The sequence below is a fragment of the Allobosea sp. BH3 genome, assembly GCF_025499465.1.
Classification (GTDB): Bacteria; Pseudomonadota; Alphaproteobacteria; order Rhizobiales; family Beijerinckiaceae; genus Allobosea.
The window spans coordinates 169489-226696 of the sequence record NZ_JAIMCA010000006.1; the positions used below are offsets into that span (position 1 = coordinate 169489).

General features: G+C 66.4%; 47 protein-coding genes, 1 tRNA gene and 1 riboswitch (2 of these 49 running past the window's edge). Of the genes, 25 read left to right on the forward strand and 23 right to left on the reverse strand.

What is annotated here, in order from left to right:
• On the reverse strand, positions 1-3484 hold the 5' portion of the coding sequence (locus BoBH3_RS20530) for a translocation/assembly module TamB domain-containing protein (protein ID WP_262332720.1). Its footprint begins 836 nt before the window's first position; 3484 of the gene's 4320 nt are visible here — the first part of the coding sequence; its start codon is at positions 3482-3484; its stop codon lies off the left edge, out of view.
• Positions 3484-5496 (reverse strand): autotransporter assembly complex protein TamA, encoded by a 2013-nt coding sequence (locus BoBH3_RS20535; protein WP_262332721.1) that lies wholly within the window; start codon positions 5494-5496, stop codon positions 3484-3486. Before BoBH3_RS20535 ends, BoBH3_RS20530 begins: the two co-directional genes overlap by 1 nt.
• 168 nt (positions 5497-5664) lie before the next feature.
• Between BoBH3_RS20535 and BoBH3_RS20540 the strand changes: the two genes are divergently transcribed.
• On the forward strand, positions 5665-6933 hold the full coding sequence (locus BoBH3_RS20540; protein ID WP_262332722.1) for a GGDEF domain-containing protein: 1269 nt from the start codon (positions 5665-5667) through the stop codon (positions 6931-6933).
• Positions 6934-6949: 16 nt separating this feature from the next.
• On the opposite strand, the gene BoBH3_RS20545 is transcribed toward BoBH3_RS20540, so the two are convergent.
• Entirely contained in the window at positions 6950-7705 is a 756-nt protein-coding gene (locus BoBH3_RS20545; protein WP_262332723.1) for a hypothetical protein, read from the reverse strand.
• 203 nt (positions 7706-7908) lie between these two features.
• On the opposite strand from BoBH3_RS20545, the gene BoBH3_RS20550 reads away from it, so the two are divergent.
• Positions 7909-8361, forward strand: a complete 453-nt coding sequence (locus BoBH3_RS20550; RefSeq protein ID WP_262332724.1) for a DUF4142 domain-containing protein — start codon at positions 7909-7911, stop codon at positions 8359-8361.
• A gap of 85 nt (positions 8362-8446) precedes the next feature.
• Here the strand turns inward: BoBH3_RS20550 and BoBH3_RS20555 are convergent, their stop codons facing one another.
• Positions 8447-9880 carry an aldehyde dehydrogenase family protein gene (locus BoBH3_RS20555; protein ID WP_262332725.1) on the reverse strand — a complete coding sequence of 478 codons (1434 nt, stop codon included), beginning with the start codon at positions 9878-9880 and terminating at the stop codon, positions 8447-8449.
• A 428-nt stretch (positions 9881-10308) separates the two neighbouring features.
• On the opposite strand from BoBH3_RS20555, the gene BoBH3_RS20560 reads away from it, so the two are divergent.
• From BoBH3_RS20560 to BoBH3_RS20580, 5 genes are all read left to right on the forward strand, one after another.
• Complete coding sequence (locus BoBH3_RS20560; RefSeq protein WP_262332726.1) at positions 10309-12321, forward strand: bifunctional 2',3'-cyclic-nucleotide 2'-phosphodiesterase/3'-nucleotidase; 2013 nt, start codon at positions 10309-10311, stop codon at positions 12319-12321.
• A gap of 127 nt (positions 12322-12448) precedes the next feature.
• On the forward strand, positions 12449-14392 hold the full coding sequence (locus BoBH3_RS20565; RefSeq protein ID WP_262332727.1) for a putative bifunctional diguanylate cyclase/phosphodiesterase: 1944 nt from the start codon (positions 12449-12451) through the stop codon (positions 14390-14392).
• 37 nt (positions 14393-14429) lie between these two features.
• Positions 14430-15461 carry an aspartate carbamoyltransferase gene (locus BoBH3_RS20570; RefSeq protein ID WP_262332728.1) on the forward strand — a complete coding sequence of 344 codons (1032 nt, stop codon included), beginning with the start codon at positions 14430-14432 and terminating at the stop codon, positions 15459-15461.
• Between the two features lie 5 nt (positions 15462-15466).
• Positions 15467-16363 (forward strand): hypothetical protein, encoded by an 897-nt coding sequence (locus BoBH3_RS20575; RefSeq protein WP_262332729.1) that lies wholly within the window; start codon positions 15467-15469, stop codon positions 16361-16363.
• 86 nt (positions 16364-16449) lie between these two features.
• Entirely contained in the window at positions 16450-16995 is a 546-nt protein-coding gene (locus tag BoBH3_RS20580; protein WP_262332730.1) for a cytochrome b, read from the forward strand.
• 11 nt (positions 16996-17006) lie between these two features.
• Here the strand turns inward: BoBH3_RS20580 and BoBH3_RS20585 are convergent, their stop codons facing one another.
• The 4 genes from BoBH3_RS20585 to ccrA all read right to left on the reverse strand — a co-directional run bounded on the left by BoBH3_RS20585 (position 17007) and on the right by ccrA (position 21850).
• Entirely contained in the window at positions 17007-18683 is a 1677-nt protein-coding gene (locus tag BoBH3_RS20585; RefSeq protein ID WP_262332731.1) for an acyl-CoA dehydrogenase family protein, read from the reverse strand.
• 172 nt (positions 18684-18855) lie between these two features.
• Positions 18856-19740 (reverse strand): DMT family transporter, encoded by an 885-nt coding sequence (locus BoBH3_RS20590; RefSeq protein WP_262332732.1) that lies wholly within the window; start codon positions 19738-19740, stop codon positions 18856-18858.
• Between the two features lie 103 nt (positions 19741-19843).
• Positions 19844-20503, reverse strand: a complete 660-nt coding sequence (locus BoBH3_RS20595; RefSeq protein ID WP_262332733.1) for a glutathione S-transferase family protein — start codon at positions 20501-20503, stop codon at positions 19844-19846.
• A 75-nt stretch (positions 20504-20578) separates the two neighbouring features.
• Positions 20579-21850, reverse strand: a complete 1272-nt coding sequence (ccrA, locus tag BoBH3_RS20600; protein WP_262332734.1) for a crotonyl-CoA carboxylase/reductase — start codon at positions 21848-21850, stop codon at positions 20579-20581.
• 207 nt (positions 21851-22057) lie between these two features.
• Between ccrA and BoBH3_RS20605 the strand changes: the two genes are divergently transcribed.
• Positions 22058-22360, forward strand: a complete 303-nt coding sequence (locus BoBH3_RS20605) for a hypothetical protein (protein ID WP_262332735.1) — start codon at positions 22058-22060, stop codon at positions 22358-22360.
• A gap of 3 nt (positions 22361-22363) precedes the next feature.
• Here the strand turns inward: BoBH3_RS20605 and BoBH3_RS20610 are convergent, their stop codons facing one another.
• Positions 22364-23305 carry a PLP-dependent cysteine synthase family protein gene (locus tag BoBH3_RS20610; protein WP_262332736.1) on the reverse strand — a complete coding sequence of 314 codons (942 nt, stop codon included), beginning with the start codon at positions 23303-23305 and terminating at the stop codon, positions 22364-22366.
• 64 nt (positions 23306-23369) lie between these two features.
• On the opposite strand from BoBH3_RS20610, the gene BoBH3_RS20615 reads away from it, so the two are divergent.
• The gene (locus tag BoBH3_RS20615; RefSeq protein WP_262332737.1) at positions 23370-23831 is read left to right on the forward strand and encodes a MarR family winged helix-turn-helix transcriptional regulator; all 462 of its coding nucleotides are present in this window, start codon (positions 23370-23372) and stop codon (positions 23829-23831) included.
• 10 nt (positions 23832-23841) lie between these two features.
• Here BoBH3_RS20615 and ubiG read toward each other — a convergent pair whose 3' ends face one another.
• On the reverse strand, positions 23842-24597 hold the full coding sequence (gene ubiG / locus BoBH3_RS20620) for a bifunctional 2-polyprenyl-6-hydroxyphenol methylase/3-demethylubiquinol 3-O-methyltransferase UbiG (RefSeq protein WP_262332738.1): 756 nt from the start codon (positions 24595-24597) through the stop codon (positions 23842-23844).
• A 118-nt stretch (positions 24598-24715) separates the two neighbouring features.
• On the opposite strand from ubiG, the gene BoBH3_RS20625 reads away from it, so the two are divergent.
• Both BoBH3_RS20625 and BoBH3_RS20630 read left to right on the forward strand, forming a co-directional pair.
• A complete protein-coding gene (locus BoBH3_RS20625) occupies positions 24716-25954 on the forward strand; it encodes an aspartate kinase (RefSeq protein WP_262332739.1) in 1239 nt (412 codons plus the stop codon).
• Positions 25955-26092: 138 nt separating this feature from the next.
• Entirely contained in the window at positions 26093-27469 is a 1377-nt protein-coding gene (locus tag BoBH3_RS20630; protein WP_262332740.1) for a methyl-accepting chemotaxis protein, read from the forward strand.
• Positions 27470-27503: 34 nt separating this feature from the next.
• On the opposite strand, the gene BoBH3_RS20635 is transcribed toward BoBH3_RS20630, so the two are convergent.
• Genes BoBH3_RS20635 through BoBH3_RS20645 form a run of 3 tightly spaced genes read right to left on the reverse strand, consistent with a single transcriptional unit; the run spans position 27504 to position 32295 of the window.
• Positions 27504-30578: an efflux RND transporter permease subunit gene (locus BoBH3_RS20635; protein ID WP_410050636.1), complete on the reverse strand. Its 3075-nt coding sequence runs from the start codon at positions 30576-30578 to the stop codon at positions 27504-27506.
• Between the two features lie 44 nt (positions 30579-30622).
• Positions 30623-31804 (reverse strand): efflux RND transporter periplasmic adaptor subunit, encoded by a 1182-nt coding sequence (locus BoBH3_RS20640; protein ID WP_262332742.1) that lies wholly within the window; start codon positions 31802-31804, stop codon positions 30623-30625.
• Between the two features lie 14 nt (positions 31805-31818).
• Positions 31819-32295, reverse strand: coding sequence for a MarR family winged helix-turn-helix transcriptional regulator (locus BoBH3_RS20645; protein WP_262332743.1), 477 nt, complete (start codon positions 32293-32295; stop codon positions 31819-31821).
• A 201-nt stretch (positions 32296-32496) separates the two neighbouring features.
• Between BoBH3_RS20645 and BoBH3_RS20650 the strand changes: the two genes are divergently transcribed.
• The 3 genes from BoBH3_RS20650 (at position 32497) to BoBH3_RS20660 (ending at position 35627) form a co-directional block, all read left to right on the forward strand.
• Positions 32497-33588, forward strand: coding sequence for an NADH:flavin oxidoreductase/NADH oxidase (locus BoBH3_RS20650; protein WP_262332744.1), 1092 nt, complete (start codon positions 32497-32499; stop codon positions 33586-33588).
• A 98-nt stretch (positions 33589-33686) separates the two neighbouring features.
• A complete protein-coding gene (locus BoBH3_RS20655; protein WP_262332745.1) occupies positions 33687-35180 on the forward strand; it encodes a carboxypeptidase M32 in 1494 nt (497 codons plus the stop codon).
• A gap of 132 nt (positions 35181-35312) precedes the next feature.
• A complete protein-coding gene (locus BoBH3_RS20660; RefSeq protein WP_262332746.1) occupies positions 35313-35627 on the forward strand; it encodes an Rdx family protein in 315 nt (104 codons plus the stop codon).
• Between the two features lie 97 nt (positions 35628-35724).
• Here the strand turns inward: BoBH3_RS20660 and BoBH3_RS20665 are convergent, their stop codons facing one another.
• From BoBH3_RS20665 to thiO, 4 genes are read right to left on the reverse strand one after another with little or no spacing between them, the layout of a single operon-like run.
• Positions 35725-36333 carry a thiamine phosphate synthase gene (locus BoBH3_RS20665; protein WP_262333063.1) on the reverse strand — a complete coding sequence of 203 codons (609 nt, stop codon included), beginning with the start codon at positions 36331-36333 and terminating at the stop codon, positions 35725-35727.
• Positions 36334-36347: 14 nt separating this feature from the next.
• A complete protein-coding gene (locus BoBH3_RS20670; RefSeq protein ID WP_262332747.1) occupies positions 36348-37121 on the reverse strand; it encodes a thiazole synthase in 774 nt (257 codons plus the stop codon).
• Position 37122: 1 nt separating this feature from the next.
• The gene (thiS, locus tag BoBH3_RS20675; RefSeq protein WP_262332748.1) at positions 37123-37320 is read right to left on the reverse strand and encodes a sulfur carrier protein ThiS; all 198 of its coding nucleotides are present in this window, start codon (positions 37318-37320) and stop codon (positions 37123-37125) included.
• Entirely contained in the window at positions 37304-38329 is a 1026-nt protein-coding gene (gene thiO / locus BoBH3_RS20680; protein WP_262332749.1) for a glycine oxidase ThiO, read from the reverse strand. Before thiO ends, thiS begins: the two co-directional genes overlap by 17 nt.
• Positions 38330-38382: 53 nt before the next feature.
• Positions 38383-38484, reverse strand: a riboswitch (TPP riboswitch).
• A 216-nt stretch (positions 38485-38700) separates the two neighbouring features.
• On the opposite strand from thiO, the gene BoBH3_RS20685 reads away from it, so the two are divergent.
• Together BoBH3_RS20685 and BoBH3_RS20690 are read left to right on the forward strand one after the other, a co-directional pair.
• Positions 38701-38791 (forward strand) — tRNA-Ser (locus BoBH3_RS20685).
• Between the two features lie 401 nt (positions 38792-39192).
• Positions 39193-39441, forward strand: a complete 249-nt coding sequence (locus BoBH3_RS20690; protein WP_262332750.1) for a hypothetical protein — start codon at positions 39193-39195, stop codon at positions 39439-39441.
• 151 nt (positions 39442-39592) lie between these two features.
• Here BoBH3_RS20690 and BoBH3_RS20695 read toward each other — a convergent pair whose 3' ends face one another.
• The 3 genes from BoBH3_RS20695 to BoBH3_RS20705 all read right to left on the reverse strand — a co-directional run bounded on the left by BoBH3_RS20695 (position 39593) and on the right by BoBH3_RS20705 (position 41836).
• Positions 39593-40597, reverse strand: coding sequence for an aldo/keto reductase (locus tag BoBH3_RS20695; protein ID WP_262332751.1), 1005 nt, complete (start codon positions 40595-40597; stop codon positions 39593-39595).
• A gap of 70 nt (positions 40598-40667) precedes the next feature.
• A complete protein-coding gene (locus BoBH3_RS20700) occupies positions 40668-40964 on the reverse strand; it encodes a putative quinol monooxygenase (RefSeq protein ID WP_262332752.1) in 297 nt (98 codons plus the stop codon).
• Between the two features lie 74 nt (positions 40965-41038).
• On the reverse strand, positions 41039-41836 hold the full coding sequence (locus BoBH3_RS20705; RefSeq protein ID WP_262332753.1) for a type 1 glutamine amidotransferase domain-containing protein: 798 nt from the start codon (positions 41834-41836) through the stop codon (positions 41039-41041).
• 113 nt (positions 41837-41949) lie between these two features.
• Here BoBH3_RS20705 and BoBH3_RS20710 point away from each other — a divergent pair, with 113 nt between their 5' ends.
• Positions 41950-42855 (forward strand): LysR family transcriptional regulator, encoded by a 906-nt coding sequence (locus tag BoBH3_RS20710; protein WP_262332754.1) that lies wholly within the window; start codon positions 41950-41952, stop codon positions 42853-42855.
• 220 nt (positions 42856-43075) lie between these two features.
• Here the strand turns inward: BoBH3_RS20710 and BoBH3_RS20715 are convergent, their stop codons facing one another.
• Both BoBH3_RS20715 and BoBH3_RS20720 read right to left on the reverse strand, forming a co-directional pair.
• The gene (locus BoBH3_RS20715; RefSeq protein WP_262332755.1) at positions 43076-43297 is read right to left on the reverse strand and encodes a hypothetical protein; all 222 of its coding nucleotides are present in this window, start codon (positions 43295-43297) and stop codon (positions 43076-43078) included.
• A 97-nt stretch (positions 43298-43394) separates the two neighbouring features.
• The gene (locus tag BoBH3_RS20720; protein WP_262333064.1) at positions 43395-45002 is read right to left on the reverse strand and encodes an arylsulfatase; all 1608 of its coding nucleotides are present in this window, start codon (positions 45000-45002) and stop codon (positions 43395-43397) included.
• A 722-nt stretch (positions 45003-45724) separates the two neighbouring features.
• Between BoBH3_RS20720 and BoBH3_RS20725 the strand changes: the two genes are divergently transcribed.
• The 6 genes from BoBH3_RS20725 (at position 45725) to BoBH3_RS20750 (ending at position 54349) form a co-directional block, all read left to right on the forward strand.
• The gene (locus BoBH3_RS20725) at positions 45725-46591 is read left to right on the forward strand and encodes a MurR/RpiR family transcriptional regulator (protein ID WP_262332756.1); all 867 of its coding nucleotides are present in this window, start codon (positions 45725-45727) and stop codon (positions 46589-46591) included.
• Positions 46588-47913, forward strand: coding sequence for an aspartate aminotransferase family protein (locus BoBH3_RS20730; RefSeq protein ID WP_262332757.1), 1326 nt, complete (start codon positions 46588-46590; stop codon positions 47911-47913). Before BoBH3_RS20725 ends, BoBH3_RS20730 begins: the two co-directional genes overlap by 4 nt.
• 12 nt (positions 47914-47925) lie before the next feature.
• Positions 47926-49410 carry a M81 family metallopeptidase gene (locus BoBH3_RS20735; protein WP_262332758.1) on the forward strand — a complete coding sequence of 495 codons (1485 nt, stop codon included), beginning with the start codon at positions 47926-47928 and terminating at the stop codon, positions 49408-49410.
• Complete coding sequence (locus BoBH3_RS20740; RefSeq protein WP_262332759.1) at positions 49410-50972, forward strand: ABC transporter substrate-binding protein; 1563 nt, start codon at positions 49410-49412, stop codon at positions 50970-50972. The genes BoBH3_RS20735 and BoBH3_RS20740 overlap by 1 nt, the downstream gene beginning before the upstream one ends.
• A gap of 291 nt (positions 50973-51263) precedes the next feature.
• On the forward strand, positions 51264-52844 hold the full coding sequence (locus BoBH3_RS20745) for an ABC transporter substrate-binding protein (RefSeq protein WP_262332760.1): 1581 nt from the start codon (positions 51264-51266) through the stop codon (positions 52842-52844).
• Positions 52841-54349 carry a M81 family metallopeptidase gene (locus BoBH3_RS20750; protein WP_262332761.1) on the forward strand — a complete coding sequence of 503 codons (1509 nt, stop codon included), beginning with the start codon at positions 52841-52843 and terminating at the stop codon, positions 54347-54349. Before BoBH3_RS20745 ends, BoBH3_RS20750 begins: the two co-directional genes overlap by 4 nt.
• Before the next feature lie 143 nt (positions 54350-54492).
• Here BoBH3_RS20750 and BoBH3_RS20755 read toward each other — a convergent pair whose 3' ends face one another.
• On the reverse strand, positions 54493-54606 hold the full coding sequence (locus tag BoBH3_RS20755; RefSeq protein ID WP_262332762.1) for a DUF4394 domain-containing protein: 114 nt from the start codon (positions 54604-54606) through the stop codon (positions 54493-54495).
• A gap of 115 nt (positions 54607-54721) precedes the next feature.
• On the opposite strand from BoBH3_RS20755, the gene BoBH3_RS20760 reads away from it, so the two are divergent.
• Together BoBH3_RS20760 and BoBH3_RS20765 are read left to right on the forward strand one after the other, a co-directional pair.
• Positions 54722-56803: a hydantoinase/oxoprolinase family protein gene (locus BoBH3_RS20760; RefSeq protein WP_262332763.1), complete on the forward strand. Its 2082-nt coding sequence runs from the start codon at positions 54722-54724 to the stop codon at positions 56801-56803.
• 11 nt (positions 56804-56814) lie between these two features.
• Positions 56815-57208, forward strand: the start of a protein-coding gene (locus BoBH3_RS20765) for a hydantoinase B/oxoprolinase family protein (RefSeq protein WP_262332764.1). Its footprint extends 1229 nt past the window's final position; only the first 394 of its 1623 coding nucleotides appear in the window; it begins with the start codon at positions 56815-56817; the stop codon falls past the right edge of the window.

Consider the following 57208-nt stretch of genomic DNA (forward strand, 5'->3'; position numbering starts at 1 on the left):
GCACCGTGACCTCCAGCGAGACCACGTCGATTCGCCCGCTGAGGCGCGGGCGCTGGGCGAGCGGGCCTTCGACGGAGAGATCGAGCCCGGCTACCGCCGTGACGAGGCCGCTGGATACGAGCTGGGCGCGGTCGCCCCGGATGCGGATGTTGCCGGGGAACCCCGCCGCCGGATCGACCTCGACCCGGCCAGTGGCCGAGAGCGTGCCGCCGTTTGGCGCCCGCGCCGAGAAGCGCTCGATCGTCAGGTTCTCGCCATTGGCGGCGATGCGTGCCTCCATGGCGGTCAGGCGGATGCCCTGCAGGGCGTCGGTAAAGCTGCCGCCGGTGAGGGTCGCCGCTCCGCTCAGGCGAGGCTCCGAGGCGGTGCCGCCGGCACGCATGTCGAGCGCAATCGCGCCGGTGACGCGCTGGCCGCTCGCCCCCAGCATTGGATTGGCGAGGCCGGCATCGACGCGCCCCTGCGCAGAGAGATCGAGCGGGCCGGTGGCGTTGAGCGGGACCGTGCCACGCAATGTGAGATTCGCCCCGCGTCCGGCATTCACAGTGGCGGAGATGCTCGACGCATCCGCCTTCAGCGCGCCCTCACCCGTGATCTCGACCGGCGGCAGCCCAGCCTGGCGCGTCTCGGGCGTCACGAGCTGGGAGATGCGCAATTTCCAGGGGCCGGAGAGATCGCCCGGCTTGCCACGGATCTGCGCCTCGGCATTCAGAGTGCCGCCGAGATTCAGTTTGGGCGAGGCGATGCGCGCGGCCGAGAGCGGCACATCGCGCGCGGCAAAGCGCAGGTCGAGCGTCTCGCCGGCGCGGCCGTCGAGCGTCAGCCTGCCTCGATCGACCATCAGCACGAGGCCCGCGATCTCGATGCCGGAAGCCGGGAAGCTCAGCGTGGCGGGATTGGCCAGCGTGATTGCGCGGCCGTCCCGGCGCGCGTCGAAGGAGGCGATCTCCAGCTTCAGAGGCTCACCGGGCACGAGCCGGCCTGCGCCCTTCAGGGCGAAGCCGCGGGCATTGGCGCTCAGCGTGAAGGCGCTGGCATCGGGCGCGCCCTTCGAATCGAAACGGAGCGCGCTGAAGGTCTCGCCAGCCATGACCCCGCGGTCGATGGCGACAGCCGCATCGAGCATCGGGCGGCCATAGACGTCGCGGGCGCCGACCTTGGCATCGAGCCGGTCGATCGAGATCGACGGACCGGTGAGACGCGCCCCGCGCGCCGTGAGATCGACATCCTGCCGGCCCTGTGGCGCGGCAAGGACGATGTCCGCATTGAGCTCGCCGCCGAGCTTGGTCAGCGCCAGCGGCGAGAGATCGTCGAGATTGCGGGCGGCCAGCGTCAACCGGCCGGCGGCACGGCTCGCGGTGTCCAGCGTGAGGCCGCCATTCAGCCGCACAGAGCCGATGGCGAGGTCGAGCGTCGAGAGGTTCCAGCTATCGTCCGGCTGACGGGCGAGCGCGAGCGTGCCAGTGGCCGGCCGGGAATCGACCTCGCCGGCGAGCGTGACGCGGGTATCGAGCGCGCCCTGCAGATCGCGGGCGACGGCGTCGATGGCGAGGCGCGGGACCGGCCGGCCGAGCGCGGTGGCATTGGCGACGGCGATGCGGGCCGTCGCGTCGAGCCTGTTCTGCGGTCCGGTGATGCGGGCATCGACATCGCCGCGGCCGGATAGGCGTGGATCGGCACGCTTCAGATCGGGCAGGTTCAGGGCGAGCCTGAGATCGGATTGCTGCTGGCCGATGGAACCATCCGCCGTGAAGGCGGCGTGCTGGCCGGCGACGCGCAGGCCCGTCACCGTATAGTCGCCGGCAAGCGCATGGACCCTTCCGGCGAGGGTCAGATTGCCGGCGAGGAGCCTGTCCACCACCGCCTGCCCGGTCGAGAGGCGTTCGGCCCTGCCGTCCAGCGTGGCGGTATAGGTGTTGAGCCTGGGCGTCGCGTCGAGATCGGCCGTAACCTCCGCCCGCCCACCAAGAGGCCGGCCGGCAAGGCCACTCAGCCGGGCGAGATCGGGCAGCACGGCCTTGAGCTGGCCGAGGGCGCGCGCCTGGCCGAGCTTGCCCTTGTAGTCGAGCTCGACGCCCGAGAGCGCGAGCTTCAGCACGTCGAAATCGGCCGTGGCGTCGTCCTGCGCGGTGCCCCGCAGGGTGAAGGTAACCCTGTCGCCCACGGCGCGCGCGAGCGCACGATCAGTCAGCGCGATGCCGGTCGCCTCTCCGTCCGAACTGAGCGCGATGCGGGTGCCCGGTTCGCCGATGGTGCCACTGGGCGTGGCGTTGAAGGTGAGCCCGACCTTGCCAAAAGAACCGAGCGGCACCTTGGCATCCTGCGCATCCAGCGTCGCCACGATGGTCGGGCCGGCGACAGCCCCCCGGATCGTCGCGTCGAAGGCGAGCTTGCCGATCTCGGTTCCGGCCGCGACGGTGCGCCCCTCGGCATTCGGGCGGGCGGCGGCGGTCACCCGTATGTCGAGCGTCTTGTCGGCATTGTAGCGGCCGAGCACGTCGAGCCGTGCCAGCGCGGAGACCAGCGCAAGGTTGCGAATGTCGATACCGCCGGCGTCGGGGAAACCGACCGCGCCGTCCAGCCGGGTCGAGCCTGCGAAGACAGGGGCAACAGGCGCCGGCATCAGGCCCTCAATGCGCGCATCGAGAGCAAGTGCGAGCTGGCGCTCGGCTCCTGCCCGGTTGAGCGTCGCAGATCCTTCAGCGCCGATGGTCGGCCCGGCGGTGAAGGTCAGGTTCGAGCGGAAGGAATCGAGCGGACCGTCACCATTGAGGTCGAGTTTGACCGGCGGCTCGCCGGGCAGGCCGGCAACCTTCGCAATCAGGCCTCCGGCCGGCTCGTCCAGCTTTGCAGCCAGTCGGAGCCGCGTACTTTCCGGCACGAAGGAGAGGTCGACATTCACGGTCCCGCCCCTGTCGAGCCGCCGCGCCTCAAGCTTGAGGTCCAGGCCCTCGTTGGGCGGGCCGAGCCGTGCCGTGCCGGTGGCGCCGAGCCGGGCCGCCACGCCGATGACCGGCTCCCCGAGCGAAAGCTCCCCGAGTTGGAAGGCGCGCAGGATCACCCTGAGCGGCAGCTCGGGCAGGATCGGCTCGCTGCTAGGCGGGCCACTGCCGGCCGGCTGCGGCGCAGGCCTGCGCAGGATCTCGAGCCGGCCGATCTCCAGCCTGTCGACATCGAGCCGGCGGAGCAGCAGGGCGCTGCGCGTCCAGATCAGCCGGACACGGTCGAGCCGCAGCCAGGCGCCGTCACGATCCGAGAGCACGATGTCGCGGATTTCGACATCGGAGGAGAGCGCCCCGTTCACCTGCCCGATCGAGACCTGGCTGGTGTCGCTGGAGAGTGCCTTCGAGATCAGGTCCGCGACAATGCCGCGATCGGTCTGGGCGTTCTGGGCGAAGCCGCCGAAATGGGCCGAGAACAGGAAGCCTGCCACAAGCAGCAGAGAAAGGAGCGCAAGGCGCGGGATGGTCAGGAGCCGGCGCATCAGAAGGCCTGCCCGATGCTGACGTAGAGCGCCACCGGCTTGTCGCCCTTGCGCGGATTGAGCGGCGCGGCGACATCGACGCGGATCGGCCCGATGCCGGTATAGTAGCGAAGGCCGAGACCCGCGGCCATCTGCAGCTTCTGTTTGCCGTCCGGATAGCTTGATTCAAAGGCCGTTCCGGCGTCGAAGAAGGGCACGATGCCGATGGTATCAGTGATCTTGATGCGCGCCTCGGCCGACAGTTCGAGCAGGCTGCGCCCGCCGATGAGCTGGCCATATGGCCCGAGCGGCGACAGCGAGCGATAGGCATAGCCGCGCACGGAGCCGCCGCCACCGGCATAGAAGCGTCGTGTCGCCGGGATCTCGTCGAGGCTCGCGCCCGATATCGAGCCGAAGCCGACGCGGCCGGCGAGCACGTAACGGGCATCCTCATCCAGAGCATAATAGGCCGAGAACGCCGCCTTGGTCTGGTAGATGCCGACAGTGGAACCGAGGAAGGTCGGATAGGGCGCGAAGGAGGCCGTGGCCCTGTAGCCGCGGGTCGGGTCGAGCAGGCTGTCGGTGGAATCGTACTTCACCGACAGAGGAATGCCGACGAGCGTGTAGTCGACCTGGCCGAGCACGTCGCTGGTCTGGCCGCGCTCGTATTCGATGCCCGCCTGGATGGAGAAGACATCGCTGAAACGGTGCCGGACCGCGCTTGTGACGTTGGCGTAGCGGGCCGTATAGCCGCCATAACGGTTAGTGCCGACGCGCTCGCGGATGGCAAAGCCGTCGACGAGCCAGTCGTTGCGAGTGCCCCAGAGCGCCGGCTTCATGAAGCTGACGGCGAAGCGCCCTCCGAGATCGGATCTCTCGAAATCTCCGAAGCTCTTGATCTCGGTGCCGTTGATGCGCGGCACGAGGAAGACGCTGCCCTCGAGCCGCAAGCGCTCTGCCCCACCGAAGAGGTTGCGGTGCTCCCAATAGGTCTTCACCGCCGGCCCATCGATGGTCGAATAGCGCGCAGAGAAGCCAAGCAGGCGCTTGGGCCGCTCCGTCACCTCGACGAAGATCGGCAGGTTTCCGGCGCCGTCGAGCTTGTCGCCCTCGCGGATTCGGACGGAGCCCACGGCAGGTATGGTCGCGATCGAGCGGCGCGTGTCCGCAATCGCCTTGGGCGAATAGGGATCGCCCGGCTCCAGGTAAATGAAGGAGCGCACGACCGAAGGCGGGATCTCGTCGGTCTGGCCGACTGCGATCTCGCCGAATCCGGCGAGCGGGCCGGGATCGAGGATGTAGGTGACATCCATCGTGCCCGCGGCGTGGTCGACGACCGGCCTGATCTCCAGCACCTTGGCAAGCGGGCGAGAGCCGGCCCGCATATGGTCGACAAGCGCAGCGCGAGCTGCCCGCAAGGCCGAGGAGTTCGCCGGCTCGCCGGCCTTCAGCCGCGAAACCTTGAGCGGATCGGCGATCGCCGGCGAGCCGGATTCACCGCGCTCTACGACGTCGATCGTGCGCAGCCCGAAGACCTTGTTGGGCCGTACCCTGACCACGATCGGCACGGCGTCGCGGTTGCGATGCGATTCGAGCGCGCGGACGAGACCAGCGCCGGGCTCGGCCCCGACACGGAGGGAGACGCCATCGACCACAAGCGCCAATTCGGCGTTGAAATAGCCCTGCGACCAGAGCGCATCGACGAGTGGATTGAGATCGGCAGCCATGCGGCGCGCGAGCGTTTCGCCATCCGGCGGCGGGTCCTGCCGCAAGCGATAGAGCAGCGAAGCGTCCTGCAGGAGGCGGGTGAGCGCCTTGGCGTCTTCGGCGTCGCCGAGGTCGAACTCCAGCCTGTAAGGCAACGCCGAAGCGCTCGGCGCCGGCGGCTCATCCTTCTTGGTGAAGAGGCCGAAGACGTCGAGTGAAGAGAGATCGAAAGCCCGGGCTGGCTCCGCCTGCAGGCCCAGCAGTGAGGCGAACGCGCAACCGCCGCTCAGCGCGACGGCATGGCTCGCCCTACGCCACAACCGCATCAACCCTCCAAGCAACCCCCGCCACGCAATTCGAAACGGCGTCCCTACCTCTTGCCATCATAAGGCCCAAGCGGGCATGCGCAATGCCGAGAGATCGGGCGAGAGGGCTCCGCGCCCAGGCCGCACTGCGTTGACCCCTTGTTAGAACGGATTGGATAAGCCTCGCCCATGTCCGGTACCGCCCTACTGCTTGTCCAGGCCGTCATCTATTTCGGCGTCATGGCCGCGCTCTTCCGGCTGCGCCATGTGATGGGGCTCGGAGCGTTCCTCTGCGCGCTCGGAGTGATGCATTTCCTCGAGACCTATCTGGCGGCGGTGTTCTTCATCGAGCTGCCCTTCGGCCTGCTCTCCCCCGGCTCGACGGTGCTGTTCTCGGGCAAGCTCGCCATCCTGCTGCTGTTCTATATCCGAGAGGACGCCGAGACGGTGCGGCAGCCGATCTACGGGCTGCTGATCGGCAATTTCCTGATGGTGGCGCTGGTGGCCACGCTCAGGCTCTACGACACCCCCATCAGCCTGCCCGGATACAATCCGGATCTCGTGCTGATCGACCAGATGGGCGCCCTGATGATCTGGGGCACGTCGCTGCTCTTCATCGATGCGATCGCGCTGATCCTGCTCTACGAGAGATTGCGCCGCCTGTTGCCGGAATCCGTCATCCTGCGCTCCTGCATCAGCCTCGCGCTCATCCTGACGTTCGACCAGCTGGGCTTTTTCCTCGGGCTGCATCTTGTGACGGGCACGCCCTTCAGTGCGCTCTTCGGCGGCTGGGTGGCGAAGATGGGCGCAGCCATCACCTACTCGCTGCTAATGGGGCTCTATCTCTCACTGTTCGAGAGGAAAATGACTGAAACGGCTCCGCAGCCGCTCTCCGACATCTTCCACAAGCTGACCTACCGGCACAAATACGAGGAACTGCTGGGCAAGACCGGGCATGACGCACTGACCGGTGCGCTGACCCGCGAGCGCTTCGAGACGCTGGGGCAGGTCACGCTCGCGCGCGGCGCGGTCGCGAAGCGCCCGGTCAGCCTCGCCATCCTCGACGTCGACAATTTCAAGAGCATCAACGACCGCTACGGGCATGTCACCGGCGACGAAGTACTGCGGCGCGTGGTCGATTGCCTGCGCAGCGAGGTCCGCGGCGAGGATCGCATCTTCCGCTATGGCGGCGAGGAATTCGTCGTGCTCTGCGAGAACATGCCACATGAGACGGCGCTGGCCGCGGCGGAGCGCATGAGGCTCGCCGTGCAGGCCACGCTGGCGAAGGAGTTCGCGGCGGCGCCAACGATCAGCATCGGCGTCGCCACCTTCCCCGAAGACGCGAGCGACATACGCGGCCTCGTCGCTCATGCCGACACGCATCTCTACGAGGCCAAGCGGCTGGGGCGCGACCGGGTGGTGGGCAACAGCACCGCAGTCGAAGGTCGGGCCGGCTGAGCCGGCCTGATCGCGTCTAGCGGAGCGTCAACGGAATCGTCGCGAGCGGCGAAAGCTTCGTCACGACCTCGCCCTTGCCCGGGGAGAGCACGCCGCCACAGAGGCTGCCCGTCGTCACGATCTGCCCCGCGAGCAGCGGGCCGAGCCCCTCTTCCTTCCGGTTGGCCCATGCCAGGAAAGGCACCATCGGGTCGCCATTGCCGTGGACGGCGGGCTGATCGTAGATCGTAACGCCATTCAGCGAGATGAAGCAGCCGAACTGCGTCGGATCGTCGAGCAGGCCGATTTCGACCTCGGGGCCGATCAGGTAGCCACCATGGCCCATCGCATCGGCCATCCAAAGCGGAGGCGCGACCTTCCCGAACCAGTTGGCGAGACGGCTCTCGACGATCTCGATGCCGAGATAGGCCTTGTCGCAGCAGGCCAGCAATTCAGCGCGTGAATAGGGCTTCTCGGGGCGCAGCGGCACATCGCGGGAAAGCCGCAGCGCCAGCTCGATCTCGATGCGCAGCTCCGCGCCAGCCGCACCTTCATAGACATCGCCCGGCTTCAGCCAAGGCCCCGGCATCAGCCCGGCAATCGGCGACCCGTCCTCGGCGATGCCGACCTTCCAGCCGGCCAGCGCCAGGCCTGCCGCCTCACCGACCGCCTTCGCGGCGGCGAGCCCTTCGGCCAGCGTCGCGGGGACCGGCAGGCTACCCGTCTCGATCAGCGAATGGTCGCGGCGGGCGCGCACCAGCGCATCGCGCACGGTCTCGACGGTCGTCGGCATGGGATATCCTCTGCATCCGGCAAGGCGAAGCGCCTTGCCGCTCCTGCTAGCCCAGCGGGGGCGGTGCGACAAGGCGCGCAAGATGCGCCCACCATGCCGATGGAACCGCTGCGTCATTGGCCGGTTGCCTGATGATGACCCATTCGTCGTATCGTCCGGGCCGAATACTGACATCAGCGCTGGCAGCACTGGTGCTTTCCGTCATGAGCGCTTCGGCGCAGACGCCGATCCCAGCGCAGGACTTCGTCCAGCGCACCGCCGTCGTCAGCATGTTCGGCGTCGAAGCGGCAACGCTGGCGATCCACAAGAGCAACTCTCCGGAGATCAAGGGTTTCGCCCATCGCCTCGCCGACGAGCACGCCGTCGCGACGAGCAGCCTGCGCCGCATCGTCGCCACGCGCTCCGACATCGCCCTGCCCGACCGGCCGGACGGACGGCATCTCGCCTTGCTCAGCGCACTGTCTAACAAGCAGGGCGAAGATTTCGACAAGGCCTATATCGAGGCCCAGCGCGAGGCCTATCGTGAGGCGACGTCGCTGATGGAGCGCTATGCAGGCGAAGGAACCGATGCGGAGCTGAAAGTCTTTGCGGAGCGGTCCCTGCCCGTCTTCCGTGAACTCGACCGCAAGGCGCAGGCGCTGCCCGAAGCGCCCTGACCGGGCGCCGGGACTTTCGCCACCGGGCAATCTCGCGCCGCCATGCCCACCGCGCGGGCGAGCATGGCTTCTCATTCCGGCAGGCTCAGCCGTGCTTGTGCACGATGGTCTTGGTCACCGCGAATTCTTCCAGCGCGATGAAGCCCTTCTCGCGGCCGTGGCCGCTCTTGCCGGTGCCGCCGAAGGGCAGCTCGATGCCGCCGCCGGCGCCATAGCCGTTGATGAAGACCTGGCCGGCGCGGACGCGCTTCGAGACGCGCTGCTGGCGCCCGCCATCCTTGGTCCAGACTGCGGCAACGAGGCCGTAATCGGTGCCGTTGGCGGCCTTGATCGCGTCCTCCTCGTCCTCGAACGAGAAAGCGGCGAGCACGGGGCCGAAGACCTCGTCCTGCTCCAAGCGGTTGCCGCGCGGCACGGGGCCGAACAGCGTGGGCTGGACGTAGAAGCCGCCATTCGGCACGCCTTGCGCGATCTGGCCCTGCGCGATCACCGGGATGCCGGCCTCGCGGCTCTGGTCGATGAAGCTCTGGACGCGGCCGCGCTGCTTGGCGTTGATGACCGGGCCGCAGTCGAGGTCCATCTCCGGCGTGCCGGCCTGCAGCTTCGAGAACTGCTTGGCGACCTCAGAGAGGACGTCGTCATAGATCGACTTCTGCACCAGCAGGCGGCTGCCGGCCGAACAGGTCTGCCCGGTGTTCTGGACGATGGCCTTGCAGGCGATCGGCACCAGCGCGTCGATGTCGGCATCCTCGAAGACGATCTGGGGCGACTTGCCGCCGAGCTCCAGCGTGCAGGGGATGAGGTGCTCGGCGCAGGCATGCTGCACCATCTTGCCGACCTCGGGCGAGCCGGTAAAGGACATGAAACCGATGCCGTGATGGGCAGAGAGCGCCGCACCCGCCTCATGCCCGCGCCCTGCGACGATATTGATCGCGCCATCCGGGAAGCCGACCTCGCTCGCCAGCTCCGCGAGGCGGAAGGCTGTGGCGCAGGCATCCTCCGCCGGCTTCAGCACCACCGCATTGCCCATGGCAAGCGAGGCGGTGAGCGAGCGGCCGATCATCTGCGCGGGATAATTCCAGGGCAGGATATGACCGGTGACGCCATGCGGCTCGTGGATGACGCTGACATGATAGCCGTTCAGGAACGGGATGACGTGGCCATGGACCTTGTCGGCCGCGCCGCCGTAGAACTCGAAATAGCGGGCGGTGGCATCCATGTCCGCGCGGGCCTGAGACATCGGCTTGCCTGTGTCGCGGGCCTCCAGCTTCGCCAGTTCCTCGAAATGATCCTGCACCTTCAAGGCGAGCTTGGAGATCAGGCGCCCGCGCTCGGCCGCCGTCAGTTTGCCCCAGGCACCGTCGAAGGCGGCCCGCGCGGCCTTCACCGCCGTGTCGATGTCGGCGGCGTTACCGCAAGCGATACGGGCGAATTCCTCGCCGGTCGCGGGATCGAGCTTGGCGAGGGTTTCGCCCGTCTGGCCAGCAACATAGCGGCCATTGATGAAATGCTGATTCATGTCGCCTCCCGATGGCTCCGACTGCCGGCTTGCAGCGCCGGCGGATTCGGGCGGCAAGCTGCCGCCTGACGCCGCTTTGCGCAAGCCGGCGGCTGGACGAGGCCCCCTGCGGCAGGCGCAGGGCCAGCCTTTTGCTCGCATTTGACAGGAGCGGGGCGCGGACGCACTCCTGAAGGATGACGTAAGGACAGGCCGGCGTGCTGATCGACATTCTCCGGCTCGCGGCATGGACCTGCCAAGCCAAAGGACGCAAACGGGGCTTTCCCACATGAAGCGATTCAACCGGCCCAGGTAAGCGCAAGCTCCATCAGGATAATTCGCATTCCGCTCACTACCCTTCGAAAGACCGCCCGTTGACTCATCTTCCCCGTATCGCGGCCTCTCAGCGATGCTACCGTTCCTTGAGGCGCAGCCCTCGGGAGGCCGGCATGGCGAAGGAGCATCGTCTCAGCCGCCGCGAGACGCTCCGGGCTGGCGCGGCCGCCGCGGCGGACACCACCCTCTCCCAAGGCGGCCCCACCCAACGAGCCTATGCCCAGAGCGGACCGGCTCCGGGCGCCTCTGCCGAAGGAACGGCCTCTGCCCCCGCCCGCCTCAAGCTGCGGGTGCTGGAGACGACGGACCTCCACGTCAACATCGTCCCTTACGACTATTTCCGCGACGGACCGGACGAGACGGTCGGATTCGCCAAGACGGCAAGTCTGATCCGGGCGGCGCAGGCAGAGGCGAAGAACAGCCTGCTCTTCGACAACGGCGATTTCCTGCAGGGGTCGTCGCTGGGGGACTACATCGCTTACAAGAAGGGGCTCAAGGCCGGCGACACCCACCCGATGATCGCCGCCATGAACACCCTGCCCTATCTCTGCGGCACGCTCGGCAACCACGAGTTCAACTATGGGCTCGAGTTCCTCGAAACTGGCCTGGCGACGGCGGAATTCCCGCTGGTCTGCGCCAATGTCGAACGCGTGGGCGGAGGTCCGCTGCTCGATGCCTGGCAGCTCTTCGAGCAGAGCTTCGAAGATGAGGCCGGCAGCCGGCATGTGCTCAAGATCGGCGTCATCGGCTTCGTACCGCCACAGATCATGCAGTGGGACAAGGCGAATATCGCCGGCAAGCTCGTCACCTTCGACATCGTCGAGGCGGCGGAACGGCATCTGCCCGATCTCCTGGCCGCCGCGCCCGATCTCGTCATCGCGCTCTGCCATTCCGGCATCGCGGGCAGCGAGCGCCGCGGCATGGAGGAGAATGCGGCGCTGCATCTCGCCGCGATCGACGGCATCGACGTGGTGCTGACCGGCCACCAGCATCTGGTCTTCCCCGGCGCGGACGTCTTCGACGGCATCGACGGCATCGACAACGTCAAGGGTGCGCTCCACGGCAAACCGGCCTGCCAACCCGGCTTCTGGGGCTCCCATCTCGGCATCGTCGACCTCGATCTGGAAAAGACCGGCGGGCGCTGGCGCATCGCCGATTTCCGGGTCGAAGCCAAGCCGATCTTCGAGCGCATTTCCGATAGCGTGATCGTGCCGAAGATCTCTGCCGAGCCGGCCGTTCTGGCGGCGGTCGAAGCCGCCCATGAGGCGGCGCTCGCCTATATGCGGGAGCCGGCGGGCCACACCTCGGCGCCGATCAACTCCTATTTCGCGCTGGTGATCGACGACGCCTCGGTCCAGATCGTGGGCGAGGCGCAGATCGCCTATGCGCGGCCGCTGATGGCGCAAACGCCCTGGAAGGACCTGCCGATCCTCTCGGCCGCCGCGCCCTTCAAGTCGGGCGGGCTCGCCGGGCCGAGCTTCTACACCGATATCCCGGCCGGGCCCCTGGCGCTGAAGAACATCGCCGACGTCTATCTTTACCCCAACACGATCCAGATCCTGAAGATCAGCGGCGCCGAGGTCCGGGAATGGCTGGAGCGCTCGGCCGGGATCTTCAACCGGATCGATCCGGCCAGGGACGAGGAGCAGCCGCTGATCGATCCCACCTTCCCGGCCTTCAATTTCGACGTCATGGACGGCGTCACTTACCGCATCGACGTGACGCAGGCCTCACGATACGATCATGAAGGCAAGCTCGTCGCGCCCGATGCCCACCGCATCGCCGAGCTGTCCTTCGCCGGTCGGCCCATCGACGAGGCAGCGTCCTTCATCGTCGTCACGAACAATTACCGCGCCTCGGGAGGCGGCAATTTCCCCGGCACGAGGACGACGGTGGTGCTGGAGGCTCCGGACCTCAACCGAGACGCCGTCGTGCGCCATATCGTCGGCGGAAAATCCTTCCAGCCGCGCGCGGACGGCAACTGGTCCCTCCTGCCGCTGCCGGCCGGCGTCACCGCCACCTTCCTGACTTCTCCAGCCGCTGCGGGCAAGCTTCCGCCTGGTCTCAAGGCGACGGCGATCGGCAACGGGCCGAAGGGGTTCGCCAAATATCGCCTGGGGAGTTGAGGAGATGACGGCGACCGCCATTCCTCCACCGTCAGGTATTGGAACGAACATACCGTTCCTTAAGGGTTTTTTACCGAGAGTAATGTGTGCATCGGGCTTCTCCCGGCACCTCGACAGGGTTTACCTGATGATCGCCCATGATCACGAGAACGACACGGTCATGAAATCCGAACTGGTTGCGGCGCTCTACGCCACACCGGGCGCGATCCTGACCGGCTCCGTCGCGGTCACGGTCGTGATCCTGGCGGCCGCGATCCTGAGCGGCGGCGACCCCGTCTTCTACGTCATGGCGGCTGCGATGGCTGGCATCGGCGCCTTTCGCCAGATATCGCATCGCGGATACCAGTCGCTGAACCTTGCCGCTGCCGAAAAGGGCGAGATCCTCAAGCTGGAAAACCGCGCCATGGCCGGGGCCTGGGCGACTGCGATGCTGATCGCCGCCTTCGGCTCCTATTCCGTGCTGGCCTATGTGCACGAGCCGGTCGCCGTGCTCGGCATCGCCCAGACGATCGGGTATCTCGCCGGCATCTCCGGCCGCAACAGCTCGCGGCCGATGATCACGCGCGTCCAGACCCTGGCTGCGGCAGCACCCTTCATCGTCTCTCTCCTCTGGACGCGTGAGCCGGTCTATCTGGTGATCGCGCTTTCGGTCGCACTGTCGGCCGTGCTGACCTTTTCAAGCGCACGGGTGATCCACCAGATGTTCCTGGCCCGGCTGCGCACGATGCGGGAGCTCGAGCATCTGGCGGCCAACGACATGGTCACCGGGCTCTACAATCGCCGCGGCTTCATGCGCGAGATCCGGGGGCTGGCCGACAACAACCGCGCCGTGACGCTGATCTCGATCGACATCGACCGCTTCAAGGGCATCAACGACAGCCTGGGCCATGATGTCGGCGACGGGCTGCTTAGGGCTGTGAGCCAGACACTGACGGCAGAGCTGGCGCCCAGCGACATCGCCGCCCGCACCGGCGGCGACGAATTCATGGTCGCGACGACGCGCGGCGGCGAGGATGCCGCCTCTCTCGCCGCCCGCCTCGTCATGCTGCTCGCGAGCCCGCGGGTGATCGGCGGCCGCCACGTCACCGCGACGGCGAGCATGGGCATCGCGCCGGCAGGCTGCGCACCGACGATCGACGAGGCGTTGAAATGCGTCGACATGGCGCTCTACCGGGCCAAGCTCGACGGGCGCAATCGCTTCGTGATGTACACGCCCGAGATTCGCGAGGAACACGAGGACGGCATCGCGCTCGAGGTGGAGCTGCGCGACGCGATCCGCCACGGCGAGTTCGAGCTGCATTTCCAGCCGATCTACAACCCGCGCTCCGGCACGGCGACGCTCGTGGAAGCGCTGCTGCGCTGGAACCATCCGCGCCGCGGCCCGATCAGCCCCCATACCTTCATCCCGCTCGCCGAGCGGACCGGCCTCATCACCGTGCTCGGCTCCTGGGCGCTCGGCGAGGCAATCAAGACCGCCCTCTCGTGGCCGCGCAGCGTCGGCGTCAGCGTCAACGTCTCGGCGCGCCAGTTCGACGAAGGGCATGACATCGTCGGCGTCGTCGAGGCGCTGCTGCGCATGAGCGGGCTCGAGCCGCAGCGGCTGACCATCGAGATCACCGAGACGTCGCTGATCCACGATGCCGGCCATGTCGTCGGCCGCCTCGCGGCGCTGCGCCAGCTCGGCGTGCGCATCGCCCTCGACGATTTCGGCACGGGCTATTCCTCGCTGAGCTACCTCGCGCATCTGCCGATCGACACGATCAAGATCGACCAGGTGCTCGCCAGGGAGGTCGGCACCTCGCCCAAGGCCGACTCGCTGATGCACGCCATCACGCAGCTCGCGCACGACCTGAAGCTGCGCCTGATCGTCGAAGGCGTCGAGACGCAGGAGCAGCTCGCGCTGCTGGAAAAGCATGCCGTCCACGGCATTCAGGGCTTTCTCTTCGGGCGGCCGATGACAGCAGCCGAATTGCTGCCCATGATCGGCAACCGAGTGGCGACCGGTCGAACAGGACCGGCGCGCGTGCAGTCCGGCTCCCGCAAGCCGGGTCGCTACAACCAGGTGGCCTGAGACGCATCGCCGCCGTGCCGGAGACCCTGGGGTCCATATGCAGCGCCCGAATTATCCGAGCGGGAAGGACCTGCTGAGCGCCGACGCGGTTTCGCGTTTCGATCTTGAGGACATCATCGCGCGCGCCCAACGGCATCTGCGCGACGAGGAACTCGACAAGGCCGGCCAGCCCCTGCCCGAGCAGCCTCCTGCCCCGCGCCGGCGACCGAAGGTGATCGCAACCCTGTTCGACCAGCGCAGCACGCGCACCCGCCTCGGCTTCCAGGCCGCGGCCGCGCGGCTCGGCCACCAATCGATCGACGCCTATGATACCGACCGCAGCCGGCTCGGAACCAGCACGGGCGAGTCCATCGAGGACCATATCCACACCGTCGAGCTCTACAGCGACCTGCTCGTGGTCCGCTCGCATATGGAAGACATGCCCTATCGCGTCTCGCGGCTGAGCTACCTGCCGGTCATCAATGCCGGCAACGGCGCCGACGAACATCCCAGCCAGGCGCTGGTCGACATCTTCGCCATCCGCGAGATGCGCGGCGAGATCGAGAAGCTCAGCATCGCGCTGTCCAGCGACACGCGGGCCCGCTTCGCCGTTTCCTTCGTCAAGATGTTGCGCCTGAGCCCGCCGAAGCGCTTCACGCTGTGCTGCCTGCGCGACGTGCCGATCAACCCGGTGATGCGCGAGGCGATGACCGTCCTCGCCGATCTCGGAACCAAGGTCAGCCTGGTCCACGACATCCGCCAGACGCTCGACCACGACGTGCTCAACATCCAGATGCAGGACATGAGCAAATTCGCTCATGCCTCCCTCGGCAACGAGGCCATCGACAAGGAAAAGGAAAGCGAGCCCTTCACCCTCACGGCCCGCAAGATACTGGATGCCAAGTCCGACACGCTGATCCTCAACCCCCTACCGCGCTTCTCGGAGCTCGACACCTCATGCGACAGCCTCCCGAACGCGGGCTACTTCCGCCAGGTTCAGCTCTCCGTTCCCATGCGGATGGCCATCCTGGAGCGCATGCTGGCGGGAGTACCGTGGACGGGGCAGGCCGGGGCTTTTCGCTCTTCCTAGGCTGGATGAGCACCTATCTCGCCGCCCATCTCGCCATCGCCCTCTCCATCCGCCTGCTCTCGGGCTATCTCACCGTGATCGAGATCGGGCTCCTGCGCTCGTTCGGAAGCCTCGCCATCGCGGCCTCGATGATCTGGGCCAGCGGCGTTGGCCGCGCCAGCATCTTTGCCCATGTCCGGCTCAGATACGACATCGGCCGCAGCGTCCTCCACCTCGCCGGATCGCTGGCGCTGATCTGGAGCCTGCTGCATCTGCCGCTGGCGCTGGTGACCACGATCGAGTTCACCGGGCCGCTCTTCGCCGCCGCACTCGTCTTCCTGGCGCTGCGTAAACGCCCCTCCGTCATTCCGGCGATCGGCCTCGGCGTGCTGGCGCTCGGTGTCGCGCTGCTGCTCGTGCGGCTGAACGCCGTTCCGGGCCGCGATATCGCGATCGCCCTGGTCGCAGTAGCGACGCTGACGACCACCAACCTGATGCTGGCCAATCTCGCCAGACAGCGCAGCATCCTCTCCATCGTGCTGCTGATGCATGTGATCCAGTTCCCGCTCTATGTCGCGCTCTGGCTCGCGGTGCCGGAACAATGGTCGCCCCCCTCGCAGCCCTACCGGCTCACCTTCCCCGCCCCTGAGATCATCGTGCTCGGCGGGGCCGTGCTGGCGCTCATCGTCGGCGGCTTCGTCTCGCAGGCGGCGCTCGGCAACGCATCGCGCCACGGCACGCCGCTCCAGCTCTGCAGCGCCGACACGCTGCGCGTGCCGCTGATCACGCTGGTGGCCTATCTCCTGCTGGCGGAGCTGCCGCCGCTCGACCTGCTGCTGCCGGGGCTGTGCGTGCTCTGCGGCGTGGTGATCGCCAGCCTGCCGCAACCGGCACGCGCCAAGGCGGTAGACAACCGCCTCTGATGGAGCGGAGCCCCCGGACAATTTGTCACCTTCTCCTCGCCGGCTCGATCTCTAGATTAGAATTTATCTAATGTACAGGCTCTGCCATGACCTCCAATCCCGCTTCGATCCCGACCGCGTCATACGATGCCGGCGCACAGTTTCTGCATTGGTCGATGGCCGCGCTGATCACGCTGGCCTTCGTCCTCGGCCTGACGATCGACGCCTTCCCCAGCGGCTGGAAAGCGGGCGCCATCGAGGCCCATAAGGCCATCGGGCTCGCCCTCATCCTGCTTCTGGCGACCCGGCTGACCTGGCGGCTGACGCACCGCCCGCCCCCGCTCGAACCGGCTCCCCGGCTCATGACGGCCGCGGCGCATCTCGGCCATGCCGCCCTCTATGGGTTGATGCTGCTCGCGCCGGTGATCGGGCTCGTCTACGCGATCAAGCGCGGACAGGGGCTCGATCTCGGCCTCTTCAGCATTCCGCCGTTCGCCGCCCCGGCTCCCCGCGCGGAAACCCGGCCGATCCGCGAATGGCACGAATGGGCCGCCTATGCGCTGATGCTCCTCGCGGGCGTGCACGCTCTCGCCGCGCTCTGGCACCATCTGATCCGCAAGGACGGAACGCTGCGCCGGATGCTGCCTCGCTAAACGAAACCGCCCTACTCCTCGACCAGCCGGCGCGCGATAACCTGCGCCTGGATTTCGGCGGCGCCCTCGAAGATGTTGAGGATGCGGGCGTCGCAGAGCACGCGGCTCACCGGATACTCGAGCGCGAAGCCGTTGCCGCCATGGATCTGGAGCGCGTTATCCGCCGCCGCCCAAGCGACGCGGGCGCCCAGCAGCTTGGCCATGCCAGCCTCGAGGTCGCAGCGTCGCTCCGCATCCTTCTCGCGGGCGGCGAAATAGGTGAGCTGACGCGCGATCAGGATCTCGGCTGCCATCATGGCGAGCTTGTCGGCGACGCGCGGGAAGGCGATCAGCTTCTTGCCGAACTGGACGCGCTCCTGCGCATAGCGCAATCCGAGATCGAAGGCCGACTGCGCCACGCCGATGGCGCGCGCTGCCGTCTGGATGCGGGCCGCCTCGAAGGTCTGCATCAGCTGCTTGAAGCCCTGCCCCTCGACGCCGCCGAGCAGGTTCTCCCCCTTGACCTCGAAGCCGTCGAAGGCGAGCTCGAATTCCTTCATGCCGCGATAGCCCAGCACCTCGATCTCACCGCCGGTGAGCCCTTCGACCGGGAACGGGTCGGCATCGGTGCCACGCGGCTTCTCGGCGATCAGCATGGAGAGCCCACGATAGCCCGGCGCATCGGGATCGGTGCGGACGAGCAGCGTCATGATGTCGGCGCGGGCGGGATGGGTGATCCAGGTCTTATTGCCGTGGACCTTCCAGACGTCGCCATCCTTCACCGCCCGCGTGCGCAGCGAGGCGAGGTCCGAACCGGTATTGGGCTCGGTGAAGACGGCCGTCGGCAACACTTCGCCCGAGGCGATCAGTGGCAGCCATTTCTCCTTCTGCTCCGGCGTGCCGCCGCAAAGGATCAGCTCGGCCGCGATCTCGGAACGGGTGCCCAGCGAGCCCACGCCGATATAGCCGCGCGAAAGCTCCTCGGAGACGACGCACATCGAGACCTTGGACAGGCCCATGCCGCCGTAGTCCTCGGGAATGGTGAGGCCGAAGACGCCGAGCTCGGCCATCTTCTCGATCACCGGCAGCGGGATGTAGTCGTTGCGCAGATGCCATTCATGGGCATGCGGCGTGACCTCGGCCGCGCAGAAGCGGCGCATCTCGGTGCGGATCGCCTCCAGCGTCTCGTCGAGACCGGGGTCGCCGACGCTCGCCGCGCCATGATCCTGGCTGAACAGAGCGACGAAGCGTTGGCGGTTCTCCAGCGTGTTCCCTTCGGCGATCAACGCCTCGGCAGCGTCGGAATGGGCGGCCACGACTGCCTTCGGAGACAGGCCGAGCGCCGGCAGCCGCACGATCTCGCCCTGGCTCATCGGGATGCCGCCGAAGATCTGGGCGGCGTATTCACCCGCGCCGATGCGGATGGCGTAGTCCTCGACCGCGCCGTAGCGGCCCTCGGACTGCAGTCGCTCGCCATAGGATTTGAGCTCGCGCAGCGCCGTCACATAAGTCGCGAGCCAGGAGAGGCCGTGGGCGGCGTGCTGCTCCTGCTCGAGCAGGGCGGACGAGATGCGGCCATCGGCCAGCACCTTCTGCCGCACGGCGGCGACGGCCTCCTGAAACAGTGTCTCGAAGCCCGGAAGCGCCGCGCCGATCAGCTCGACGGCGCTCGCCCGCTTCTGGTCCTGCAAGGCCGTTTCGGCGCTCATCTTGTCATCCTCCCTTGTTGCGACGCAGCATATGCCGAAGCGCGAACGAGCGAAAAGCCGTCTTTCGGTTGAGGCGGTCATTGCGAGCGCAGCGAAGCAATCCAGGGAGACGTGGAGCTCTGCCGCCCCTGGATCGCTTCGCTATGCTCGCAATGACGGGGGGGGCGCGGCGCTATTTCCTGCTGGCAAGGACGACGCCAGCGATAGTCAGCGCCATGCCTGAGATCTGGATCAGCGACATCGTCTCGCCGAACAGGAACCAGGCCTCGAGCGCCACCAATGCCGGCACCAGATAGAGGAAGGTCGCGATGCGCGAGACCTCGCCGCGGCGCAGGATGAAAAGATAGAGCCCGATCCCGCCGAGCGAGAGCACCAAGACCGACCAGGCAAGGACCAGGGCCATGGTCAGGTTCCACTCGATCCGCATCGGCTCGAGGGCCATGGCGAGCGGGAGGGTGAACAGGAAGGCCGCGAGGTACTGGATGGTCGTGATCGTGCGCAGGTCGCCGGAGACGATGCGGGCCTTCTGGAAGAAGGAACCGAAGGTTACGGCGAACATGCCGACGATGTTGACGGCGACCGGCAGCAGGATGCCCCACAGCGCGGCAGGGTCAACGCCGACCAGCTTGGGTTCGAGCACCAGCGCAATGCCGAGGAAGCCGCAGAGAATGCCGGCCCAGCGGATCGGCGAAATGCGTTCGCCGACGAGGGCCGGCGCCAGCATCGCGGTCAGAATCGGCTGGAGGCCCGCGATCAGCCCGGAGATCCCCGCCGGAAGGCCGTGGCGCACGGCCCACCAGACGCCGCACAGGTAGACGGCATGGAGCAGGACGCCTGCTATGATGCAGTCGAGCCAGGCTCGCGCTGTCGCCGGCCATCGCGCCCCGACAGCCCATGACAGGACGGCAAGCAAAATCCCCGCGCTGGCGAAGCGCACCGACAGGAAGGTCAGCGGATCAGCGTACTGCGCCGAATAGCCCGCGACGATCCACCCTGAAGACCACAGGAAGGTGAAGATCAGCGGGACGGCGCGCAGGAACAGGGGCGATGACAGCATGAGACCGGCTTTCGAGGCCGATTGCTTAAGCGCGCGGCAGCGCGATGTCGCCCCATGCGGACGCTACGGCGTCATGCTTGCGTCGCTGCGCCGACAGCGAAAGTCAGTCGCGATCCGGTGCGCCCGGCGGGAAGAAATGGCGATACGGCCGCCCCTCATCGACCGCACGCGCGAAGGACGGGCGCGCCAACAGCCTCGCACGATAGGCACGCGTGTTGGGGAAGGCCGTATCGATCTCGTGGACCCAATCGGCATAGAAAAGCGATGGCGCGGCAGCACAATCCGCCATGCTGAAATCGTCGCCACAGGCCCAGTTGCGTCCGGCCAGCCGAACGTCGAGCCATTGATAAGCCGCGTCGAGCAGCGCCCGCGCGTCGGCGACGCCAGGGGGATCGCGGTCCTTTGCATCCCGCATGTGATCGAACACGATCTTCTGCATCGGCGTCATGACGTAGTTGTCGAAGAAGCGATCCATCATCCGCACGCCCAATGCCGCCTTCGCATCCGCGGGCAGCAGTGGGGCCGGCCCCGGGTAGGCGAGCGACAAATGCTCGATGATGACGCTCGACTCGATAACGGCCTCGCCGCCATCGACCAGCACGGGAAAGCGCTTCAGCGGCCAGAGTGCGGCGAGTTCCTCGCCGGCCTGTGGGTCATCGAGGCCGAGCACCCGGTAGTCGAAAGGCGTCCCGTTCTCGTAGAGAGCGACCAGCACCTTCTGACAATAGGACGAGAAGGGGTGCGCGTAGAGCTGGAGCGACATCGCGGCCTCGTTCGGCAAATTACTTTACCGAACGATTAAGTGTTATCGCGATCAGGCGCAAGACGACCTAGCCCGCTACCCCGCCAGCGCCTCCGCCACATCCTCGTAAGTCCGCAGGCCGGTACGCGGTGCGTAGACCAGCACGGCCATGTTCCCGGGCGCATGCTGGTTCTTCCACATTTTGTGGTGAGCGAGCGGGATCTGATCCCAGGGGAAAACCTCGGACATGCAGGGGTCGACACGCCGGTCGAGCACGAACTGGTTGGCGGCGCTCGCCTGCTTGAGATGGGCGAAATGCGAGCCCTGGATGCGCTTCTGCCGCATCCAGACATAGCGGGCGTCGAAGGTGATGTTGAAGCCCGAGGTGCCGGCGCAGAACACCACCATGCCGCCGCGCTTGGCAACGAGGCAGGAGACCGGGAAGGTCGCCTCGCCAGGGTGCTCGAACACAACGTCGACATCCTTCTTGCCGGTGATGTCCCAGATCGCCTTGCCAAAGCGGCGGGCCTCCTTGGTCCATTCGGTGTATTCGGGCGAATTGACCGTGGGCATCTGGCCCCAGCAGTTGAAATCCTTGCGGTTGATCACGCCCTTGGCGCCGAGGCCCAGCACATAGTCCCGCTTCGTCTCGTCCGAGATCACGCCGATGGCGTTGGCCCCGGAAGCGGCGCAGAGCTGCACGCCGAAGACGCCGAGGCCGCCCGAGGCGCCCCAGACCAGCACGTTGTCGCCAGGCTTGATCGTGTGCGGCGCGTGGCCGAAGAGCATGCGGTAGGCCGTCGCCAGCGTCAGCGTGTAGCAGGCGGATTCCTCCCAGGCGAGGTGCCTGGGCTTGAGCATGAGCTGGCGCGACTGCACCCGGCAGAACTGGGCGAAGGAGCCATCCGGCGTCTCATAGCCCCAAATGCGCTGGGTGGCCGAGAACATCGGGTCGCCGCCGTTGCACTCCTCGTCGTCGCCGTCGTCCTGATTGCAGTGGACGATGACTTCGTCTCCGACCTTCCAGCGCTTCACCTTGGAACCGATGGCCCAGACGATGCCGGCGCAATCCGAGCCCGCGACGTGGAACGGCGCCTTGTGGACGTCGAAGGGCGAGATCGGCTGGCCGAGCCCGGCCCAGATGCCGTTGTAGTTGACACCCCCGGCCATCACGAGGAGCAGTACCTCCTCTTCGCCGATCGGCCATGTCGGCACGACCTCGACCTGAAAGCTGTCCTGCGGCGCGCCGTGGCGCTCGCGCCGGATGGCCCAGGCGTACATGTTCGCCGGCACATGGCCGAGCGGCGGCAATTCATCGAGTTCGTAGAGATCCTTGAGCGGTTTTGCGGCAGCCTGCGACTTCTGCATGGTCGTCTCCCCTGCGCTGATCCTTCCCTCGCGAAGCCTACATCCTCGCGGGTGGATTTGGACGATGATCATGCATCATTTGCTGCACCGCGCCATTCACCCAAGGAATCACATTGCGATGCAAAACGCCGGTTACCGGCTCGTGTTCCGCTTGCGGTTTCTTCACGGTTTCGCGCGATCCTGCAGGCTGGTACGGGAGAAAACGCGATGCGCAGCCTGCTCATGATGGTCGGCATGCCGGACCTGCCGCTGCTGTCGATCATCATCGTCTGCTCGATGATCGTGCTGACCGCATTGCTGTTCGGCTGGATTTCCGACATGCTCATGGGCGATGGCGGCTTCGGCATTACCCTCAATGCCGCACTGGTCCTGATCGGGGCCTTCCTCGGCGCCTGGGCCTGGCAGCGTTTCGGAGTGCCGACCCGGCTCGACCCCAATGCCCTGCGCGCCGCCATCGCGCTCGGCAGCGGGTTGGTGCTGCTCGTCGCGGCAGCCGTCCTCCGGCCGTGACGGCTATCGCGGCGGGGCTGCTGCGAAGCTGTTGAGATATTTCATCCCGGTATCGCACATCAGCGTCACGATGGTCGCGCCGGGGCCGAGCCTCTCCGCCAGGCGCAAAGCGGCGACGACGTTGCCGCCGGTCGAGGTGCCCGCAAAGAGCCCCTCTTCCCGCGCCAGCCTGAGCGCCATCGCCATCGCATCGGCCGTCGATACGGGCTCGACGGCATCGACGAGATCGGCCCGCCAGAGCGGCACGACGTAACCCGCTCCGACACCGTCGATCTTGTGGGCGCCGCTGGGCCCGCCGGAAAGCACGGCGGATTCCGCCGGCTCGACCGCCACCAGTGCGAGCGGCCTTCCCCGCCGCCGCAGCGCCTCGCCCGTGCCGCGCAGCGATGCCGCCGTGCCGACGCTCTGGACGAAGCCGTCGATGCTCCCTTCCGTCTGCTGCCAGATCTCGTCGGCGAGCCGGTCATAGGCGGCAAGTTGGTCAGTGTTGCGCATCTGGTCCGTCCAGACGGCGCCCGTCTCCGCGGCAATGACGCGGGCGGCCTTGATCATGTCCCGGGTCAGCTTCTCGGTCATGCGCCCGGATTCACTCGGGATGACGGTCAGTTCCGCACCGAGCAGGCGCATATGGGTGAGCTTCTCGGGCGCGAAGGCGTCCGAGGTGACGATCTTCAGCCTGTAACCCTTCACGGCGCAAACCTGCGCGAGCGAAACCCCGGTGCTGCCGCCGGTGTATTCGACCACCTCGCCGCCGGGACGCAGGCGTCCATCCGCTTCGGCCGCCGCGACCATGGCCAGCGCCATGCGGTCCTTCATGCTGCCGGTCGGGTTCTCGCTCTCGAGCTTGAGCAGGATGCGCGCGCAATTGGGCGGCACGATGCGGCGCAGCGGCATCAGCGTCGTGCCGCCGATGCGGCCAAGAATGTCGGCGAGCGCGGACGGCATGCTGGCTCCTCCTCATGATATTTAATGTATATGCAACTATTGTATCTGCATGTAAATTGACAGCATGAGCGGACGGGACGGATTTCGCGATGAGCTGCGCGCGCTGGCGATCAGCTGCCCGGGGCTGAGCCTCCGGCAGGCCGCGCGGCGCATCACGCAACGCTTCGACGAGGCGCTGGCGGAGAGCGGCCTCAGCCTTCCCCAGGTCGGGCTGATGGCGCTGATCGCCACCAGTGCGGATGACAGGATGGCAGCGCTCGCGGCGCGCGCCGGGCTCGATCCCTCGACGCTGTCGCGTAACCTGCGCGCCCTGGAGCGCGACGGGTTGATCGAAATCGCAAGCGTTGAAAAGGATCTGCGCCGCCGCGCGGTCTGGCTGACCGAGGCGGGGCTGAAGCGGCTTCAGGAAGCGTTGCCGGCCTGGCGCGCGGCGCAGGCCGGGATGGCGTCGATCCTGCCGTCCGAGCTTGTGCGGCAGATCGCGGCCGTCAGCGACGCGCTCGGCGACGATCGACCGGAGGGCTAGCGGCGCCGCCTCAAGCCCGCCGGCTGGCGGCGAGCATGTAGTTCACGTCCGTGTCGCGCGCCGCAATCCAGCGGCCGGTCAGCGGATTGAAGACCACGCCGGTCTGCGCCCCGAGCGCGAAGCCGTTGGCCTCGATCGCGCCGCCGAGCTCGTCGGGCGTGACGAATTTCTCCCAGTCATGCGTGCCGCGCGGCAGCCAGCGCAGCACATATTCGGCTCCGACGATGGCGAGCGCGTAGGATTTCGCGGTGCGGTTGATCGTCGCCATGACGAGCAGCCCGTCCGGCTTTACCGCCGCGCAGCAGGCCGCGACGAAGGCCTCGACATCCGCGACATGCTCGACCACCTCCATCGCGAGCACGATGTCGAAGCGCCGGCCCGAATCCACCACCGACTCGATCGTCTCCTCGCGGTAATCGATGGCGAGCCCCCCCGCCTCGGCATGGGCACGGGCGACGGCGATATTGGTCGGCGCGGGGTCCAGCCCCGTCACCTCGGCGCCCAATCGCGCCAGCGGCTCGGAAAGCACGCCGCCGCCACAACCGATATCGACGAGGCTCAGCCCTTTCAGCGCACGCATCTGCTTCGGATCGCGGCCGAAATGGGCGCATGCCTCATCGCGGACGAAGGCGAGCCGGACCGGGTTGAACTTGTGCAGGACGGCCATGGGCCCCTTCGGATCCCACCAGTCGCGCGCGATGGCATCGAAGCGGGCGACCTCGGCCGGGTCGATCGTCGAGCCTGTGCGCTCAGTCGCAGCCGCCATGAACCGGTCCTTCTTTATGCCCCGACGCATTGACACCGCGCCTGCCGGTCGTCATCTACACCCGCCCCGCGCCCGGCGCGAGGGCGAGTTTGCGACCCGAGAGCCTCAAAGACCCGTCATGGCCCGTCTGGTGATGAAATTCGGTGGCACGTCCGTCGCCACCGTCGAGCGGATCAAGAACGCGGCGCGCCACGTCAAACGCGAGTTCGACGCGGGCCACGAGGTCGCGGTCATCGTCTCGGCCATGTCTGGCAAGACCAACGAGCTGGTTTCTTGGTGTAAAGAGGCGGCCCCGATCTACGACCAGGCCGAATACGACGTCGTCGTCGCCTCGGGTGAGCAGGTCACCTCCGGGCTCCTGGCGATCGTGCTGCAGGAGATGGGGCTGCCGGCGCGCTCCTGGCAAGGCTGGCAGATTCCGCTCTACGGCTCGGATGCCCACGGCTCCTCGCGCATCGAGAGCGTCGACGGCGCCGGCATCCTTGCCGGCTTCGACCGCAACCGCGAGATCGCGGTCTGCTCCGGCTTCCAGGGCGTGCATGCCCAGACGAACCGCATCGTCACGCTCGGCCGCGGCGGCTCGGACACCAGCGCTGTGGCGCTGGCCGCCGGCCTCAAGGCCGATCGCTGCGACATCTACACCGATGTCGACGGCGTCTACACCACCGATCCGCGCGTGGTGCCGAAGGCGAAGCGCATGGACAAGGTCTCCTTCGAGGAGATGCTGGAGATGGCTTCGCTCGGCTCCAAGGTGCTGCAGGTGCGCTCCGTCGAGATCGCCATGACGCAGCGCGTGCCGACCTATGTGCGCTCCTCCTTCGACGACCCCGACAATCCGAAGCTTGGCACCCTCATCTGTGACGAGGACGACATCGTGGAACAGCAGATCGTCACCGGCATCGCCTTCTCCCGGGACGAAGCCCAGATCACCCTCCGGCGCGTGGCCGACAAGCCCGGCGTCGCGGCGGCGATCTTCGGCCCGCTCGCCGATGCCAACATCAATGTCGACATGATCATCCAGGTCGTCTCGGACGACCAGGCGACGACCGACATCACCTTCACCGTGCCGACCGCCGATTACGAGCGCGCCAAGACGCTGCTCGAGAGCAAGCACGACGTGATCGCCTATCAGGAGATCCAGGGTGCGACCGACGTGGTGAAGATCTCGGCGATCGGCATCGGCATGCGCTCGCATGCTGGCGTCGCGGCCCGCGCCTTCAGGGCGCTGGCCGAGAAGGGCATCAACATCCGCGCCATCACGACCTCCGAGATCAAGTTCTCGGTACTGATCGACGCCGCCTATACCGAGCTGGCGGTCCGCACGCTGCACTCGCTCTATGGGCTCGACGCGGCCTGATTGAGGCCGCGTCTGGCAGAGTCGCGCATTGACCCAGAGTAACTGGGCCGAGGCTCTGCCCATTTCTTGAGCGAAGAAAAAGTCTTAAGGTCTTCATGCCAGATTTTCGAGCACTGCATTCAGCAGGCTCGAGAGTTCGTGGCTACCGATCCCGACGTCAGTGCACCGGCCCCCGTGATGATCACCGTGGCCGCCATCCAGAAGCTCATGACGGCCGGCGGTGTAACCGAGCGGTCAAATGGGGTCGCTCGCGCCTTGCTGCCTGTGGCGATGACCCAGGTTCGCGGTGCGGCACATGCCTATTGCGACCATCTTGAGCGCTCGGTCACCGACATGAAGGCTCATGTCGCGCTCAAACGCGACGCGATCGTCGATGCCGAGGCCAGACATTTCGAGATCCTGTTCACCGGCGCTTTCGGCCAGGATTATGCGGATGCTCTGATAAGCGCTGCAGCGACCGAGTCGGGGTACGCCATGGGCGTGCGTACCCGGCTCGGAACCTCGCTACGTCTGATCGAGCCGCTTTTCGCCGCCATCCTCAAGAGCAGGCGCCTCAGCGCCAAGCAAGCCGTCGCGGATTGTGCCGCCCTGACCAAGCTCCTGCTGAGCGACGCGCTCGCCGCGACCTCCTGCTTCCAGCGTGCGACGCGTATCGAACTGCAGCAGCGCGAGCAGGCACTCCAGGCGAATTCGGCCGCCTTTCAAAACGATGTCGCCTCACTGGCAGAGCGGCTCGAAGCCGCCGCCTCGGCTCTGCGCTCCTATTCGACCGCGAGCGTCGAATGCAGCGAGCAAGCCGACCGGCAGGCGATCGCCGCCGAAAGCGCGGCGCGCGATGGCGTGAGCCGGATCGAACGCACGGTCCTGTCAACCGAAGACCTGGCCGACGCCTTGCAGCAGGTCAGCAACGAAACGCAGCAAGCCTTGTCGGTGACCGGACAAGCGGTCGAGGATCGCGCTGCCGTCACTGACGCGATCGGCGTCCTGGCAGAGGCAGCAGGACGGATCGGCTCCATCGTCACGCTCATTCAGGAAATCGCCAACAAGACCAACCTGCTTGCGCTGAATGCGACCATCGAGGCGGCCCGCGCCGGTGAGGCAGGGCTGGGCTTCGCCGTCGTGGCCGGCGAGGTCAAGAGCCTCGCGAGCCAGACCGCGAACGCGACGGCCGAAATCTCGATGCAGATCGCACAGGTGCAGGCAGCGACGAAGTCCTGCGTTGCCCATGTGGGCTCGATCGGCGGCACGATCAGCCGGCTGGAGGACGCTGCCCGCTCGATCGCCCATACGGTGAGCGAGCAGTCTAACGCGACGAGCGAGATGGCCATCAACGCACAGCAAGCGGCGACGCGAACCCATGAGGGCGTCCAGTCGGCCCAGGCGGCACGCGCAGCGATCTTCGAAGCCACCCGCCGCTCGGTCGAGCTGGACAGCGCCGCTGTCCAGGTCGAGGCGTCGGCGGGAATGATCGGCGATCTCGTCGCCAAGTTCCTGGCCAAGCTGAAGGCCGCCTGAGCCGAGCCTCGCCCTTTCCAACGCTGCTCCGGCTTTACTCCGCCGGGTGCGTGACGTGCTCCGGCTGGCGCTTGCCGCCGAATAGCCTGCCGAGCCCTTCCGAGAGCCTGTCCATGTAGAGGAACAGGACGGGCGTGATGAACAGCGTCAGCACCTGGGAGATCATCAGGCCGCCGACCACGGCGATGCCGAGCGGCTGACGTAGTTCAGCCGAGGCGCCCGCGCCCAGCGCGATCGGCAGCGTGCCCATCAGCGCCGCCAGCGTCGTCATCAGGATCGGCCGAAAGCGCATCAGGCAGGCTTGGTGGATGGCCTCCTGCGCGCTCTTGCCCTCGCGCCTGAGCACCAGCGCCACGTCGATCATCATGATCGCGTTCTTCTTGACGATGCCGATCAGCATCAGCAGCCCGATGATGGCGATGACCGAGAGGTCGAGCCCGAAAAGCCAGAGCGCACCGAGCGCGCCGACCGCCGCTGACGGCAGACCGGTCAGGATCGTCAGCGGGTGGATGAAGCTCTCGTAGAGGATGCCGAGCACGATGTAGATCGTCAGGATCGCGCCCATGATCAGCAGCCCCTGGTTCGCGAGCGAATCCTGGAAGGTCTTGGCGGTGCCCGCGAGCGTCGTGGAGAGCGAGGCCGGCAGGTTGATCTCCTGCTTGATCGCATTGATGCGATTGACGCTGTCGCCCAGCGCGACGCCGGGGGGCAGGTTGTAGGAGATCGTTACCGCCGGGAGCTGGCCGAGCTGGTTGACAGTGAGCTGGCCGGCCGTGCGCTCGATCCGCGCTATGGCGCCGAGCGGCACCAGCGTGCCGTTCTTGGTGCGCACGCGGATGGAATTCAGGCGCTCGGGCGTCCACTGATCGTTGGGGTTGAACTCGACCACGACGTTGTAGCTGTCGCCGGCCGTGTAGATCGTCGAGACCTGCCTGACGCCGAAGCCCGAATAGAGCGTTGAGCGCAGGATGTCGGAGCCGATGCCGAGCGCGTTGGCCTTGTCGCGGTCGACGATCACGGTCGCCTGCAGCGCGTTGTTCTGCAGGTCGGTGGCGACGTCGAGGAAGGTCGCGCGGTCGCGGCCCATCGTGTCGGCAAGGCGCACGGCCCAGTCGTTCATCAGCGCCTGATCGAGCCCCTGCACGACGAGCTGGTACTGGCTCTTCGAAGAGCGCGCGCCGATCTGCAGGTTCTGCACCGGCGTCATGTAGGTGTTGATGCCCGGTACCTGGGCGAGGTCCCGCCTCAGCGAGGCGAGCACCGCCGGCATGCGCGGCCGCTCGTCGAGCGGCTTCAGCTCGACGAAGAGGCGCCCGGCATTGAGCGCGGCGCTGCCGGGGCCGCTGCCGCCCACGGTCGAGGCGACGTGGGCGACATAGGGCGAGCTGCGGAAGACGGTCGCGACCTCGGCCTGCAGCTTCTGCATCGCGTCGAAGGAGATGTCCTGCCGCGCCTCGGTCGAGACGCTGAGCTGGCCGATATCCTCCTGCGGGAAGAAGCCCTTCGGCGTCACCTTCAGCAGCCAGACCGTGCCGAAAAGCGTGAGGAAGAAGGCGAGCAGCATCAGCGGCTGGAGGCGCAGGCAGAGCTTCAGCCCGCGGTCATAGCCGGCGAGCAGCGCGTCGAAGCCCTTTTCGAGCCAACGGCCGAGCGCGTTCTCCTCATGATGCTGCGAATAGCCGGAGAGCAGGCGCGAGCACAGCATCGGCGTCAGCGTGAGCGAGACGAAGGCCGAGGCCAGGATCGAGACCGTCACCACGATGGCGAACTCATTGAAGATGCGGCCGATGACGCCGCCCATCAGCAGAACGGGGATGAAGACCGCCACGAGCGACAGCGAGATCGAGATGATGGTGAAGCCGATCTCGCGGGAGCCCTTCAGCGCCGCCTCGAAGGCGTCGAGTCCATCCTCCTCCATGTGGCGGACGATGTTCTCCAGCATGACGATGGCATCGTCGACGACGAGACCGACCGAGAGGGTGAGGCCGAGCAGCGAGATGTTGTCGATCGAGAAGCCGAAGAGATACATCGCCGCCAGCGTCGCGATGATCGAGATCGGCACCGCCACCGCCGGGATGAAGGTCGCGGCCAGCCTGCGCAGGAAGACGAAGATCACCATCACCACCAGCGCGATGGTGAGCAGCAGCGTGAACTGCACATCCTCCACCGCCTGGCGGATCGAGACCGAGCGGTCGTTCAGCAAGGAGAGCGACGCTGCGGCCGGAAGCTGGGCCTCGAAGGCCGGGATCATCGCCTTGACGCGGTCCACCACCTCGACCGTGTTGGCGTCCGGCTGGCGCTGAACGGCGAGCACGATGGCGGGCGTGCCGTCATAGGTCGAGCGGGTCAGGGTGTTCTCGACCGAGTCGATCACCGTCGCCACATCGCCAAGCCGCACCGGCTTGCCGGAGCGCGTGGTGATGATGACGTTGGCGAACTGGGCGGCGTTGGCGAGCTGCGTCTTCGCCTCGATGGTGAGCTGCTGCGCGGTGTTCTGGATGGTGCCGACCGGCGTATTGGCGTTGGCGGCCGTGATTGCGAGCTGCAGCTCGTCGAGGCCGATACCGCGCGCGGCCAGCGCCGTCGGGTCAATGCGGATGCGGACCGCGTATTTCTGGCTGCCCCAGATCAGCACCTGCGCCACGCCGTCCACGGTCGAGAGCGCGGGCGAGATCACCTGCTGGGCGAAGGCGTCGAGCTGCGAGAGCGGCACCACATCGCTCTTCAGCGCCATCAGGACGATCGGGGCGTCAGCCGGGTTCACCTTGCGGTAGCTCGGCTGCGTCGTCATCTCGATCGGCAATTGCCGCTGGGTGCGGGCGATCGCGGCCTGCACGTCTGCCGCGGCGGCGTCGATATTGCGGTTCAGCACGAACTGGATCGCGATGGAGGTCGAGCCCTGCGCATTCGTGGTCGAGATCGAATCGATCCCGGCGATGGTGCCGAACTGCTTGATCAGCGGCGTCGCCACCGAGGTCGCCATGGTGTCGGGCGAGGCGCCGGGAAGCTGGGCGGAGACGTTGACGACCGGGAATTCGGCCCGAGGCAGCGCTGCCACCGGCAGGAAGCGATAGGCGAAGAGCCCTGCCAGCACCAGCGCGACCGACATCAGGATGGTCGCGACCGGATGGCGAATGCAGAAGGTGGAGACGTTCACGAGCGTGCTCCCTCCGCAACCGGGGTGCTCAGCGCCGGCTTCTCCCCGCTCGTCGCCCGCTCGCGCACCCTCGTTCCCTGGGTCAGCCGCATCTGGCCGTCGGTGACCACGCGCTCGCCGGGCGCGACGCCTTCCGTCACCGCGGTCTTCTCACCATCGCTGAGCGCAATCTTGATCTGGCGCAGGTCGACGGTCGAATCCGGCTTCAGCACGAAGGCGTAAGGGCCCTTCTGTCCGGTCTGGACGGCGACGGTCGGAATCACGGTGACGTCCTTCAACACCTCCGGAATGATCTCGACATCGACATACTGGCCGGGCCAGAGGCTGAGGTCGTCATTGGCGAAGGCTGCTCTTGCGGTGATCGTGCCAGAGGCGATATCGACCGTGGAATCGACGAAGTTGAGCCTGCCCTCGGGCGGCTTGGCCTTCGTATTCGGCACGCGGGCCGTCACCGGCACGGGCTTGGAGGCCGCGAGCGCGCCCTGCAGCGTCGGCAGCTCGCTTTCCGGCATGGCGAAGGAGACGCGCAGCGGCTTCATCTGAGTGATGGTCAGGAGCGCGGTGCCGCTGGCGTTGGCGCTGACGAGATTGCCGGGGGTGACCTGGACCGCGCCGATGCGCCCGTCGATCGGTGCCGTGATTTTGGTGTAGCTCAGCTTCAGCCGATCCGCGTCGAGCGTCGCACGGTCGCCCTTGATGCTGGCGGCGGAGCTGCGCTCGTCGGCGGTCGCCTGGTCGACCTGCTGCTGCGTGCCCGCATTGCGCTGGAAGAGCTGCTTGTAGCGCTCCAGATCGGCGAGGTTGCGCGTATGCGTGGCCTCGTCGCGCGCCAGCATCGCCTCGTCCTTCTCGATCTGGGCCTTGATGTCGCGGTCGTCGAGGGTGAAGAGCAGGTCACCCGCCTTGACGAACTGCCCGTCGCTGACGTGCTGCGCCATGATCTGGCTGTCGATGCGCGAGCGCACCACCACGCTCGCCGGCGTCTCGACGAAGCCGATGGCGTGCTTGCGTACCGGGAAATCCGCCTGGACGGCGGCTGCGGCCACCACCGCCACCGGCGCCCCCTCGCCCCGGCGGGCAACGCTGGCCCCTTCCGGCGCGCGCGAACGCATATACCAGGCACCGCCCGCCGCAACCGCGACGAGAACGAGCCCGACGACAACTCTCGAACGTTTCAATGCCGTCTTCCTCTTCAAGCGGTCCGGCCGGGCGCGTCCGGCATCCCGGCCCTGTCTTCACGCGTTGTGCGCGTCTGATCGCGGATGGTGGCCAGCGCGCCGAGCGCGGCGAGGATCGCCTCTTCGTCGACGCCGCCGAGCAGATCCTGCGCGATCTCCGTCCGCACCTCGTCGAGGTCGTCCACCAGCGCCCGCCCGGTCGGGGTCAGATGCAGGCGGTAGGCACGCCGGTCGGCCGGGTCCTGCCGGCGCTCGATCAGGTTCTGGTTCTGCAGCCGGTCGAGAAGGCGGGCGAGAGAGATCGGCTGCAGATCCATCAACTCCGCCAGAGACGCCTGGTTCAGCCCCTCCTGCCGGCGCAGCCGGGTCATCACCCCCCATTGAGCCCGCGTCGTGCCGTGCTGGCGCGCGCGCTGGTCGACATAGGTGCGCAGCAACCGTGAGGTTTCCACGAGCTGGAATATGAATTCCCGCCTCAGGGGTCGCTTCATCCGCAGGTCTCCATTTCGTAAGCTTGCTTATCATGTGCGGGATTACGGCGTTTTCGCGTCGCAATCTCGCATCCGCACAAATTCGCGAGGTGTATCTGCACACATGGAGGAGCGAGCCTGCGTGCATGCCACTGGCCAGCGGCGCGGCTGCGCTCTTACAGTGCGCGCCGAAAACACGTCCCTCCCAAGGTCCTCACCGACATGAGCCAGCTTTTCAGCCCCCATCAGCTCGGCGGCCTCACGCTCGCCAACCGCATCGTCATCGCGCCGATGTGCCAGTATTCCGCCCAGGACGGCGTCGCCTCAGACTGGCACACCATCCATCTCGGGCATCTCGCCCTCTCCGGCGCCGGCCTGCTCATCATCGAGGCGACCGCCGTCGAGCCGGATGGGCGCATCAGCCCCTATGATCTCGGTCTCTGGTCGGATGAGACGGAGGCCGCGCTCGGCAAGGTGCTGGCCTCCACGCAGCGCTGGTCCGACATGCCGATCGCGATCCAGCTCGCCCATGCCGGACGCAAGGCCTCGGTCGACCAGCCCTGGAAGGGCGGCGGGCAGCTCGCCCCGGCCGAGGGCGGCTGGCAGGTCCATGCCCCCTCCCCGGTCGGATTCGAGAGCTACCCGAACCCACCGCGCGCCCTGACCAAGGACGATATCGCCCGGTTGGTCGACGCCTTCGCGGATTCGGCCAGGCGCGCTGTCCGGGCAGGCTTCGCGGCCATCGAGCTCCATGGCGCGCATGGCTACCTGATGCACCAGTTCCTCTCGCCCGTCTCGAACAAGCGGGATGACGAGTACGGTGGCTCTCTGGAGAACCGCATGCGCTTCCCCCTCGCCGTGCTCGACGCGGTGCGCGCGGCGGTACCAGCGGGCTATCCCGTGGGCTTCCGCATCTCCGGGACCGACTGGGTCGAGGGCGGCTGGGATCTCGAGCAGAGCATCGCCTTCTCGCATGCGGCCAAGGCGCGTGGCGCCGATTTCATGCATGTCTCGGGTGGCGGGCTCTCGGCCAAGCAGAAGATCCCGCTCGGCCCGAACTACCAGGTGCCGCTGGCGCGCGCCGTGAAGGAGGCGACCGGCATCACCACCATCGCAGTCGGGCTCATCACCGAGCCGGAGCAGGCGGAAGCCATCATCGGCACCGGCGAAGCGGATTTCGTCGGGATCGCGCGCGGCATCCTCTACAACCCGCGCTGGCCGTGGCACGCAGCCGCCCATCTCGGCGCCAGCGTCAAGGCGCCGAACCAGTATCTGCGCTCGCAGCCGCGGCAGTATTCCAAGCTTTTCGCCTGAGCGACGCAACCGTCATTCCGGGCAAGTGCGGCTAAACCCGCTTGCCCGGAATGACGCGTCAGCTAGCGTTGCCCGCGAATCCACATCCGAAAGAAGCCATGACCGCCTATTCCGATCTCGCCGCCCATTTCGGCCGCATCGCCGCGCTCTCCAACGCGGTCGGCATCCTGCAATGGGACAGCGACACGATGATGCCGAACGGCGCGGCGGAGACGCGGGCGGAGAGCATGGCGCTGTTGCGCGTGCTGCGCCATGGCATGGCGACCGACGCCCGCATCGGCGACTGGCTGGGAGAGGCTGACGGCGACAGCGACCTCGATGATTGGGAGAAGGCCAATCTCCGCGAGATCAGGCGGGTCTGGACCGTCGACACTGCGCTTCCGGCCGATCTGGTCGAGGCGTCGAGCAAGGCGATCTCGGCCTGCGAGATGCGCTGGCGACAGGCGCGGGCCGAGGCCGATTTCACCGGGCTCCTGCCCTATCTCGCCGAGGTGCTGAACCTGCAGCGCCAGATCGGCAAGGCCAAGGGCGAAAAGCTCGGGCTCTCGCCTTATGACGCACTGCTCAACGACTACGAGCCGGACGGCAGCTCCGCGAAGATCGACGCGCTCTTCGACGATCTGGCGAACTTCTTGCCCGGCTTCACGCAGGAGGCCATGGCGGTGCAGGCGCGCCGGCCGGCCTCCGCCGCTCTGGAAGGCCCGTTTGCGGTCGAGACGCAGCGCGCGCTCGGCCTCAGGCTGATGGCGGCGCTGGGCTACGATTTCGAGCGGGGGCGGCTCGACGTCTCGACCCATCCTTTCTGCGGCGGCAGCGACAACGACGTGCGCATCACCACGCGCTATGACGAGACGGACTTCACCAAGGCGCTGATGGGCGTGCTGCACGAGACCGGCCATGCGCTCTACGAGCAGGGCCGGCCGCAGGGCTATCTCAGCCAGCCGGTCGGCGCGGCGCGCGGCATGAGCCTGCATGAGAGCCAGTCCCTGCTGATGGAGATGCAGGCCTGCCGCTCCCGGCCCTTCCTGACTTTCGCCGCGCCGCTGATGCGGGAGAGTTTTGAAGGGAACGGCCCCGCCTGGGAAGCCGAGGCGATGTGGCACCGCTACACCCGCGTCGCGCCCGGCTTTATCCGCGTCGATGCCGACGAGGTGACCTATCCCGCCCATGTCATCCTGCGCTATCGGCTCGAAAAGGCGCTGATCGCCGACGAGATGCCGTTGGCGGAGCTGCCCGCCTCCTGGAACGAGGGCATGAAGGCGCTGCTCGGCCTCACCGTGCCAGACGACCGCGTCGGCTGCCTGCAGGACATTCACTGGCCCTCTGGCGGCTGGGGCTATTTCCCGACCTATACGCTCGGCGCCATGACCGCCGCCCAGATCTTCGACGCCGCCTGCAGAGCCGAGCCCGGCATCCTGCCCGGCATCGGCAAGGGCGATTTCAGCCCGCTGGTCGGCTGGCTGCGCGCCCATATCCACGGCAGGGGCTCGCTGCTCTCCACCGACGCTCTGCTGACCGAGGCGACGGGCCGGCCGCTCGATGCCTCAGTCTTCAAGGCGCATCTGCGCCGGCGCTACATCGACGAAGCATAAGCAGCTGATTTAATTTATTCCAATCAAAGAGTTAGAAGCCCTCAAGCGCTGGCCGGCCATGCGCTCGAGGGCTTGCATCGCGGCCGCCAAAGGAGGATGTCGAGGTGACATTCTCTTTCGACGATGGCCCTTATGACGACAACCAAGCCCGCCCCGCGCATCGCCATCACCTATTGCTCGATGTGCAACTGGATGCTTCGCTCGGCCTGGCTCGGGCAGGAGTTGCTCTCGACCTTCGGGCAGGATCTTGGCGAAGTCGCGCTAATCCCGCGCACCGGCGGCATCTTCCAGATCACCTATGACGGCGAGCTGATCTGGGACCGCAAGACCGATGGCGGCTTCCCGGATTCCAAGGTGCTGAAGCAGCGCGTGCGAGACCGGCTCGACCCCGAGCGCAGCCTCGGCCATGTCGACGGCCACGCGATGTCGGCGGAGGCGGAGAGCTGATCGATCCTGCCGTCATGGTCGGGCTTGACCCGACCATCTCGGAAACCAGCGACTTCTGGTCATGAGATTCTCGGGTCAAGCCCGAGAATGACGCATGTCAGGCCGCGTGTTTCCGCGTCGCTGCGACCCACGCCTTCAACCGCCCCTCGGGATCGGTATTCAGCGTGATGTCCGTCACCGCCGCGACGATGTCGGCTCCGGCCTCGAAGACGCCCGGCGCCCGCTCCAGCGAGATGCCGCCGATGCCCACCAGTGGCAGATCACCGATGCGGCGCTTCCATTCGCCGACGCGCTCCAGCCCCTGCGGCCCGAAGCGCATCTGCTTCAGGATGGTCGGATAGACCGGTCCGAGCGCGACATAGTCCGGCTCAATCGCCAGCACGCGCTCCAGTTCCGCCTCGTCATGGCTGCTGACGCCCAGCTTCAAGCCCGCCTTGCGGATTGCTGCGAGATCGGCGGTGTCGAGATCCTCCTGGCCGAGATGCAGCCATTCGCAGCCCTCCTCGATCGCGAGCTTCCAGTAGTCGTTGACGACGAGCACGCAGCCGCCCTCGGCGCAGAGTTTCTTCGCCGTCGCGATCTCGCGGGCGACTTCGGTTTCGAGCCTGTCTTTCACGCGCAACTGCACCAGCTTCATGCCGAGCGGAAGCATGCGCGCGATCCAGTCGGCGCTGTCGAAGATCGGGTAGAACGGATCGAGCTTCATGCCGGAAACTTCACTCATGCCAGGAAAGCCTTGCCCATGACGGGGGTGGAGGGAGCCGCCATGTCGCGCGCCTCGATCGGCTGTGCCTCGAGGGCTAGCCGGCCGGCGCGGATGGCGAGCGCGAAGGCTTCCGCCATCGCAGCCGGATCGCCGGCCTTGGCGACGGCGGTGTTGAGCAGGATGCCGTCATACCCCAGTTCCATCGCCTGGGCGGCGTGGGAGGGCAGGCCGATGCCGGCATCGACGACGAGCGGAATGTCGGGGAAATGCCGGCGCAGCGTGCGCAGCCCGTAGGGGTTGTTGAGCCCCCTGCCCGACCCGATCGGCGCGCCCCAGGGCATCAGTACCTCGCAGCCCGCATCGACGAGCCGGCCGGCGACGACGATATCCTCAGTCGTATAGGGAAAGACCTGGAAGCCATCGTCGGACAGGATGCGGGCCGCCTCGATCAACCCGACGACATCCGGCTGGAGAGTGTCGTCCTCGCCGATGACCTCGAGCTTGATCCAATCCGTGCCGAAAACCTCCCGCGCCATTTGAGCGGTGGTCACGGCCTCCTTCACCGTGTGGCAGCCCGCCGTGTTGGGCAGCACCCGGACACCGAGCTCGCGGATCAGCCCCCAGAAAGCCTGCCCCGCCCCCTCCCCGGCCGATTCTCGGCGCAGCGAGACGGTGACGACCTCGGCGCCGGAGCGCTTCACCGCATCGGTCAGGATCGCCGGCGACGGGTATTGCGCCGTGCCGAGGAAAAGCGGATTGCCCGGCTCGAAGCCGTAGAAGGACGCCATCTCAGCCTCCCTGCATCGGCGAGACGACCTCGATGCGGTCGCCATCGTTCAGGGGCGTCTCGGCGCGCTTACGGGCCGGGACGAAATCGCCGTTGAGCGCGGTCGCGACGATGCGGCCGCTAAAACCCAACTCGGCCAGCGCCTCGGCCAGCGTCCTGCCCGCGATCTCCTGCGGCGCGCCGTTAAGCAGCAAGGTCATGCAACATCTCCGAACGGGATTGCGGGTTCAACGCGGCATCGGCCGCCATCCGCGCCATGGCGGGGCTGAGCAGGAAGCCGTGGCGGTAGAGCCCGTTGACATGGAGCACCCGGCCGCGACGGACGAGGCGCGGCAGGTTGTCGGGAAAGGCCGGGCGGGCATCGGTGCCGATCTCGACGATCTCCGCCTCGCCGAAGGCGGGATGCAGCGCATAGGCCGCTCCGAGCAGTTCCAGCATCGAGCGCGCCGAGATGCGGCGGCGGTCGCCGCTCTCGATCATGGTGGCGCCGACCATGAAGAGCCCATCCGCCCGCGGCACGATATAGAGCGGAATGCGCGGATGCAGCAGCCTGACAGGACGCGACAGGCTGATCTCATCGCTCTTCAGCAACAGCATCTCACCCTTGACGCCGCGTAGATCCGGCAGGAGATCGCGCGCGGCTAGCCCCCGGCAATCGAGCACGATGTCGGCCTTGAGATCGGCGGGCTCGGCGGCACTGCCGAAATGGATGGCCGCACCGTCGGAGACGAGCCGCTCTGCCAGCGCAGCAATCGCCTCGCGCGGATCGAGATGCGCCTCACCGGCAAAGAACAGCCCGCGCGAGAAGCGATCCGCCAGATCGGGCTCCAGCGCGGCGATGGCCTGCCCGTCGATCTCCTCGAAATGGCTCGTGCGGCGGCCGAAGCGAGTCAGTTCCGAACGATCGCGGCTCGGCGCAACCACGAGCGTCCCCTGCCGCAGGACGCAGCCGGCGTGGCGCTCCCACCAGCCCGCCGCCTCCTGCCCCAGCCGGATCACCGGCTCCTCGGCGCTCTCGCCCTCGCACCAGGGCGCGAGCATGCCGCCGGCGTACCAGGAGCAGGCCTCGGCGCCGATTCGCGGGCCGCGCTCATGGACGACGACCCGGGCTCCGCGCGCCATGAGTTCCGTGGCGCAGGCGAGCCCGACCACGCCGGCGCCGATCACCGCGACGTCGAGATTTTGGTAGAGGCTGGCTTGTGTCGCCATGCCGTTCCCTCGCTGGCCGGGAAGGCGACGGCCAACGGCACGAGCAGCAAATCTGCGAGCCAAGGACCGTTCCCTTCGCCGGCATGACCCGGATCAGGTTCGATGGGTTGGCGCGAAACGCACCTCTCAGCCCTCAGGCACCCCAACGGACAGGCTCAATTTAGTGGTTGGGGCAAAGCGAGGCAAGGCAAGCCGGCGCAGGACGCCGTTGCGATGCGTGAGGCTCTCCACCTCTTCTTCACACTCTCGCCCCCTGCCTTACCACGGGAGCGCTCTACCCGATGTGTCACGGACATGCACAGGCGTTCGAGAAGGAAGTTGCCGGTGAGGCTTGTCAAAGGGCGCAGCAATCGGGCATAGAGCCTCTCGCCGGAGACGTGGCCGAGAGGCTGAAGGCACTCGTTTGCTAAATGAGCATACCCCACAAGGGTATCGAGGGTTCGAATCCCTCCGTCTCCGCCACTTTACCTCCTATAAGCGTTTGATTTTGTTGAAAAATCAGACGTTGCGGGCGTTCGAAGCCCCAACAATCACCCCAACATCCCTTCCCGCTCGCAAATCCCTTTGCTGACGCGAGGTTCCCATCGTTCATGGAGCAACGCGTTTCCGATTCGCGCCATTTGCAGAAGTTGGCGTCTTGCCCAGAAGCGGACTTTCCACATCGGCTAAAGGAGCCGTTCCCGCCCGTTAGCGGAACGGCGGGAGCGCTGCATCACCTTCCGGTCGCCGCTCACGGTAGGCAGACAACTGGGAATGCCGCGGACACTTGAGGAAATCAGAAAGTTTCCCGCCGTCTGAAAGCTCTCCATGGAACCGGTGCAAGGAATGACGGTTGTGAGCGTTGTCTGCTTGGAGGGACCGCCATGATTAAGCCTCTCATTCTTGCCCCGCTCGCGCTTCTGGTTCTGCCTTCTCTCGGCGCCCCAGCCCTGGCAGAGACAGGCGTTATCAAGGAGGTGGCGGGGTTGGAACTGGGCGAGCGGCTCAGCAAGGCGAGTGGGCCGGCGGCCCTATCGGCAGCTCCGCAGGTCACGCCCGTGGCGGTCGACGATGGCGCCGCGCCCACTCGCGCCGAGCGTAAGGTCCGGGTCGTCTATCCGCTTCCTCGCTGAGAAGGCCCCAAGCCGGGCCGTTGAAGCGCTGACGGTTCTCCGTCAGCCCGGGGCCAGGAGCGGACATTGCACGATTGCCGCACGGCAGACATCCGAGCTCGGCGGGGACCAACGTCGAAGACGCCGGTCTTCCCGCCTTGTCTGATCGAACTCAGGGCAATGGCGCTATTGGGTCGATGAGATCAGCCGCGCGCAGCTCCCGCCAGAAATCCCCTGGAATGACTTCTTCGAGCGCGGCCCGGTCTTCCGCGATGCGGCTGGGCTGGCTGGCGCCCGGGATCACGGCTGCGACAGCCGGATTGGCGAGCGAGAACTGGAGGCCGGCGGCCTTCATGCTGATGCCGTGGCGGTCGGCGAGCGCCTTGATCCGCGCGACCTTGTCGCGGATTGCAGGTGTCATCGGCGCGTACTCGAAATTCGGCCCGCCGACCAGCGCACCAGAGCTGTAGGGGCCGCCGACGACGATGCCGAGGCCACGCTCCGCGACCATTGGCATCACGCGCTGCAATGCGCGGCTGTGGTCGAGCAGCGTGTAGCGGCCGGCGAGCAGGAAGCCATCGGGGCGTGGCTCGTCGAGCGCGAGCAGGAGTTCGATCGGTTCGACGCGGTTGACCCCGAGGCCCCAGGCCTTGATCACCCCCTCGTCGCGCAGCCGGTCGAGCGCCTTGAAAGCTCCCTTGCGGGCGGTCTCGAACACCGAGAGCCATTCGTCGCCATAGAAGTCCTGCGCGACGTCGTGCACCCAGGCGATCTCGACGCGATCGGTCTTCAGGCGCTTCAGGCTGTCCTCGATCGAACGCAGGGTCGCATCGGCCGAGTAGTCGTTCACGATCTTATTCGGGCGACCGTGTTTGAAGACGTCGCCCTTTTCGCCAAGGTCTCGGGCGCTGACATCCTCGACCTCGTCGAGAATGACCCGGCCAACCTTGGTCGAGATGACGTATTGGTCACGCGGCCTGGCCGAGAGCGCCTCGCCCATGCGGATCTCGGCGAGCCCGGCTCCGTAAAAGGGGGCGTTGTCGAAATAGCGGATGCCATCATTCCAGGCGGCATCGACCGTCGCGCGCGCCTCCTGTTCCGGAATGTCGCGGAACATGTTGCCGAGTGGCGCGGCACCAAAGCCGAGCTTGCTCGGCAGGATATCCTTGAGTGCCATGGTTCTGATCCTTGTGGATTTTGCGATGCGGGTGGCGCCTCAGCGAGGCTCAATCTTTCGTTTGCTGTCCTCAGGCGACGCGGACGGCGTCGAGGACAAGCGCATTGCGGTCGGCGAGATCGCCGATGCGCGCGAGATAGGCCTTGAAATGGGCCGTGGCTCGGTGCGCGGCGACGGCATCATTGTCCCTGTAGAGCTCGTCGAGGACGAAGCGCGCCGGCTCAGCCTGGTCGCGCCAGGTGTCCCAGCGCAGATTTCCGGGCTCCTTGCGGCTGCTTAAGGCGAGTTCGAAGAGGAGTTCTTTCAACTCCTCGGCCTTGTCCGCGTGCGCCGTTAGCGTCGCCATGATCTTCACCGCAGTGGTCATCGATATCTCCCGTCCCGAGGTGCGAACCGCCGGCCGGTGTCTCGCCACCAGCAGTCCGCCCGTCTTTCTCAGGCTCATGCGGCCGCCGCGCGGTCGAGCGCCGCGACGAAGCGTGCGGCGAGCGGATGGTCCGAACGCGGGTTCTGGCCGGTGATGAGCTCGCGATCCTCGATCACATTCGGCTCGAAATCAGCGCTGGTCGTGGTCACGTCGCCGCCGGCAGAAAGCAGCGCATCCGGCATGTTGAAATACATCTTGGCATGCAGGATGTGGTCCTCGACAACCTTTTCCTCGGTGGCCGAGAACACAGTCATGCGATAGCCGGCGTACTGCCAGCCCTTTGCCCATTCGGCCGCCTTCTCCGGCGCGCCGGCGATCAGCGCGGCGCGGAATTCACGGGCATGCGGCATCGCCGAGACCACCGCGATCGGTCCGTGGCAGAGTAGCGCGGTCGGCTTGGCGCGTTCGTGGAAGTGGCGCAGGATTTCGCCCAGCTCCTGGTCCTGCATCAGATCCACGACCGGGGCCTGTCCGCCGGGCACGAATACGCCGGCATAATTGTCGAGCCCCTCCTCGATCACCGAGCGCAGCGTGCGCACCTGGTTCATCGAGGGATCGTTCGCATAGAACGCCTGGGCGCGGCGCCAGGCGGCTTCGTCACCCTCGAAATGCTGGGCGGCATCCGAAACCTCGTCGATATGCGGCTTTGTCCCGTTCGGCGTGGCGAGCACGACCTCGTAGCCGGCGGCGATCACCGCCATCGCGGGGACCACCGTTTCGTTCAGATACTGGCCGGTAGCACCGGTGCTGCCACCCTGAATTTCGATCCGCGTGGCGTTCGACCCGACGACTAGAACCTTGCCCTTGCTCATGACGATCTCCTGAATTGGTTGGCGTCCTCTTGGACGCCCCCAACATGAGCTCCCGGAACATATTCCAGAAGTTTATTTCTATTATTTTAGATATTCATATGAGATTATAACTCATGCGCTATGATCTGAACCTGCTGCCGGTCTTCGTCGTCCTAATGGAGGAGCGCAGCGTCACCCGTGCCGCGCAGCGGCTCGGCATCACCCAGCCAGCCCTGTCCAACGCACTCACCCGGCTGCGCGCGGTGATGCGTGATCCGCTCTTCATCCGCGAGCGCTACGGCATACAGCCGACGGCGCTGGCGCTGGAACTCGCGCCGACCATCGCCGCGGCGCTGGCAACCGTCGACGACATCGTGGTCGGGCAACAGGAGTTCGATCCGGCCCAGGCCGAGCGGCTGATCACGATCGCGCCCAACAGCTATGTCGAGTTCGTGCTGGTGCCGGCGATAGTGGCGCGGCTGCGCTCAGTCGCCCCAGGCATCCGGTTGCGCCTGACACCCTATGGCAGCGATGTCGTCGAAACCGGGGTGGTCTCGGGCGACACGGCCATGGTGCTCGGCCGCATCGTGGATCCCCCGGACAGCCTGGTCGTGCAGCATCTGATGGATGATGGTCTTGCCTGCATCGTGAGAGCCGACCATCCCGAGGTGGCCTCGACGATGTCGCGTGAGCAATACGAGAGGTTGCGACACGTCAACATGCAGCCGCCCGGACGCTTGCGCGCCGGGCTGTTCCAGGCTCTCGAACGGCAGGGCTTGAAACGCGAGGTCGCAGTCTCGGTCACGCATTTCCTCGCGATACCTGAGCTCATTGCGGTCACCGATTATTGCAGCACGCTGCCGAAGCAAATCTGCCGGCATCTTGCGGGCGACAAGCGCCTCAAGATCGTGCCCTCTCCGGTCGATCTCGGCACCTTCCCGGTCGAAATGGCCTGGCATGTTCGCTACCGCAACGACCCCGCCCATCGCTGGCTGCGATCGCTGATCGCGGAGGTCGCGAGCGAACTCGCGCTCGCTTAGCCGTCAGTGCGTTGCGTGAGGTGTTTCCAATGGTTGCATTGAGAAAGCCGGTTGGGCCGGCGCCAAGGAAGAGGGTTGGTCTGCCGTCGCGCATCTCGAACCTTGTCTTGATCGAGGAGCCCAGGACCTGTTCTGGCGGTATCCCATAGATGCGCTCGGTCCAGGACGAGATATGCCCATCGTGGATGGCATGCTCTCTCCAGACGTTTCCGCGGGACTCTCAATCTGCCATGGGAGACCCGGTGAAATAGTCTTGCTGGCGTTGCTTGTTGGTCAGCGGATAAAGCGATTGGCATTCGCCATAGGAAAAGCTGCCGACTTGCCGATTGGAAGGATCGGCGCAGATCCGGGCGAGCTCTGCCTGCCTTGATTGCGGCGTCTGACAGGCCGACAGAGCCAGCCCGGCCGCAAGCACGTAGCCTATGATGACGGAACTCTTCATGTCGGCCTCCGCCGATGTTGAGCATGACAGGTTTGCAGCTACGGCTATCCTGCGCGGCGGCGAGCAAACCAGCCGCCGCGCCATGTCGAAGGCGAGTTTATTTGGCCATCGCCCTTGCAGCCTCGATCTGGGCCTTGACGGCATCGAGGTTGAAGCTCGCGCCGCGCTGCATCGGCGGGAACTCGATCGCGGTCATGGCAAGCTTCTCGACCTGCTGCTGGACGAACACGAAGCGCCAGAACTCATATTGGAACCAGCTGAAGTAATTCTGCGAGCCGGTCTTTGTCCCGTTTTCGGGCCAGCCTGTGCGTTCGAACGGGTCGAGCCGAAGATTGGTCAGATAGGGTACGTCCGCCTTGGTCTTGTCGCCAAGCCAGCCGCCAGGCTGGTCGAGAAAGCGATATTTGTAGTCGCCGATACGAACCGCGCCCAGCGAGCTCTCGCCGAAATACCAGATCTCGTTCCGGCTCGACGGGCCCTTGCCGGTGATCAGGTCCATCTGGTTGTAGCCGTCGAGATAGACCTTGTAGGTGCGGTCGCCGATCTGCTTACCCTTCTTCAGCTCTTCGGCAATGTTGGGATTGCCGGCGGCGGCCAGGAACGTCGGGAACCAGTCGAGGCCGGAGATCAGGCCGTTCTCGACCTTGCCCGCCGGCACCCTGCCGGGCCAGCGGATCATAGCCGGCGCGCGGAAACCGCCTTCCATGACCGTGCCCTTGCTCTGCGCGAACGGCGTCTGCCCGCCGTCGGGCCAGGTGAAGACCTCGGTGCCGTTGTCGGTGGTGAACACGACGATGGTGTTGTCGTCGACGCCCATATCCTTGAGCTTCTGCATCACCAGGCCGATATCATCGTCAAGCTGCGCCATCCCCGCCTCATGGATGGACCAGCCATTCTTCGAATTGCGCATCGCCTGATACTTCGGCGAGAGATGCGTGACGATGTGCATGCGGGTCGGATTGAGCCAAAGAAAGAACGGCTTGTTGTCCGCCTTGGCCTTGTCCAGGAACTTGAAGGATAGGTCGCGGATCTCGTCGTCCACCGTCTGCATGCGCTGCGGGCAGAGCTCTCCGGCGTCACGGATCGTCTGCTTGCCGACCTTGCCCCAGCGCGGATCCACCGTAGTGTCCTCGACGTTGGCCGCCAGCGAATGGACCATGTTGCGCGGGCCGACCTGTGACCTGAGATCCTGCGGATAGTTGGGATGGCAGGGGTCTTCCATCGCATCGAGATGGTAGAGATAGCCGAAGAACTCGTCGAACCCGTGCACCGTCGGCAGGAACTCGTTCTTGTCGCCGAGATGGTTCTTGCCGAACTGACCGGTGGCGTAGCCCATGTTCTTGAGCGCCGTGGCGATCGTCACCGCCTGCGCCGGCAGGCCAGTGGGGGCGCCCGCTTGGCCAACCGTCGTCATTCCGGTGCGGATCGGCAGCTCGCCGGTGATGAAGTTGGCGCGGCCTGCCGTGCAGCTGGCCTCGGCATAGTAATCGGTGAAGAGCATGCCTTCGGCGGCCAATTTGTCGAGATTCGGCGTGCGGCCCGCCATCATGCCGCGGTGATAGGCGCCGATGTTCCAGATGCCGATGTCGTCGCCCATTATGACGACGATGTTGGGTCGTTGCTGAGCGGGCTGTGGCGTCGGGGTTTGCGCCGACAGATTGTCAGATGCAGCGAACGATATCAGCGCAGCCGATCCGAATAACATCGCGCGTGTTCGCCCGCGCCAGCCGCAAATTGTCCGCCATAGGGAGTTTTGAATTGACGAAAATTCACCTATCTCGTTTCCAGGCGACATGTTTCCCTCCAACATTTTGTTGAATTTAATTATTTCGTAGGGGAAATCTTGGTAGTCGCAGTTACCAGGGCCAATCCGAGCCAAATTTATCGAATTTGTCTCGCCTGCCGATCCATTCAAATGGAGTTTTTTCTCAGCAATACTTGACGCTTGACCTAGCAAACGCCGGCATGCAGGCGTTTCGATCCGGAACAGGCAATAGCGAGAAGCTGCCCAAGGGTATAGGCCATGCGAGCCTTGATTGGAAACGAAATCGAATCTGAGAACATTCGATGCCAGCTTCCAGGCAAGCGTCGCCTCCGGGCCAGCGACTGATCCGTCGTGCTTCGGCGCCTAAGGCGCTATCTAGCCGATCGAGGAGGGGCCGGCGAACGCCCGCTTCCCACCCGGCTCGGACGGAAGCCGATGCTGAAACCTCGAGGCAGTGCTGCGCCATTAGCGGACATTGAGCCACCTGCGGAAGCCGACGCTTGTCGTGTCCGTCTCCATAGGTCGGCAGCTTAACTCTCAGCGCCTCAAACAGCAGGCCAGTGGTCGGGTTCGGCGTACCTCGTTCGCGGCCGACGGCAGCCCATTGACTTGTGGCGCTTCGCTGTGAAACATTCGTTTCGTTAATTCTCGCACGAGAAGTCATGCGTTCCAGGACTCAAGACACCGTTGCCCTTCTCACCGCCGCGCTGCGCCGCCTGCCGCCGCAGCAGGCCGATGCGGCGCGCTTCGTGATCGGGCGCAGCTTCGAGGCGGCGACGATGCCGATGCGCGGGCTGGCGCGGGCCGCGGGCCTTCCACCTGCAACGTTTACCCGGCTGGCCCAGTCTCTGGGCCTTCCTGGCTGGGAGGAATTGCGTGCCGGTCTGATCGCCGATGCTCGCGACGACCTCGGCGCGCGGCGGCCCTTCTCCGTCCGGCCTTTGCCGGAAGGGGGCACGGAGCCGCTCGCGAGCGCTATGATCGCGGCGGATCGGGCTATCCTCGACAATCTCGACACCGCCCGGATCGAGCAGGCCGCAAGCGTGCTGGAGGCGGCGCCGCGCGTTCTCGTCGCCGGCTTCCGCAGCTGCCACGCCCCGGCGCTGCTGTTTCACTACCAGTATCGGCTGTTCCGCCCGGACATCGCGCTGATGGGCGGCGTAGGCGGCGTGCTCGATGTCGAGCTCGGCGGGCTCAAGGCCGGCGATGCGCTGGTGCTCTTCGGTTTCGATCCCTATTCGCGCGACGGCCTGCTCTGCGCGGAGGCTGCGGCCGATGCCGGCGCGAAGGTCGTCGCCATCGTCGATCGCCCCGATGCGCCAGTCGCCGAGGGCGCCGCGGTGGTGCTCACCTTCGGTACGGATTCGAGCGGCTTCTTCCCTTCGCTCACGGGCTGCGTTTCGCTGGTGCAGGCGCTCGCCGCGACGCTCTATTCCCGCGCTGGCGACGCCGGGCGCGAGCAGTTGCGCCGCACCGAGGCGCGCATCGCGGCGCATACGCCCTATCTCGAAACCGGGCCACGGCGATGACACGACTGCTCCACCGTTCGCCGGCCTCGCCGCCGCCCGTCGCTGCCGAGAGCAGCGGCATCCTCATTCGCACCGCCGACGGACGCGCGATCATCGACGCCGCCGGCGGCGCAGCCGTCTCCTGCCTCGGTCATGGCCATCCTGCGGTCGTCGCGGCGATCCGCGAGCAGGTCGGCAAGCTCGCCTATGCTCATAGCGGCGCCTTCAGTAGCGCGCCGGCGGAAGAGCTGGCTGATTGTCTCGTCGGCCACGAGCCGGGCGGGCTAAGCCATGCCTATTTCGTCTCTTCGGGTTCGGAGGCTTGCGAGGGCGCTTTCAAGCTGGCGCGCCAGTATTTCCTGGAGACCGGGCAGCCCGGCCGGACGCACTTCATCGCGCGGCGCCAGAGCTATCACGGCAATACGTTGGGCGCCTTGGCGGCGGGCGGCAATGCGGGCCGCCGCGCCCCCTATGCGCCGCTGCTGCCCGAAAGCTTCAGCCATGTCTCCGCGCCGAACGCCTATCGCCGCCCTGCCGGAACCAGCGAGGCCGATTTCGTCGATAGCCTCGAAGCCGAGTTAGAGGCCGAGTTCCAGCGCCTCGGCCCTGCCAATGTCGCCGGTTTCGTCGCCGAGACGGTGATCGGCGCGACCGCGGGCGCCATGCCGGCGCCTCCCGGCTATCTCGCCATGGTCCGTCGCCTCTGCGACCGGCATGGCGCGCTGCTCATCCTCGACGAGGTGATGTGCGGCATGGGCCGGACCGGGACGATACACGCCTGGGAGCAGGACGGTGCGAGCCCGGATCTCCAGACCGTCGCCAAAGGGCTGGGCGGCGGCTACCAGCCGATTGCCGCTGTGCTGATGCGCGAACCGATCATGGCAGCGATCCGCGCCGGCAGCGGCCGGCTCTGGCATGGTCACACCTATATGAACCACCCGGTCGCCTGCGCAGCAGCGCTCGCCGTGCAGCGGACTATCGCGGCGGAAGGCCTGCTGGACCGGGTCCAGGCGATGGGCGAGCGGCTCTCGCAGCGGCTCAATGCCCGCTTCGGCAACCACCCCCATGTCGGGGACATCCGCGGCCGCGGCCTGATCCAGGCGATCGAGCTCGTCTCGGACCGCTCGGCCAAGGAGCCCTTCGACCCGGCGCTCAAGCTCAACGAACGGGTCAAGCAGGTCGCCTTCGATCTCGGCCTCGCCTGCTACCCCTCCGGCGGCACGGTCGACGGAGTCCGCGGCGACCATGTTCTGCTCGCCCCGCCCTACATCGTCACGGCCGAAGAGATCGACCGGATCGTCGAGATTCTCGGCGAAGCGGTCGATCTGGCTCTCGCTTCCTGAAGGTTATCGCTGATGCCTCGCCTCGCCGTTGCCCGGTTCTCGCATGAAGGCAATTCCTTCTCGCCGGTGACGACCGGGCTCTCGGAGTTCCGGCGAGAATGGTATCAGGGCCAGGAGGCCGAGGCCGTCTACCGCGGCACCACGACAGAGGGCGGCGGCGCGGTCGCGTTCCTCGACGCGCATCCAGAGTGGCGCGGCACCTTCCTGCGCATGACCGGCGCGACGCCTGCCGGCCCTGTCACCCGCGAGGCCTACGACACGATCCTCGACGAGATCTTAGCCGACCTGACCCAGGGCGAATGGGATGCGGTCTTCCTCTCGCTGCACGGGGCGATGGTGGTCGAGGGCATGGACCTCGCCGATTACGAGGTCGTCCGCCGCGTGCGCGAGGCGATCGGGCCGGACATGCCCTTCGGCGTCAGCTTCGACCTGCACGCCAATCTCGACCCGCGCATTGCCGATCTCGTCACCTTCGCCGCCGGGTTCAAGGAGCACCCGCATATCGACATGAAGGAGACCGCCGAGCGCGTGCTCGACGTGCTCGACCGCACGGTGAAGGGCGAGGTCCGCCCCGTCGGCTACATCGCCAAGCTCGACGCGATCCTGCCCAGCATCAACATGCGCACGGCGGAGGGGCCGATGGCGGAGCTCGAAGCCTTCGCGCGCGGCCTCGAATTCGATCCGCGCATCCTCGACGCCTCGCCCTTCGGCGGCTTCTCCTATGGCGACACGGTCGTCGCGGGTGCCGGCGCGCTGGTCTATGCCGATGGCGACCGGGAGCTGGCGAAGCGCGCCGCCGAACGCATCGTCGAAGAGACCCGCAGGCGGCTCGACCGCTTTTATATCGCGCTGCCCGATGCGGCGGCCGGTATCGCCCAGGCACTCAGGCTCGGGCCGGAATCGCAGCCCGTCGCAGTGATCGATTCCGGCGACAACCCGCTTTCCGGCGGCATCGGCGATACGCCGGAGATGCTGCGCGCCCTGCTGGAAGTAGCCCCACAGGTGCCGACCGTCTTCGCATTCTTCGCCGATCCGGCACTGGTCGAGCGCTGCATCGCGACAGGCGAGAGCGCTGCGATCAGCGGCACGCTCGGCGGCCGGATCAGCACCGATTTCGGCCCGCCGGTGCCCTTCTCGGGGACGGTGCTCAAGCTCACGGATGGCCACTACGTCAACAGCGGCCCAATGATGCGCGGCCTGCCGATGTCGCTCGGCCCGACGGCCGTGATCGGCATCGGGCAGGTCAGCGTCATCGTCACCACCGCCTGCGGCTCGGCGCATGACCCGGCCTTCTATGCGCTCCACGGCGTCGACTTCGCGCAGGTCGCATTGCTCTGCGCCAAGGCCAAGAACCATTTCCGCGCCGCCTTCACCTCGATCTGTCCGACCATGATCGACATCGATGCGCCCGGTCCCGCGGCGCTCGAGATCAACCGCTTTCCGTTCCGCCTCGCCCCACCCACCCTTTATCCGCTCCGTATCAGGGAGGCTTCGTGATGAGACGCCGTGATTTCCTCGCCGCCGCTGCCGCGACCGCCATCGCCCGCCCGGCGCTTTCGCAGAGCCGCCAGCGCGTCCTGAAGTTCATCCCCCAGGCCGATCTCGCCAATCCGGATCCGATCTGGACCACGACGACCGTCGCCTACAACCACGGCTTCATGGTCTGGGATACGCCTTATGCGCTCGATGCCAACTACCTGCCGAGGCCGCAGATGGTGGCGGGCCACGAGCTCTCCGACGACAAGCTGACCTGGCGCTTCACCCTGCGCGACGGGCTCGTCTTCCATGACGGCGAGCCGGTGCGCTCGATCGACCTCGTCACCTCGATCCAGCGCTGGGCGAAGCGCCGGCCGCTCGGCCAGCTCATGATGAGCTTCGGCGCGGAACTCACCACCGAGGGCGACAAGGTCTTCACGGTCAGGCTGAAGAGGCCCTTCGGACTGATGCTGAACGCGCTCGCCGATTACTGCTTCATCATGCCGGAGCGCATCGCGAAGACGGACCCGTTCAAGCAGATCTCCGAATATGTCGGCTCCGGCCCCTACCGCTTCCTGCGCGACGAATGGAAGCCCGGCGCCGGCGCGGCCTATGTCCGGCACGAGCGCTATGTGCCGCGCCAGGACGAGACGAGCCTGCTGGCCGGCGCGCGCATTGCACATTTCGACCGGGTCGAATGGATCGTCATGCCCGATCCCGCCTCGGCCGCCGCGGCGCTGCAGACGGGCGAGGCCGACTGGCTGGAGAGCCCGCTGCCGGATCTGCTGCCGATCCTGCGCGGCAACCCGGCGACCCGGGTGCTGCGTAACGACCGCATCGGCGCCATCGGCATGGCGGCGATCAACCACCTGCATCCGCCCTTCAATAACCGCAAGCTGTTGCAGGCAGTGCTGACCGCGGTCGACCAGAAGGAGTTCATGCAGGCCGCCTTCAACAACGAGCCCGATCTCTTCGCCTCCGGCGTCGGCGTCTTCACCAAGGGCCTGCCCATGGACAATGACGAGGGCATCGGCCTCTTCAAGGCGGATATCGCTCTGGCGAAGAAGATGGTGGCCGAGAGCGGCTACAAGGGCGAGCGTGCGGTGCTGATGGCGCCGGGCGACCAAGCGGTGCTCGGCGCCTTCGCGCCAGTGATGGCGGCGACGCTTGAGCGCATCGGCATCAATGTCGACCATGTCACAACCGATTGGGGCACGCTGGTGCAGCGCCGCTCCAGCCAGGAGCCCGTCGAAAAAGGCGGCTGGTCGATGTTCTGCACCTCCTATACGGGGCTTTCCGTGATGGACCCGGCCGTGCACTTGCCGCTGCGCGGCACCGGCAAGGCCGGCTGGTTCGGCTGGCCGACCGACCCGGACATGGAGAAGCTGCGCGACGCCTGGATCGATGCGCCGGACCTTGCCGCCCAGAAGCAGATCGCCCGCAGGATGCAGGCCCTCGCCTTTGAGAACGTGCCGTTTATTCCGCTGGGCCAGTACTATTTCGCGACGGCGGCGCGTGCCGACCTTACGGGCTTCGTTCCGTGGCCCACGCCGATCTTCTGGAACGTCCGCCGCAGCGGCTGAGCGCGGGCATTCCAATGCAGTGCCGCGCCGCAAAGCTCTAGGTTGTCCGTAGCGTTGAGGCGCCACTTCCAGACATTGGGCCGCCGCCGTGAAGCAGACGCTCAGTTCGGCCGTGTCAGACATCGGCTTCCGGCGCGAGTCGCTTCGCGTCCGTGAAGGGTCGCTATTGCGCCCGATGTGGTGCCGGTCCGCTTGCATCGGCCGTTTGCGACATCCTAGGATCGCGGCATTGGAATTGCAGTGACGCTGCCCCGAGCAGCTTTTCCATCTCCTCAGCAGAGGGTTCAGGGCATGAAGCGTCGGACGTTTCTGGGTGTCGCTGCGGGTGCCGCGGTTTCTGCAATGGCCAAACCGGCCGTCGCGCAACGGGCCAAATTGCTGAAGTTCATTCCTGAATCGGACGTCGCGATCGTCGACCCGGTCTGGACCACGGCGACGGTGACGCGCAACCATGGCTACCTCGTCTTCGACACACTCTACGGCCAGAACGCCGCCTACGGGTTCGAACCCCAGATGGTCGCCGGCCATACGATCGAGGACGACGGCAAGCTCTGGCGGCTGACGCTGCGCGAAGGTCTGCGCTTCCATGACGGCGAGCCGGTGCGGGCGCAGGACGTAGTGCCGAGCATTCGTCGCTTCGCCGCTCGCGATGCCTTCGGCCGCGCCTTGATGGATGCAACGGACGAGCTCTCGGTCGAATCCGACCGCGTCGTGAAGTTCCGGCTGAAGCGCCCCTTCCCACTGCTGCCGGCGGCGCTCGGCAAGACCGGCACCTCGATGCCCTGCATCATGCCGGAGCGCTTCGCGGTCACCGACCCGAACAAGCAGGTCACCGAGATGATCGGCAGCGGGCCGTTCCGATTCAGGGTCGACGAACGCGTGCCGGGCGCGCTGACCGTCTATGAGCGCTTTGCCGACTATGTTCCGCGCGCGGATGGCTCCGCGACCTTCACCGCAGGCCCGAAGCAGGTTCATTTCGACCGCATCGAATGGCGCATCATTCCCGATCCGCAGACGGCAGCCAATGCGCTCGCCAATGGTGAGGTCGACTGGTGGCAGAACCCGACGCCCGACCTGCAAGGCACCCTCAAGGGCCGATCAGGCCTCAAGCTGGAGGGGCTCGACCCGGCTGGCGGCATCGGCTGCCTGCGCTTCAACGCGCTGCACCCACCCTTCGACAATCCGGCGATCCGACGGGCGCTGCTCGGCGCCATCGACCAGAGCGAGTGCATGACGGCGGTCGCCGGCGACGAGCGTTCGCTCTGGAAGGACCATGTCGGTGTCTTCAGCCCGGACACACCGATGGCAACGACGGCCGGGACTGAGGTGCTGGTCGGCAAGCGCGATTTCGCTGCCGTCAAGCGCGCCCTGGAAGCGGCGGGCTACAAGGGCGAGCGCGTCGTGCTGCTCGACCCGACCGATTATCCCTCGACCCATGCGCTCGCCGCGGTGGCGGCCGACGCTCTCCAGAAATCGGGCGTGAATGTCGAGTTGGTCTCGACCGACTGGGGCACGGTCGTCCAGCGCCGCGCCAGCCGCCAGCCGGTCGACAAGGGCGGCTGGAGCATCTTCTTTACCTACCTGAATGGCACCAATAATTTCGATCCTGCGAGCCAGCTCGGCATTCGCGGTAATGGCGACCAGGCCTGGTTCGGCTGGCCGAAATCCCCGCGCCTCGAGGAGCTCAGGCTCGACTGGTTCGCCGCCAAGGATCTCGTGGCCCAGAAAGCCATCTGCGCCGAGATCCAGAAGCAGTTTTTCATCGACGTGCCCTATATCCCGCTCGGCGCCTACTATGAAAAGACAGCCTATCGCGGGATCAGCGGCATGCGGACCGGTTTCGCTCAATTCTACGACGTCAGGCCGCTGTGACGCAGTCCAAGCTTCGGATCGCCGTTCTCCAGTTCGCGCATGAGACGGTGACATTCCTCCCCAACGACACGACGCGGGAGGACTTCATCTATCCGGGCTCCCCGGCCTCCGGCGAGGACCTGCTCGCCACCGACCCGAAGGGCTATATGGGCGGCTTCGTGCAGGTCGCCCGCGAATTCACGGACGTCGAGCTCATCGGCATTACTTCCCCGCTCTGGCCACGCACCGGAACGGGCTCGGGCTGGGTAACCGAAGACGCCTACGAGCATTTCATGGGCATCATGATCGCGGAGCTGAAGGCACAGTCGCAATTCGACGGCGTCTATCTCGCGCTCCACGGTGCGCTCGCCGTGCGCGGCGTGCCTCGACCGGAGGCCGATATCGCCAGGCGCGTCCGAGAGGTGGTCGGCGACAAGGCCTTCATCACCGCGACCTTCGACCCGCATGGCAACGAGGACGAAGCCTTCCTCGAACAGGCCGACATGGCGTTCTGCGTGAAGTATTTCCCGCACTACGACATGCATCTGCAAGGCGAGCGCGCGGCGCGCATGCTGGTCCGCGCCATTCGCGGCAGCTTCAAGCCGGTGCACCGCACCCTGCGCATCCCGATCATCGCGCCGACAGTGGTGATGTGGACCGGCGCCTCGCCCTGGTCCGATCTGATCCAGCGCGCGCTGATCTGGGAGGCGCGAGAGCCCGATGTCTTCGTCAACGTCTTCTTCGGCTTTCCCTGGTCCGACGTGCCCGATGCCGGCATGTCGCTGCAGGTGCTGACCAATGACGACCCCGATCTCGCCGAGCGTGTCATCCGCGACATGGCGGAATGGACGTGGCGTCGGCGCGAGGCTTTGCTGGACTCGGTCAAAATCCACAAGGCCAAGGAGGCGGTCGCGCTGGCCCGCGAAGCCGTTGCCGAGGGCAAAGGGCCGGTCCTGCTTGCCGACTACAGCGACCGCTCGGGCTACGCGACCTGGCTGCTTCGGGAGATCGTCGCGCAGAAGCTCGAACGCACGCTGATCGCGACGGTCGCCTCGCCCGAGGCGATCCGTGCCGTGACCGAAGCCGGCGCGAAGCCGGGGGACCCGTTCGATGCGGAGATCGGTGGCCTTTTCGATGAATCGGCGGGAGCGCCGATCCGCATTTCCGGCACGCTGCGCTCCGTCGGGCCGGCGACGACCGCGCGCGGCCAAGGCACGGACTGGATCTGCGTCGAGTTCAGCAAGGGCAACCTGCTGGTGCTCAGCGCCTATCTCGTCCAAATCATCGAGCCATCGGAGCTCTGGCAGCTCGGTCTCGCGCCGGATGATTTCGATGTGATCGCGATCAAGTCGCGCGTGCATTTCCGCCGCGGCTTCGACGATAACGGCTTCACGCCGACCATCATCCTCGCCGAACCGCCCGAGCCCTTCATGGGCACCGTTCATCTCGATGCGCTGCCCTACGAGAACCTCTCGGTGAAGGACTATTACCCCTATGGCAGCCCTAGCTTCTCACCGGAAGGCTGAAGAGTAAGGTGATCGAGACGCGCCAGTTGCGGACCTTGGGATGCTGCCTGAGAGCGGACGCTCGTTCGCATGCCGCCAAAGCGCATTGAGATCGTTTCGTGGCGAGCGTCTAACTCGAGCGCGGGTTTGTTTGCCGATAATACCTACAACCCGTCATTCGGCAGCGCGTGCTTGATCAAGCCGCCGATCTTGACGTCGATGTTGTAGACGATCGTTTCCTTCGCCCCCTTGCCCGAGTTGGCATAGGCGCTGGTCATGCCCAGAACCGTAGCTCGGCGAGCTTCGATTGCATGACGGAATGAGGTCGTTCTTGCATGGGGGCAGGGATCGAAGCGGGCGCAAGGTCGCCACGGCCTGGGAGTAGTGTGAACGATGGTGCAGAAGCATGTCAGGCTGGCGGTCGATATCGGCGGCACCTTCACCGATGTGGTCCTCGAGACTGGCGGCCGGCGGATCACTCGCAAGGTCCTGACCACGCCTTCGCGGCCAGAGGAAGGTGTGCTCGGCGGCGTCAGGCTGATCCTTGCCGACACGAAGCTGCACATGTCGGATATTGACGTCTTCGTGCACGGAACGACGCTCGCGACCAACGCCATCATCGAGCGCCGCGGCGCCAGGACAGCTCTCGTGGCGACGGACGGCTTCCGCGATGTCGTCGAGATCGGCACCGAAAGCCGCTACGATCAATACGATCTGTCCATCGAGAAGCCGAGGCCGCTGGTCGGCCGCGCGTTGCGTTTCACCGTACCCGAACGTGTCGACGTCCATGGCGCGGTCCGTCTGCCTCTCGACGAGGCGGCTGTCGCTGCGCTGGTGCCGAAGTTGCGGGCAGCCGGCGTTGAGAGCGTGGCGATCGCGTTCCTGCATTCCTATGCCAATCCTGCCCATGAGCGGCGAACGGCGGAGTTGCTGAAAGCGGCAATGCCGGAGGTGAGCGTTACGCTGTCGAGCGAGGTCTGCCCCGAAGTCCGCGAATACGAGCGGACCTCGACAGCCATCGCCAACGCCTATGTGCAGCCGCTCATGGCAGGCTATCTCGCGCGGATGGCGGAGCGCCTGCAGTCGGAGCAGTTCCGTGGCGTGATCTACCTCGTCACCTCCGGCGGCGGGCTGACCTCGATCGAGACGGCGCAGCGCTTCCCGGTCCGCCTCGTCGAGTCCGGCCCGGCTGGTGGAGCCATCTTCGCGGCGCTCACCGCGGCGCAACTCGGCGAAAGCAAGGTGCTCTCCTTCGATATGGGGGGGACGACGGCAAAGGTCTGTCTGATCGAGAAGTTCGAGCCACATTCCTCCCGCATTTTCGAGGTCGACCGGGCCGCACGTTTCCTCAAGGGCTCCGGCTTGCCGGTCCGCATTCCGGTCATCGAGATGGTCGAGATCGGCGCGGGTGGCGGCTCGATCGCCAGGGTAGACGCCTTGAAGCGCGTCACGGTCGGCCCAGAAAGCGCAGCATCCGAGCCAGGGCCGGCCTGCTACGGTCGCGGGGGCACGCATCCAGCCGTCACCGACGCCGATGTGGTGCTCGGGATGATCGATCCCGATGCCTTCGCGGGGGGAACCATCGGCTTGAAGCCCGAGCTGTCGCGCGAAGCGTTGAGGGCGGATATCGGCGAGCCGCTGGGGCTCGACGCGGAGACTGCAGCTTACGCAGTGCATGAAATGGTCTGCGAGAACATGGCGAGTGCCGCCCGCGTTCACGCCGTGGAACGTGGTGCCGTGGTCGCGGAACATACGCTGATCGCTTTCGGGGGGGCCGCCCCGCTCCATGCCGCGCGCGTCGCCGAGAAGATCGGCGTCAGCCGCGTTATCGTACCGCCCAATGCGGGTGTCGGCTCGGCTGTCGGCTTCCTGGCGGCACCGGTGTCCTACGAGCTCGTACGCAGCCGACATGCCCGTCTCGATGCCTTCGACAGTGCCGCGGTCACCGCGTTGCTCGCCGAGATGGAGGCAGAGGCCCGCATGCTGGTCGAGCCCGGCGCCCGGGGAGAGCCGGTCTTCGCCCGCCGCATCGCCTTCATGCGCTATGTCGGGCAAGGCCACGAGATCAGCGTCACCCTGCCCGAGGGCGCGCTCGGTGAAGCCGATGTGCCGGCTCTACGCGCCGCCTTCGAGGCCGACTACGCTGCCCTGTTCTCCCGGCCGATCCCCGGCGCGGCGATCGAGGTGCTGAGTTGGTCCGTGCTCGCGACGACGCAGCCCGCTCGGCCCGAGCCGGTTGCTCCAGCGGCCGCTGCGCCGGCTCCGGAGGCAACGGGCAGCCGCGCTTGTTTCGACGGCAAGGCCGGCGTGAGCATCGCCGTTCCGCTCTACCGGCGCGAAGCGATGGCGCCTGGAGCCAGGATCGCCGGCCCGGCGATCATAGCCGAGGACGAGACCTCGACCTTCGTCTCCAACAGCTTCGACGCGCATATCGACGCCGTCGGCTGCATCGTCATGGATCGCAAGGCAGCGTGAGGGGAATGGCCATGAGCAGCACCAAAAGCAGCCTGATCGACCTCCAGATCATGTGGAACCGCCTGATCGCGGTGGTCGAGGAGCAGGGCCAGATCCTGATGCGCACGGCGTTCTCGCCGATCGTGCGCGAATGCGGCGACATCTCCGCCGGCGTCTTCGACCTCTCGGGGCGGATGCTGGCGCAGGGCGTCACCGGCACGCCGGGCCACGTCAACTCGATGGCGGAATCGGTGAAGCACTTCCTGCGGCACTTCCCGGTCGAGACGATGAAGGAGGGCGACGCTTACATCACCAACGACCCCTGGATGGGCACCGGCCACCTCAACGACTTCGTCGTGACCACGCCTGCCTTCAAGGACGGCAAACCCGTCGCGCTGTTCTCCTGCACCAGCCACCTGATGGATA

Coding starts and splice junctions, on each gene's coding strand:
- BoBH3_RS20555 (WP_262332725.1), bottom strand. CDS start 9,880: ATGAATCAGCATTTCATCAATGGCCGCTATGTTGCTGGCCAGACGGGC.
- BoBH3_RS20760 (WP_262332763.1), top strand. CDS start 54,722: ATGGTGCAGAAGCATGTCAGGCTGGCGGTCGATATCGGCGGCACCTTC.
- BoBH3_RS20665 (WP_262333063.1), bottom strand. CDS start 36,333: ATGAAGCTCGATCCGTTCTACCCGATCTTCGACAGCGCCGACTGGATC.
- BoBH3_RS20550 (WP_262332724.1), top strand. CDS start 7,909: ATGAGCGCTTCGGCGCAGACGCCGATCCCAGCGCAGGACTTCGTCCAG.
- BoBH3_RS20730 (WP_262332757.1), top strand. CDS start 46,588: ATGACACGACTGCTCCACCGTTCGCCGGCCTCGCCGCCGCCCGTCGCT.
- ubiG (WP_262332738.1), bottom strand. CDS start 24,597: ATGGCGGCTGCGACTGAGCGCACAGGCTCGACGATCGACCCGGCCGAG.
- BoBH3_RS20565 (WP_262332727.1), top strand. CDS start 12,449: ATGATCGCCCATGATCACGAGAACGACACGGTCATGAAATCCGAACTG.
- BoBH3_RS20570 (WP_262332728.1), top strand. CDS start 14,430: ATGCAGCGCCCGAATTATCCGAGCGGGAAGGACCTGCTGAGCGCCGAC.
- BoBH3_RS20580 (WP_262332730.1), top strand. CDS start 16,450: ATGACCTCCAATCCCGCTTCGATCCCGACCGCGTCATACGATGCCGGC.
- BoBH3_RS20615 (WP_262332737.1), top strand. CDS start 23,370: ATGAGCGGACGGGACGGATTTCGCGATGAGCTGCGCGCGCTGGCGATC.
- BoBH3_RS20755 (WP_262332762.1), bottom strand. CDS start 54,606: ATGACCAGCGCCTATGCCAACTCGGGCAAGGGGGCGAAGGAAACGATC.
- BoBH3_RS20670 (WP_262332747.1), bottom strand. CDS start 37,121: ATGGCGTCCTTCTACGGCTTCGAGCCGGGCAATCCGCTTTTCCTCGGC.
- BoBH3_RS20650 (WP_262332744.1), top strand. CDS start 32,497: ATGAGCCAGCTTTTCAGCCCCCATCAGCTCGGCGGCCTCACGCTCGCC.
- BoBH3_RS20715 (WP_262332755.1), bottom strand. CDS start 43,297: ATGAAGAGTTCCGTCATCATAGGCTACGTGCTTGCGGCCGGGCTGGCT.
- BoBH3_RS20655 (WP_262332745.1), top strand. CDS start 33,687: ATGACCGCCTATTCCGATCTCGCCGCCCATTTCGGCCGCATCGCCGCG.
- BoBH3_RS20595 (WP_262332733.1), bottom strand. CDS start 20,503: ATGTCGCTCCAGCTCTACGCGCACCCCTTCTCGTCCTATTGTCAGAAG.
- BoBH3_RS20585 (WP_262332731.1), bottom strand. CDS start 18,683: ATGAGCGCCGAAACGGCCTTGCAGGACCAGAAGCGGGCGAGCGCCGTC.
- BoBH3_RS20700 (WP_262332752.1), bottom strand. CDS start 40,964: ATGACCACTGCGGTGAAGATCATGGCGACGCTAACGGCGCACGCGGAC.
- BoBH3_RS20635 (WP_410050636.1), bottom strand. CDS start 30,578: ATGTCGGTCGCGCTGGTGCTGGCAGGGCTCTTCGCCTATCGCTTCCTG.
- BoBH3_RS20540 (WP_262332722.1), top strand. CDS start 5,665: ATGTCCGGTACCGCCCTACTGCTTGTCCAGGCCGTCATCTATTTCGGC.
- ccrA (WP_262332734.1), bottom strand. CDS start 21,850: ATGCAGAAGTCGCAGGCTGCCGCAAAACCGCTCAAGGATCTCTACGAA.
- BoBH3_RS20705 (WP_262332753.1), bottom strand. CDS start 41,836: ATGAGCAAGGGCAAGGTTCTAGTCGTCGGGTCGAACGCCACGCGGATC.
- thiS (WP_262332748.1), bottom strand. CDS start 37,320: ATGACCTTGCTGCTTAACGGCGCGCCGCAGGAGATCGCGGGCAGGACG.
- BoBH3_RS20625 (WP_262332739.1), top strand. CDS start 24,716: ATGGCCCGTCTGGTGATGAAATTCGGTGGCACGTCCGTCGCCACCGTC.
- BoBH3_RS20725 (WP_262332756.1), top strand. CDS start 45,725: ATGCGTTCCAGGACTCAAGACACCGTTGCCCTTCTCACCGCCGCGCTG.
- BoBH3_RS20610 (WP_262332736.1), bottom strand. CDS start 23,305: ATGCCGTCCGCGCTCGCCGACATTCTTGGCCGCATCGGCGGCACGACG.
- thiO (WP_262332749.1), bottom strand. CDS start 38,329: ATGGCGACACAAGCCAGCCTCTACCAAAATCTCGACGTCGCGGTGATC.
- BoBH3_RS20645 (WP_262332743.1), bottom strand. CDS start 32,295: ATGAAGCGACCCCTGAGGCGGGAATTCATATTCCAGCTCGTGGAAACC.
- BoBH3_RS20690 (WP_262332750.1), top strand. CDS start 39,193: ATGATTAAGCCTCTCATTCTTGCCCCGCTCGCGCTTCTGGTTCTGCCT.
- BoBH3_RS20710 (WP_262332754.1), top strand. CDS start 41,950: ATGCGCTATGATCTGAACCTGCTGCCGGTCTTCGTCGTCCTAATGGAG.
- BoBH3_RS20660 (WP_262332746.1), top strand. CDS start 35,313: ATGACGACAACCAAGCCCGCCCCGCGCATCGCCATCACCTATTGCTCG.
- BoBH3_RS20545 (WP_262332723.1), bottom strand. CDS start 7,705: ATGCCGACGACCGTCGAGACCGTGCGCGATGCGCTGGTGCGCGCCCGC.
- BoBH3_RS20695 (WP_262332751.1), bottom strand. CDS start 40,597: ATGGCACTCAAGGATATCCTGCCGAGCAAGCTCGGCTTTGGTGCCGCG.
- BoBH3_RS20590 (WP_262332732.1), bottom strand. CDS start 19,740: ATGCTGTCATCGCCCCTGTTCCTGCGCGCCGTCCCGCTGATCTTCACC.
- BoBH3_RS20575 (WP_262332729.1), top strand. CDS start 15,467: ATGAGCACCTATCTCGCCGCCCATCTCGCCATCGCCCTCTCCATCCGC.
- BoBH3_RS20735 (WP_262332758.1), top strand. CDS start 47,926: ATGCCTCGCCTCGCCGTTGCCCGGTTCTCGCATGAAGGCAATTCCTTC.
- BoBH3_RS20560 (WP_262332726.1), top strand. CDS start 10,309: ATGGCGAAGGAGCATCGTCTCAGCCGCCGCGAGACGCTCCGGGCTGGC.
- BoBH3_RS20535 (WP_262332721.1), bottom strand. CDS start 5,496: ATGCGGTTGTGGCGTAGGGCGAGCCATGCCGTCGCGCTGAGCGGCGGT.
- BoBH3_RS20740 (WP_262332759.1), top strand. CDS start 49,410: ATGAGACGCCGTGATTTCCTCGCCGCCGCTGCCGCGACCGCCATCGCC.
- BoBH3_RS20605 (WP_262332735.1), top strand. CDS start 22,058: ATGCGCAGCCTGCTCATGATGGTCGGCATGCCGGACCTGCCGCTGCTG.
- BoBH3_RS20745 (WP_262332760.1), top strand. CDS start 51,264: ATGAAGCGTCGGACGTTTCTGGGTGTCGCTGCGGGTGCCGCGGTTTCT.
- BoBH3_RS20720 (WP_262333064.1), bottom strand. CDS start 45,002: ATGTTATTCGGATCGGCTGCGCTGATATCGTTCGCTGCATCTGACAAT.